Raw genomic sequence first — 57,671 nt, 5'->3', positions numbered from 1 at the left:
GCCCGGAGCCGGTGACGCTATCGACAGAGTAAATCTCAGTGTGCCCGTCCTGCAGGCGCTTTGGCCGCAGCAGATATTCACTTTCCAGCCCGCTAATGGTCAGTGGGTCAGCTTCAAGGGTAAAAAGGTTAATAACTGGCACACAGTGGAGACGCAGGGAACTATCCGTTAAGGGTAAATCGCTCTGCCATACATGGCTGAACACGACCTCAATATCAAAATTCACTGTTCCTGCCGGGAGCGTGATGGTTTCCAGACCATTTAACTGCACAAACATGAATTTTTCACGAAAGGTGAAATACTCCAGCAACAGTTGATAACCGCTGAAGGCGCTTTCTCCCTTTGGCCACAAAAGGTCATCTTCAGAAAATCCGCCTGGAGAAAAGTAACCGTTAAGCCTTATCCGGTCTGTTTGCCCAGGCAGACGCAAGTAGAGTGCCGCCTGTCGTTTGGTCAGCCACAAGTGCAATGCACTCCCCGTCACGATTTCTTCTCCCAGGTACAACGGAAGACGGCTCAGGTTCACTTGCGACCAATCAGCCTGACCGCTGCAGGTAAACCTTATCCGTAGGCTAGAGCGTCCATCCGGCTCTGTCGTCATGACCACATTTGATATCATCAATGGGCTCAATGTCACATCACGGGTAGTGCGGTAGCGGCAAATGGTATTTTTCGGTCCAACAGGACGGGAAGAGACCTCCAACCCTGCTGGCACTACCTCGCCCATTTTCATCGACGAAACGTCAGGGGTGAACGCCACTACCGACAGCGACGGAATGGTTCGCATGTAATGCGGCCACAACATGCTAACCAGCCCTTCGGTCAGTTCTGGCAGGTCGTCATCAATTTTTTCACGCAAGCGGCCAACGCAAAAGGCAAAGCCTTCAAACAGACGCTCAACGTACGGGTCTGGCGTACCGGCTTTGTCCAAATCCAGCATCGCTGCCCGATCTGGGTGGGTCTGTGCAAACTCCTTTGCCGCCTCGCGCAGATAGCGCATCTCGGCATCAAAATAACGCAGGGTTAAATCTTCCATTATGTTCTCAGTGTTCAAACAAGGTCAGCCACAAAGCACTGCGGCTTTTACCGGGTCAATCACAACCAGCCCGGCCAATAACTGTTCCATTTTCGGATGCAGCCGCATTTTGTCAGTTTCGCTGCGCCCGGCCTTCATGCGCAGCAGTTTTAGTTGGCGAGCTTTAACTTCAAAAATTAGGCCGGGTTCCCATTGAGGGAGCGTAATGCCAGCAGCACTGCCGTCCAGCTCATCCAGCAGGTGCAGTGCCAGTTCATTTTTTCCCGTTTGCTCAGCTATTCGCGCCATCAGCAGGCGCAGCAGCCAGTGGTACCGGATCGATGTGATGCCAGGGCGATTTTGTAACCACGTCAGCGCAACCTCTGTCCCTTCGCTGTCAGCAAGTGCCAATGCTTCCGGCTCCAGTTGCAGAATTTCGTCATTGCCCGCTGCGCCCGAAGAACAAAGAGAATGCTCGACTTCCCAGCCCACCGGGCTCTCCAGCACCTGCTGCTGGATCCAGTTCAGCGTCACTTCATCGGCAAATGGGGTGCCATCGTTGAAAGCCAACGTCTCCAGGCCTTTCAGACGTGCGAGTAGTCCTTTCAGATCGGACTGAATAATGGCCGCCTCATTTTCATAACCAGATTTCATCAGCGCCTGATGCAGATACCACTGCACATCCAGCCAAAGATGGTTAGCACCCCGCGAGAGCAGGCTGTCTGCTTCCTCCATCAATTCGCGCCAGCTTTGTTGCAGGTAAAGTCTTTTTAACAGTGCCCGTTGGTCCGCTTTCGGTGGCTCAATGCGGGTCTTGCCATCTGTCTGGAGCGAGGGTAGCTGGTGCAGTGTGTCGTGACGGAGATTTTTTATCAGCCGGTGGGCAGACAGCCAGCCGTCCGGCTGGTTCCTCAGATAATCGGCTAACACCCGCGCCTGTGCCAGAAGCTCCTGACCTGAAGCAATGCCACCGAGAGACGGTATGCTGGGGTCCTGAGCAGTTGCTTGCCCGATATCGCTAACATTCTGTGGCACCACCGCGTCCGGGCCGCCAGATTTTTGCAGTCGCATTTCCAGCGCGCTATAAAGGGCAGCCGGTAAAACGGTTTCAGCATCCTGCTCAATCATCAACAAGGCACCAGCAATACGCACGGTATCGGCATTGTTGACTTCCGGATACCGTGACAAGCTGTCAAGCATCCTGGAACTGGCAAGCCACTCCAGCGCCCCCTGGCGACTGCGCTCCCGTTGCGGATGCAGTTGCGTATTAAAACGAAGCATTAATCCTGCCATCAGCTCGAGACCATCCGCCAGTCCCGCCTCTCCATCCCGATGCAGGCGTGCCCAGACGTAATACGATGCCACGCGGATATCTTTCGTTACGGTGGTCAAGAGCTTTTCGGCAAGCTGACATACCAGATCTGTATCTGCGCCGGAGAGTTTGTTCACCTCCTCACGCATTTGCTGAAAATCGTCATTGTAACCGGGGTCTTCACCCGTCGGATAATTGGCTGACAACGGTTGCAACCAGTTTTCCCATAACGCCAAACGCAGTTTTGTCCGTGTAGCCACTTCATCTGGATTAATCTGACATACGCTAATCAACGTTTGTACAGTGGCCATCAGTACATCTCCTCTGTGTTGTCACCATCCTTTGCCTGAAGATCAATTGCAGATGCTCTGATGCTGAATATAGTTTTCGGAAGAATAAAATTACGTAACTTCAGCAGCGCCAACGGCCCTTCGCCAGCCTCAGTTCGCAGGGTATAGTTCAAAGGCCTGCCGTCGTGTGCTCGCCAGCTCAGATTCCAACTGCTACCCGATCCGGCATAACGACTTACGGTGGCCTGATCAAGCAGGCGAATCCAACCCCAGACGCCGGACATGTCAGCGTACTGCCGTGTTCCGGCCTGGGTGCTTACCCAGCTGAGGGCCGCTCCTGGAGCCTCTGTATCTGCTGGCCAGTTAATCCGTTTCCAGGTGGGCATCTGGTTCATATAGGTGAGCTTCTGGCTGTCGATCACCAGCGTGGTTTGCATAATGCCATCGGCCGTACCGGGGCGAAGCTCAAACGACAGCCCGGCCTCTCCTCGAGTAAACACCACATCAGAAATGTGGCTCAGGGTATCCACTGCCTGTAAGAATTCAGGATTAAAGGTCAGGCCCTGAGCGTTGATGCTGTCGGGTACCCAGTGACTCCCCTCTTTATGGAGCACGCCATTAAGTCGGGTCTGCAAAAAGCGGGTAATACGCCCGGAATCGGCATTAAGGTATTTCGCCAACAGGGGCAGCGACACCTCGCTACTCGCATCTTTAAACGGATATCGCCCCTCAAAAGCTGTATTCCAGTCATTTACCACCGCACTTTGCCACTGCGAGTTAAGGCTTTCTGCTGCAGGCGTCAGTACCTGTTGCCAGGCTTGCTCCATTGGACGCACAAATACCGTCTGCCCGAAACCGCTCCACTCCTGGCCGAGTCCCGCCGCCACCAGACTGCCATAATCGCGGGTTTCGGTTAAATCAACCGCCTTACCCTGAAACACCGTCTGCGCTAGTGCCTGGGTCATCGCCTGCGGGTCAGCAGCATTGGTCACCTGCTGAAGACGCAGGCGAACCTGGGTAACGCGGGTGAGGAAAGTCTGTAGATTCAGGTTACTGGTTTGCGTTCCACCATCCCGGCTAACCATCAATGCCAGCACGGGGCCGAAAGTTGCATCCAGCGGGCCGTGTATACCCCCGCTCTGATCAATAGCAGGTCGTTTTTCACTACCCAAAAGGTTTTTAGCGGATTTCACAAGTGAATCCGCTATCGCTTCACCGGTCTCGCCGGCGCGTCCCTGAACGTTAAGAGTGTTCATCAGCGCCACCAGTGGAGACTGACGGACATCTGCCATCAGGGTGAGTTGATCAATAGCATCTGACAGGGTGGCTGCTTTTCGAAGCCGCAGGCTGTTGAGAAAATCTAGCCATGCACCGCTATAATCTGCAAAATAGCGTGCCGTCAGTCGCTGTTTCAACGCCTCCGGCGAGACCTGCTGCGGGGTGCGTTGCTGGCTATCACTCAGCACCCAGTCCATTTCTTCCCGGCGCTCCTTCACCACCTTATCGATGGCGGCCTGTACCGTTTCGTCCCAGGCCTGCCGAGTGAACATCCCCGGTACCACCTCATCGGTGGTGAACAGACGCTCAGCGTCTGTGTCACCGGTCATGTCCGCCAGACGCATATCGGCATACTGGTTCGCCACCTGCGCGAGCATCTTCTGGTAGAGCGTGGACTCGCTGTTGCGCCTCCCCATCTGGCCTATTAACAGAGTGCGAGCCTGGCTCACTAGCATATCGTCGGCATGCAAACGCCACTGAGGATGTGACGCAAGGCTGGCACCGTAAAATTCCAGCAACGATGGCCCACTGCCCTGCCAGATACTGCTGGTTGAGCCTGCAGGCTGCGGCCAGTTACGCATCAGCGTGGCGGAGAACCACGCGGCGTCCATTTTTTCCGGACGTGCGAGCATCAGGTACAGCTTTAACTGATCGTAAGCGGATTTTGCCAGCCTTTCACGCAGGGGGCTTTCTGGCGGGAGTTGCACGAATGCATACAGCTCCTGGCGAAGATGCTTTGCAGCCGCATCGCGCAATAGCGGCTGCGCCACTTCCCCGTAGCGCGGATAAAGTGCTGACAGCAGGGCATTGTTCTGGCTTAGGCCGCCACGGGTGTACCAGGGTACGCCGTGCCGTGAGCGGTATTCCAGCCGGGCAAGAGTTTTCTGCAGTTCAGTCAGGGCCTGCAAACGTGCTACCTGTGGCTGCTTTTCTGCCGACGCCTTCTGCAGTTGCTCATGCGCAGTTGCCACCAGACTGCGGTTGGCAATAAACGAGACAGCCATCGACGCCCCCCAAAGGACGAGCAGAACAGCAGCGGTGAGGGCACATGCCTTTGTCCAGGAAAACCCCGTTTTCTGCGCCTTTAGTCCGGCGGGTAAAGAAAGAACAGAATCCTGAATGATATCCCAGCGGTTATCACGTCCCCAGTGATGTTTCACGCTGCGTTCACCGCCGAGAGTCGCCGGGCTGAAGACCACGCCGGCCAGCGGTAGCGGACGGTACGGATTAACCAGCACTGATAACGGCTCCGCTACCGTTTCCGGTTTACGGGTAAGCTGGTCGGCCAGGCTGAGCAGGAAATGATATTGTGGGTCAGTGCATGCCTGCTGTATCCCCTGCCCGGTCAGGTGCGGTATCAATACGGCCAGTTGTCCGGCGAGCGTCTGCGGAGAGCATTTTGCGGGCAACAGGCAGCCCACTGGCTGAGTGATGCGTCCCGGCTGGTCACCGGAACAGGAGTGCAGCGACCAGACATACAGGGGCAGTTTCCAGCCCAGGACTACATAGCGGCGGCTCAGGGCATGGGATAGTAAATCCATGGTGTCCAGTGAGAGTGCGGGTCTCGCGCTGCCCTCTATATCTGGCAGTCTGTCCAGACCTGACGTCACCCAAACCATACCGTCCGCGGGGCGACGGCGCAGTTTACTTAGAGCAATCAGCCAGTCGGAATCCAGATGGGTCGCCGGATCGCCACCCCACAGCAACAGTGTGCCCTGATCTTCCTGCCAGAGTTCCTGAGTGAGTTTTGGGGTGAGCCGCTCAACATCAGCCACGCTTCCGGTAACGAGCAAAATACGAATTTTACGTGGCCAAGAGCGACCGTAAATATGACGAAGATACAGACGAATACTCTTGAGCTCCTCATTGTATTTGTCCACGTGAGCAGACAATAACTCGTCCCGATGAGGTCTTTTGCCTGACAATTTCCGGAGTTGCTGGATAAAGCTCTGTAAGATGAACCACTGCCACAGCCGGGCAAATACATCGTCAAAGAACAGAATAAATAAACAAGCACCAGCTACAGCCAGCGATAAAGCCAGTTTTTCCTCTGTAGTAATAAGATGAACGAGAGGGTTTTCAATCCAGATAAGAAAGCCACCGACGACCACAATCAGCAGGATAATTAACCATGAACTGAGGCGCTTTTTCTTTTTCACATCGCTTTCCTTTGCGTAAGATTAAGCGGGACGGACAATCACCATTTGTGTGGTTTTATCGTCAGCTATCAGCCATTGAGCCAACCCTGAAACAGTAGCGTGCTCACAAGCGCAAATTAACATGATGTTGCCTACAGCCGTCCCCGGTTTGCCAAAAACATCATCCAAAATCATTTCTCCTTTCTTTCCTTTCAAATAGCCCTGCTTATCCATTGATTGAAGAAGGTTAACCAGCACATCGCCTTTTACCCGCGAGCGCCAGAAATACCAGGGTGAATCGGGGGTCATCTTTCCCCAGCAAGCCACATCGGTAACAGATTCGTCAGTTCTCTCAACAACAACCGGACGATGTATCCAAATTTGCGGCTTTGTGTGCTGCCGCTCCAGCCATGAGGGAGATGCCAGCAACAGGGCAGATACTGATTCCGCTTGTTGATTGCGGGGCTGGAGAAACAAATTGATCTCAATGGAAAGAACAAGCGATGCATCTTTCCTGTCAAGCCATTCATCTATCCATATCACTCCATCGTTATGCTTAACAATATTGACTCCATGTACAGTAACTGATGCCGGAAATATCTTTTGCCAGATATCGAGAATATGTTCATTGTCCAGCGTGCCATCATGAAGAAGGCGGACAGAAAGATTACCGGTAAACTGAAGCAACTCAGTATTCAGTTGGCTGACAACATGTTTAAGTACCGACTCAAGCCGTGACTGATATCCTGTTTCACTGAATATTGTTAATGGAGGAGAAAGTGAGGCCGTAGTCAGCACAGACTGGTGGGTCAGAGAATACTGTGTCTGAAGGGCTGTCCCACCTCGTAAAAGCGCTACAACAAGTTTGTTACTGGCAATCGGTGTAACATAGCTCATCCCCAGTACGCCAACAGCTCGTTGACCCAGAATAATTTGCTCGTCATACTGGTTCTGATGTAAATGATTCCACCAAAGTATGCGATCGCGTTTGTTCTCATAGTGCCGCAACCGGATAATGTAACCTGCCAGCCCAAAAGCGAAAGGGGTCACCAGCGTACAGTACCAGAACCAGGCAGAATGCGTGGATAGCCCCCTGGGCCAGAGATAAAGCGCCAGTGTTGCCCCCGCAACCACACATAATGCAATTACGATTAACCAGCGCGACTTATCCGGAGGAAGAGGTAGCTGCTTCATCTTCGGGTTTTGTTTAAGATCAACTGGCATAAATTAGCGCTTTCCGGCATTGGGTAACGAAGAAATCAACGTACAACCACAGCCACAACGATGACCATGCAGAGCAACTGGCTTTCCATTAATCTTTGAGCCTTCATCACCCTCTATAATATAAGTCTCGCCATGTACGGGACAGAATACTTTATCCATTAGGCAAGCTACTTCCAGCCCCATAAATCTCACACCGGAACTACCTTCAAGTACGGTGCCACCATGGGTAGTTTTATCATAAATACGAATAACACTGTGCATAATCCCTCCTTATGCCAGAAAATACATCGTCCCGAATAAGACTATCAATATAAGAATCGACCAAGCCAAATTGAAACAATACTACCAGCAAAGCTTTTTTCGATCCCCCAACCGGATTTATTAATCACCTCAAAAACAGGGTTTTTCTATTTGCGGTACTAAATTCATCAGAGTGATGTTCTCCAATCGTACCATCCGTTTTTATTCCCCATGATTTTCCGAAACTAAACTCCTTGCGCCTTCCCCATTGCGCTTGTTTCTTGAAACCAACTCACCTGTACTTATCCCCGTTTGGATTGTCGGGTATTGACTCAGATCGCAGATCGCGCAACTGATTAATAAACCAGAAAAACCACTGTTCAATAAAATAATTTTTAATGATCTGTCCCTGACACCGGAACTCGCTCAAGAACGGTTCCGCTAGGGGAGTTTTGTCATTAATACGAATGCATAAAAATCTACCTGCAAAATTAATGCTCGACTGGTTCAGAAAGGTTGACCACACATCGTGCGGTCATATTTTCAGGAAAGTCTCCATCTGTCACTTTAGGTGAACGGAAAGTACGCCCAACTGTTGAACCAACTATCCCATTGTAGGTGTCTGAAGACCTCGCCACTTTCTGATATCCCTTTCCTTTGTATTCGAAGTTAGGTTTTTCAGGCCCCAGGGGATCCTTTGTGGGTGAGTTTTTATAATAATCAGGATCATACTAGTCGCTGACCCATTCGAAGCCGTTTCCAGCCATGTCGTAGATACCAAGAGGGTTGGGCGGAAAAGCATCACCCGGTATGCTGGAGTAAGACCTTAGGTGGGTTCCACTTTTTAAAGCATATTGTTCCCTGTCAAATTCAGTACCAAGATTGATGCCCCTGTTTTTCCCGCCGCTGTGAAATTCAATGTCTGCTTTGCCCGTATTTATGGGTAAAACCATAAATTGTCCGCGGCTTCGGGCGGCATACTCCCACTGCGCTTAAGTTGGCAAAGAGAAAGGCAGGCCCGTCATTTTCCCCAGCCAGGCGCAGTAATCTGCCGCCTCATACCAGTCAATTTGAGCTGGTGTTTGAGGCGTCGAATTAAAATCAGACCACATCCTTTTATAAACTTTGGTGACTGCTCTCTTCGTTAAATAATTATAAAGAATATAAAAATCAAAATCACTATTACTTATTTTGAACTTGCTCATTGAATAACTGGTCAGTTCCACCGTATGCAGTGGTTTGCTGTCCGGATAAGGGTCAATCTGACCGCCATATAGCTTCTCGCCAAAGTCCCCCATTTCAAAATCACCGCCTTCGACAAAAACGAGGTTTGTTTTTATATCTTCAATAAAGTTATTTAGTTCTGCCTGGCTCACCTTTTTATCATTTTCCGGTGATTCCGGTTTATCACAGCCAGTTAACAACAACACAGATGTTATTATGACAAGTAATTTATTCACAGATGTCACTCTTCAGGCCAGTGCCAGATGATCAGAGAGTGGGCCAAATTCCCCCATCCGGGGATATAACGGGTTAGTGCCCTGCGCCAGTTTATAATCGTAGGTATTGTTTATTGCCAGAGCGTAGCCCCACGCAACCTGATCACGAATGCGGGACTTAATGATGTCCAGCTCATCATCACGGTTCAGGCCTTCCTGTAAAAAAACTAGTTATTGACGGAAACGGGAGAGTTGACCACACAACGTGCTGTTTGACTGGGTGGAATATTGTCTTCCGGAACACGAGGAGAACGAAAGGTTCGTCCCACTGTAGAACCTGTTATTCCGTTATAGCTGTTTGAAGATCTCATGACTTTCTGATATCCCTTTCCGTCATATTCGAATTCAGGTTTTTCAGGTCCCTGAGGATCCTTTGTGGGTGAGTTTTTATAATAATCAGGATCATACCAGTCGCTGACCCATTCGAAGCCGTTTCCGGCCATATCGTAGATACCAAGGGGGTTGGGCGGAAAAGCATCACCCGGTACATTTGATAATTCTTCAAGATGCGTATTATTCTTTCTTGCGAATAATTTTCGATCGTAACTGGTACTTATGTTTATTCCACGCTCTTTTCCTCCGCTGTGAAATTCAATGTCTGCTTTGCCCGTATTGGTGGGTAAAACTATAAATTGTCCGCGGCTTCGGGCGGCGTACTCCCACTGCGCTTCAGTTGGCAGGGAGAAAGGCAGGCCTGTCATTTTCCCCAACCAGGCGCAGTAATCTGCCGCCTCATACCAGTCAATCCTGGCGGGTGTTTCGGGCGTACTGTTATACTCTGTCCAATCATCCTTCAATGCAGGGCGCACTTCTCTTACTGAGTGGTGATGATAATCCAGAAACAGATGATAATCCCGGTTACTGATTTTGAACTTGCTCATTGAGTAACTGGTCAGTTCCACCCTGTGCAAGGGTTTGCTGTCCGGATAAGGGTCAATCTGACCGCCATATAGCTTCTCGCCAAAGTCCCCCATTTCAAAATCACCGCCTTCGACAAAAACCAGGTTTGTTTTTATATTTTTAATAAAGTTATTTAGTTCTGCCTGGCTCACCTTTTTATCATTTTTCGATGATTCCGGTTTATCACAAGCAGTTAACAACAACATTGACGTTATTATGACAAGTAATTTATTCACAGATATCATTCCTCAGACCAGAGCCTGATTATCAGAGAGCGGGCCAAATTCACCCATCCGGGGATATAACGGGTTAGTACCCTGCGCCAGTTTATAATCATAGGTATTGTTCATTGCCAGAGCGTAGCCCCACGCAACCTGATCACGAATGCGGGACTTAATGATGTCCAGCTCATCATCACGGTTCAGGCCTTCCTGTAAAAAAACTAGTTATTGACGGAAACGGGAGAGTTGACTACACAACGTGCTGTTTGACTGGGTGGAATACTGTCTTCCGGAACACGAGGAGAACGAAAGGTTCGTCCTACTGTAGAACCTGTTATTCCATTATAGCTGTTTGAAGATCTCATGACTTTTTGATATCCCTTTCCGTCATATTCGAATTCAGGTTTTTCAGGTCCCTGAGGATCCTTTGTGGGTGAGTTTTTATAATAATCAGGATCATACCAGTCGCTGCCCCATTCGAAGCCGTTTCCGGTCATATCGTAGATACCAAGGGGGTTGGGCGGAAAAGCATCACCCGGTACATTTGATAATTCTTCAAGATGCGTATTATTCTTTCTTGCGAATAATTTTCGATCGTAACTGGTGCTTATGTTTATTCCACGATCTTTTCCTCCGCTGTGAAATTCAATGTCTGCTTTGCCCGTATTGGTGGGTAAAACCATAAATTGTCCGCGGCTTCGGGCGGCGTACTCCCACTGCGCTTCGGTTGGCAGGGAGAAAGGCAGGCCTGTCATTTTCCCCAACCAGGCGCAGTAATCTGCCGCCTCATACCAGTCAATCCTGGCGGGTGTTTCGGGCGTACTGTTATATTCTGCCCATTTATCTTTTAATGCATCACGAACGTCTCTTACAGGCCGGTGATGGTAATCCAGAAACAGGTGATAATCCCGGTTGCTGATTTTGAATTTGCTCATTGAGTAGCTGGTCAGCTCCACCCTGTGCAGGGGTTTGCTGTCCGGATAAGGGTCAATCTGACCGCCATATAGCTTCTCGCCAAAGTCCCCCATTTCAAAATCACCACCTTCGACAAAAACGAGGTTTGCTTTTATATCTTTAATAAAATCATTTAATTCTGCCTGGCTAACGCCTTTATCATCTTTCGATGATTCCGGTTTATCACAAGCAGTTAACAACAACACAGATGTTATTATGACAAGTAATTTATTCACAGATATCATTCCTCAGACCAGTGCCTGATTATCAGAGAGTGGGCCAAATTCACCCATCCGGGGATATAACGGGTTAGTGCCCTGCGCCAGTTTATAATCGTAGGTATTGTTCATTGCCAGAGCGTAGCCCCACGCAACCTGATCACGAATGCGGGACTTAATGATGTCCAGCTCATCATCACGGTTCAGGCCTTCCTGTAAAAAGGTCCGAAGCTCAGATTCCTGCCAGGCTACCAGTGCGTCCTCACTCATCGGATGCGACAACGCCAGATCCGTTCCATCCTTCGAACAGTGGGTCATCACTTTTGTCCATTCACGTCTGGTCTGGATACTTGACAGAATATTGATAATGGCTTTCTTGCGGTCGTGATAAATATCCGGAATAAAACCATCGCCACGATTGTTAATATCAACATGATCCCAGAATCCATGACGGGTAAGCAAATACAACAAATTCCCCTTGGCTTCGGGAGTAAAATTCAATAGCTTTTCAGGATTGGTGTTTAATTCTTTTGCAAGTTGGTTTCGCTTTGAAGATGCATTGAGTCCATCAGTAATGCTTTTCTGGAAATCATAAAAAGTATCACTAATTTTGTCAGTTACTGTATCTATTTTATCAAGCAACTGTACAACCTTATCCTTCATATCAGAAAGCAGCATGACACATATTTGGCTATACGCTTTAAATGCATCCTCGACAATCAATTCAAAGAAATGATAATCCAGTCCATATAGCTGATAGGCCAGCCAGGCACCGAAATCTGCCAGCTTTTCGTAACCCACCTCGCATAAAAAAGCCCCTTTGGCTCCAAGACCACAACACAAGCTGGCTGCGATTTTAAAGCAAAACTTACCGTTCAAGAATGTACAATAAAAGGTTGCCCCTCCCCCCAGGCCAGCCATACCGGTAATGCTGGAGCCTATGTTACAAAAATCAACGTATTCAGCGGCAGCTTTTGCCCACTCTCCCATTTTTCCCTGGTACGCTGTCGCGGCAACAGGCTTTAACCACTGAACACCGCCCTTCAGACCAGCTTCTACTTTCGCACCGCCAAATAGCTCGGCGCTGCTGGTTACACCTTCATCGCCTTCCTTCATCTTCTTGTGGAATGTCTTGCCGGAAATACGACGCTCATTAAAACGAGGAAGGGTATTTTCGGGATCGCGTTTTCCCATCAGAATCTGTTTCGCACCAATTGTGGTGACCTGTAACTGGCTTTCTATCTGGGCAGAGGCACCAACAAATCCAATCAGTTCGGTTTCTAAATACAGGCGAAGCATGCCCATATTCAGAATATCAGCGTTTTCAGGTGTGTACGCCAGCGGCCAACCCACGCGGTCAGGAAGGTAATAGGTTGCACTGGCAGAGCCTTGTGCAATAGCAAGAACAGCGGAAGCTTCTCCTTTTATAGATAACTTTCCATCTTTAGCATCCCATTCTCCACTGGCACCAGCATTGGCAGTAAAGCGCATGAATTGTGCACCGGCAGAAACATCAACATGATTACCAATTTCTTTCCCGTCAACAATCAGGCTGTTATTCCAGCAATCCGCCCAGTCTGTCAGCGTTTTATCGATTTCTCCGATATCTTCTTTATCCAGGCTGAATAACTCAATACTGGTATCAGGTTTCGGAAATTCTGCTTTCGTGAGCTGTTCTTTTAGCTTTTGGGTATCAATACCTTTCCGGTTACCGTTTTTGTCATAAATAAAAATGCTTTCAGCAGCAGAGGCTTTGTCTTTTGCCTTGAGTGAGACAGTATGTTTCTTTCCGGCTCCCAACTGGTCGTAGTATCCCTTTTTTACGTACACATATTTACTACCGGGGCCGGAGCGCCGCCCGTGCTTCTTCTTTGTAATAACCGGTATCAGTTCGACAACGGTCTCATAGCCTGCCGGAGTGAAGTCTCCCAGTTTGTCCCGCAACGCAGCTTTTTTCTCATCCAGAATTTTTTGCTGCGTTGTAGCACTGTCCTCAAGCTCAAATTCCGCAGCGTTTTCGGAAGGGGTACTGAATGCATTGCCATAATTTTCAATAGCTGAAGAGTAGGCCTTACCAGCCTCATGCACATCATTAACTGCTGTCAGTAACTCACCCCAGTGGCGATCAAAATCATCACAGGCCTCTTCAGCAAGGATTATCAGTTCTTCAGTATCCGGTCTGAAATAAACAGTGGCAGAAGCGTGGTACACATCCACAGCATTACCATTTTTCTTGCTCAGTGTATTTTGTGCTACAGGTTCACTTTGTACGTTCATTTTTGTCAGTCCCTTTACTCAAAAAATAAATTAATTGAGTCTGGATCGAGGCCATAATGAGATTGTGTTATGCCATTTTCATCCGTCACTCCCCGGATAAGTTTTCCGTCCGCAGTTTCGATACGGTAAGGCACATAAGGCTTAGGCTGTTTAGTGGATGTATCCAGAATCCTGAATCCCCCATTCATCGGATTATGAAATTCAGGATCGCTAACCGATACTGGAGAAAGTGCCTGTTCTAATGAAGCACTGCCTCCCCATAAAATATTTGCACTTTTTAGATCTATTTTCCCTGGTGCACCAATTTCCACCGAGCCATCTTTGATTTTGATATATGCCCCACCTTTACTGGTCAGCGTAATACCCTGAGCAGCATTCAGTATAATTTCACTACTGACACTATTAATGTTCATTGTCTTATTAGATTGAAGACGCAGAGCACCGGTCTGTGCCTGAATGTCCACCGTACCTTTGGCGGCAAATAACTTCATTCCCATTTTCTGGGCAAACAAACTGATAGCTTCACCTGCCGCAACTGTAAACTTCTTAATTATACTTATATCCGCATTTCCACCCGCTGTCGCGGTCAGAGTATGGCCTGCGGAAAGCTGAATAGTTTTCGGTGTAACCAGACCAATACCCGCCGGAGCGGAAGCCAGTAGCCCCGCATCTTTTAACTGTGCAAGCATATTGCCAAGCTGCTGTTGAGAAGCTGTATCGGCTTCCAGCGCACCTGATACACTCGCACTCTGCGCTAGCGCTGTCACCAGTTGCAACGCACCTTGTAACTGAGCGATCGCCGCGTTCATATCCAACATCTGTCCCTGTGCTTTCGGCTGAGCATCGGCACCGAGAAAGATCCCTTTCCCCCCTCTTATTGTGACCCAGTCATCGGTGCGCAGCTCAGCGCCTTCTCCTCGTAATCCCCTCGACGCATCCACATTATGCCCCAGGTTCAGCTGAGTCTTGCCGCCGTAATCTGTGCTGAGCTTGATATGCTCCTCGCCGCGCTTGTCCTCCATCCGCAACTTGTTATTCGTCGGCGTGCGGATCACATTGCGCGTGCTGTTCTTCTCGGTTACGTGGTCAACATGCCGCGAGTCGTGTAGCGCATGGGCGATATACGGCCTGTCAGGGTCGCCCTCATGGAACGCGATCGCCACCTCCGTTCCCTGGATCAGTGGAAAGTGGAAGCCGTACACGTCGCCACCGTAAGGTTTGGCGAGACGCACCGGCATGCTCTCCTGCCCCTGCGCCTTACCGTCCCGGTCAGCATCGAATTTCACCCGGTACAGGCCGGAGGCATCCTGCCAGGCATAGATATCATTGGCTTTAGCGCTGGTGACGCGCGCCGTCATGGTGCCCGTCACCTTGGGGCGCGGCAGCAGCGGCGGACGCCAGCACACCGTTTCGCTGTATGGCACGCCAAAAATATCTACCTGAAGAGCGCTCTTGCGGCTGGCGGTAAAATGCGTGCTGATGAGCAACACCGGTTCCTGTAATAGAGCTGGCAGGGTTGGAGGCAAATTGTCGGTAATGGTCAGAACCTGAGCGGGAGCCAGCCACGCCGCAGTGCTGTGGCCTGTAATTTGCGACTGGTCTGCCAGAAAACGTTCATGATCGAGGCGGGCATAAAAGTTGGCAGTCTCCGCCTGCGGGTCGATTTTTTCTCCGCGCTCCAGATGGCGCAGCTTATAGTGATACACCTCACCATAGGTGTTGCCTTCGCCATCCCCCCGGGTCATATCAGCCGGAGCAGACTGCAGTACGCTCTGCGCGTCACGGTGGTTGTAATCCCGGGCGGTGACGTTTGCTTCCACCACATTGTGCGTGACGTTAAGCCCCCATATGGAATCAGGCCCGCTGTCACTCATCCCGGACGGACTGTTCACCGGCAGGGTTTTGCCAAACATCAGCGACCGCTGCGCATCGGCAAAATGCACCACTTCGCTCTGTGCGTCTTCCTGCAAAGTGAAGAAATAAAAAATTCCCACCTCAGCCAGCAGACGCTGGATGAAAGCCAGATCGCTCTCCTGGTACTGGTTTATCTGCTCACGCTTCGGGTAGTTTTGTTTAAGATTAAATTCATATTCCCAGCCGTGCAGACCGTGCTCCTGCAGTATCAGCTCCACCACGTCCGGCACTGATTTATTGACAAAGAAACGGTGAGAGCGGAACTGCCTGTCCAGCAAGGATATAAAAGGTTTCAGGGTGATGCGGTACAGCGTCTGGTCGGCAGAGCCGGATATCCGCCTGAAATCAGTGACAATCCCGTGTACCTTTTTCTGCTCAGGCAACGCCTCCGGCAGTCCGGCCCCCATCGTCAGGGTTGCGGGTTTGCGTAAGAACTCGCTGGCGTCAAGCTGCCTGTTGGTGCTGGTAAATATGATGTCATAGGCGTATATCCGGCTCATCCCTTCCATACCACTGAACTCTTCAACATCCAGCGGCCAGGTACAGGAGGGAATATCAAGGCGATAACGGTTCAGGGTTCCCGGCGTCGCAAGAGCGTTTTGCAGAGAGTCTTTTAAAGTCATTATTTTCATTCCATGAATTTAATTAAGAGGATCTGAGGTATAGGGGTATTCACAGGATCCAGCATGGTTGCCCTGAACAGGCGTAATATCTATATTTTTCATTTCGCTATAGGGGCGCACTATTTCCATATCCGTCAGAGGAATATTGAAAATGCACCCCCGGCTAATTTCTACTCCAGAAACCATTCTTCGTGGTGTGTCTTTATGGCTTTTTGATTGCAGTACATAAGAAATGATGAATTGCCCTTTATCCGGAAAATGATAGAAAGAGGGAGAAAGGCATAACAGCCCCTTTTCTACCCTGATGGGAGGGAAAAAGATAATTTTCTCCTCCCCTGGTAGCGTCCCGCGCGGATTAATAGCAATATTTACCGGTTGATAATCCTCCGCATCCGGTATAGCAAAACAGATATTATCTCCTCTTGTACTGGCTGTTGCCTCTTCGTCGAATCGCCATCGGTCCCCAGGACAACCAGTAAGCACAGGGAGGCAGAATAATAAAAGAAAGGCTGAAAAATAATGTTGCCGGATCATGTTTACCATGGAAACCCTCGCAACGCATTTGCATACTGTTTCTCAATAACCGGCTCACTGATATTCCCATCAAGTGTAATAACATTAAGATCCCGGAGCCCGCACCATTTTATGTACCCCTCAGCAAGCAGAATAAAATGGTCAGAGATAATCTGTGCCTGCTGTTCCATAGGATATTCACTTAACAGTCGTCCATCCAGAACATAACGGTAACTCACCGCCCAGCTCACTAGTCCCCGACAGATGACATTCATTCCCTTTTCCCGTTGCCAGACATGAACCATTTCATGAATGAACATATGTTTATAGAAAGGAACACTGAGCGAATAATCTTCCCGGTAATGCTCACGGAAATAAATTTCCCCATTTGGTGCCATAGCCGTATTTTTATTCTGAAGGCCAAAGGGAAGATAGCTGTCATGGTGGATCCAGACCTTATGGTATGGGATCGTCGATCTGAATACCGACTTCGCCAGCGCAATCTCACCTGAAGTCAGTAACCGCAGCGTTCCTTCTTTCTCTTCTTTTTGCTCAGCTTTCTTTTTTTTATCATGGATAGTCATCACTCACCCTCCTGCCGCAGCTCAATCACAACCCCCTCATCTTCATCCCAACCCAGAGTGAGATGCTGTGGCTTCTGCCCCGCCGCCATATGGTTGAGCAACTGCTGGCTCAGTACTGGCAAAATCTGCTGGTTCAGCAGGCTGTCGATATTGCGCGCCCCGGTATCCGGCAGCAGGCAGGCGGCGGTGAGTGTATCGTACAAAGATTCATCAATGGTGGTCGTCATACCGTAGTGACGCGCCAGACGCCAGCTCACCTGGCCGAGTTTCATCCCGACGATCCTGCGCATGGCCTCCTGTGCCAGCGGACGGTAAATCACGGTCTGGATACGCGCCAGCAATGCGGGCTGGAAGTGGTCGCGCAGCAACGGGCGCAGCAGTTCGTGCAGGTCACCTTCGGTGGCTTCCGGCTGTTCGTCCAGCATCTGCATGATATGGTCGCTGCCGAGGTTGGAAGTCATCAAAATCACCGTGTTACGAAAGTCGATTTCCCGCCCCTCTCCGTCGCGCATAAAGCCGCGGTCGAACACCTGGTAGAACAGGTTCATCACATCCCGGTGCGCCTTTTCAACTTCATCCAGCAACACCACGCTGTATGGGCGCTTGCGTACCGCTTCGGTGAGGATGCCGCCCTGGCCGTAGCCGACGTAGCCCGGAGGCGATCCCTTGAGCTGGGAGACAGTGTGCGGCTCCTGGTACTCTGAGAGATTAATGGTGATAAGGGATTTCTCGCCGCCGAACAGTTCATCGGCAAGTGCTAAAGCGGTTTCGGTCTTGCCGGTGCCGCTCGGGCCAGTCAGCAGGAATACGCCCTGCGGGCCGTTCTCCGGCGCAAGGCCTGTTTTTGAGGCACGCAGGCGCTGCGCAATAGCGTTCAGCGCCGCATCCTGGCCCACCACACGTTTGCTCAAACTGGTTTCCAGACTCAGCAGTTCCGTCTGCTCATCCTTCATTAATGATGAGAGCGGCACGCCGGTCCAGTCGGCAATCACCGTGGCGACAGTACGCGTGTCCACGTCCAGCCCCAGCAACGGGTTATTCTGCTGCACGGCGCCAAGCTGTTTCTGCAGGTCTGCAATCTCCGCCTGACGGGAGATATCCGCGCGGCAGGCGAGCAGTTCTTCTGTAAGTTTCAGCTCCTGGCCGTACTGCGTTTCCAGCGCGTCGAGCTGCAGGATAATATTGATTTCGTCCTGTTCTATGGCGGCCAGGCGCTCTCCGTGGGTGGCGTTACCCACCGCCATATCCTCCAGCAGCGCCTGCTTTTCCATCGCCAGGGCCGTGAGCTGCGCCTTCATCCAGGTTAGCGGTTCCGGCACGGTGTCAAGACTCATGCGAATACGCGCCGAGGCGGTGTCCAGCAGGTCCACCGCCTTGTCCGGCAGTTGACGGCCGGTGAGGTAACGCCTGGAGAGAGTGACGGCAGCCTTCACCGCCTCATCCGTAATGTGCACCCCGTGGTGCTGTGCATAGCGGGATTTTAGCCCCCGGAGCATCAGGCAGGCGGTGTCGTCGTCCGGCTCGTCAACCTTAACCATCTGGAAGCGGCGCTCCAGTGCAGCGTCGCGCTCGAAGTACTGCTTGTACTCGCTCCAGGTGGTGGCGGCGATGGTGCGCAGTTCACCGCGGGACAGGGCCGGTTTCAGTAGGTTGGCTGCATCCGCCCCGCCCGCCTGATTGCCTGCGCCGATAATGGTGTGGGCCTCGTCAATGAAAAGGAGAACCGGCAGTGGCGACTGCTGCACCGCGTCTATGATGTTTTTCAGACGCTGTTCGAACTCACCCTTCACACCTGCCCCCGCCTGCAGCAGGCCAAGGTCAAGGGTGCGCACGCTCACCGGCTTCAGGCTGTCCGGCACGTTGCCTTCCGCAATGCGCAGCGCCAGCCCCTCCACCAGCGCGGTCTTCCCGACACCCGGCTCGCCCACCAGAATCGGGTTGTTCTTGCGGCGTCTTGAGAGAATGTCCACCATCTGGCGGATTTCATTATCCCGGCCAAATACCGGGTCGATTTTACCCTCGCGAGCGCGGGCGGTGACGTCGAGGGTGAACTTATCCAGCGCGTTCTGCAGGGCCGGATTCAGTTCCCCTTCTTTTACACCGGCATCAACCGGCCGGCCGACAAATTTCACCTCACCGCCCTGCGTCATCTCAGCCTCCTGCTGCACCTCTGGACGCTCGTCCGACTGCGCATCCAGCAACGGACGTAAACGCTCCAGCTGGCTCTGGGCCAGCGTTAACAGCGGCCACAGACCATCGCAGCGGGCCAGGCGCTGTTTTTCCACCAGCGCCATCAGCAGGTGAATGCTGCGAATGTGCTCTTCCCCTGCCAGCGAGGCGCGCAGCCAGGCATCCTGCATTAACGACTGCACCGCGTCCGAAAGCTGCGGACGGCTGCGCACTGAGCGCGGCAGTGAATCCATGAACCCCAGCAAATCCTGCCAGATGGCGTCCATATCCCATTCATAGCGCCGCGCCAGTACCGTCAGGTCGCCCTCGCCCTGCTCCAGCAGTTTCAGCAGCCAGTGCTCCGGCAGGATTTCTGCGTGCGCGCGCGTCTGGCACAGGGAGGCAGCGCCCTCCATCGCACGGGCACAATAAGGATTAAGACGGCGTAACAGGATGGCTGGATTTTCCATGAGATTCTCTCTTTATCAGTTCCGGACATGCTACCGCCCGTCGCTTTTCCTCATTTAAGGAACCCAAAGCGCATAAGGTCAGGCAGGCAGATTGTGTTTTTTTGCTGAATACCCGGAGGGCCAGGTATTCAGCAAAAAAAGCAGACGGATAACCGTCTGCTCAGGGAATCAGGCGGTAGCGCGTTCATTCCAGGAATCGGAATGAATGATGTTGCCGTCTTTATAGGTCCAGGTGATTTTTTCGTAGCGCAGCTCAATCTGTTCCAGATGGTTGTGCTTCTCTTTGGAGGGATCCTTGATGTCATGCATCAGCGGGTTGACCTTCACCACCTTCACGTTCTCAAGTTTCGTGTTGAAGTACTCCACTTCCTGACCCGCATCGTTGATTTTGTACCACTTGAATTCCGCAGACTTCAGGGTCTGACCGGTGGTCACCGCCTTGTACAGGTACGGGCTGGAGGAGTCGATTTCCTTGGTGAACAGGAACGGGGTATGGATACGCGTGCCGGTCAGCTTGCCGGTATTGTTATCGGTCGGGATGTACAGGTTGTGCTCCTGCGCCACCACCTCGATGCTGCCTTCACGGTCCTTCACGTCTACGGAACCTTTAATGTCCGCGCCGCCGTCATCCTTCAGCCACAGATAAACTGGAATTGCCATGTTAATTACTCCATTTCATTTTTTGATACGTCATCGTCCTGAGATGACGCAGGGGGGGTGCCCGGTAACTGACAGGCATTTGCCTGCGGTACCAGACTGATTTCGACACGACGGTTAAGCGCGCGGCCTTCCGTTGTGTCGTTGGTGGCGACGGGGCGGCTTTCGCCGTAGCCCTGCACCGCAAAACAGCTCTCCGGCACGTCGCCGGTGTCGCGCATCCAGTCGCGAACAGATTCGGCGCGTTTCATAGAAAGCGCCTGATTTGATTTTTCATCGCCCACGCTGTCGGTATGGCCAGCCACCACAATCAGCCAGCCGGGCTTCGCCTTAATACCGACCAGCGAGTTCACCAGTAGCCTGGTAGAGCCGGGTTTCAGCGCCCATTTGCCAGTGTCAAACAGAGACATGCTGTCGAGGCGGACAGTCTGTGGACCCTGGACGATTTTGTTAATCACAGCACGAGGTGGCGACGGTGGTGCCCAGTCGTTGATAGCTGCTTCTACAGGGGGAATCAGACGCATCCCCTGATACAGTCCTACCCCATAACGCAGTGGCTCTCCCTTTTGCAACCAGTCATCAAGCTGGCGGCTATCAGCTCGAAGTCGCTGCTGTGCTTGCATTTTTGGCGCCGGCGGCGTACCGCTAAGACGGTGGTACACCGCAAGATGGTCACCGACGCTGCGAATCAGGCGCTGGTTGTTAATAAAAGAAGCCAGCATCGCCAGCACAAGGAAGAGAAAACAAACGCCACCAGCCAGACGCGCATCTTTCATCCGCTGGCTAACACCGTGGCAACGCGGCAGATACGGAAGCAGAATATCCGGAAGGGGCAGCATCTCGGACGCGAGAATAGCGTCGGGGCGAAGCGTGGTCACACTGACTATTTGCTGCTGCCAGAGATTCCCTTCAACTGCAGCGACCGGCGTCAGACATATACCTGTTGCACAAAGTTTCAGTGGGAGAAGCTCTCCTTGACGGGAATTGAGTGGCCGTGAAAGACACCTTTCTGTCAGAGCCAGAGCGCTGTCCAACCAGAGCGCATGGTACAGACGTGAGGCATGGCTGCCGATCTCCTTCTGCCAGTCGGTAACCAGCAGGGCAACATGGCCATTCTGCCTTATTCTGACACCTTGCAAATCGGGCGTGAGAGTAAACCAACAGGCACCCTCTTCATGTTGATGCCCGTAATCAGGAGGGGTAACCCAAGCCACGTTCCAGACTGGCGGCAGGCCATTGAGCCAGGTTCGACACTGCATAATGCTGCGTCGCCATCCGCGAAGCGACTGTGCCAAAGCTTCCTCGCTCGTTTGCTGTTCCGGAAGTACAGAAAGCATTACAGAAATCTGTGACACCAGCGCCGGACGCACGGTAGCCAGCTGCTGCGCCAGCAATGACAGTTGTTCGGCATTCTCTGCCCTCAGATACCAACCCTGACGGGTTTCACGGTGCCCTGTATCAGCAGAAAATAGCTGTGCGGTATCGCCGCAGACCAGCACTATTGCGCCCTGAAAATCCTCTGGTGGCAGGCTATTTTCTTTTATTTGTCCAACGGACGACTGACGAAAGCGGAACTGCCGACGTTGACGCCAGAGTACCGCGCCGCAAATAAGCAAGACGCATAAGCTGAGAATAAAACGATTCCCGGCAGATACAGACCAGAAACTCAATACCAGCCACAGGGCAAGAACTGTGGCAAGTATCGTGAGAAAACAACGTGTGTAATCACGCATCTCTTATCCCCGCCCTGCTATCTGCTCGACCATCTGCGATAATAAAGAGGAGAAGGTGAACCACAGTGCCGTCAGCACTACAAAACCAGCCACCCAGCCCAGCCAGTACATCCGACGTCCGTTACTCAGGCGAGATGCTCTGACTACCACCGGTGCGTCCTGAGCCAAGGTGAATGGCGGTACCCGCTCACTGAGGGCGTGTACCACATCCTCACGACGTTCATCGTCCTGAGCACGGTACTGGCCAACAAAGCCAAGTTGTAGGGTCCGGTACAGGCAAGTCAGGACCGCCACATCCGGCGCAGGCTCGCGCAAAATTGTACGAATTTGCTCCCATAGCTCTTCCCCGGCATTCAGAGTACTGAAAAAACGGGCCTGCAACGGGTCCTTCCGCCATTTGCGATAGCCATCATCCTGACTGTCCCGGTTCAGAACGCTTTCATCCAGTAGAGCACAATACGCATACAGCATCCGATCACAGCTCAACTCGCTGAAACCGGCCTGAACAAGCGACTCACGCGCAACATTTACCCACCGGCAAGCGCGGCGGTAAAGCGCCTCCCCGTCCTTGATTTCCTGCCCATTGCGCAACTGGCTGACCATCAGCCAGCCCGGATAAAAAGTTTTGTTTATCAGGTCAGTATCAGAGGTATTCATGAACGCAGCACCGCAAACAGTTCTAGTTTCACTTCCCCAAGCGATTCCGGGGTGTAGAAGGTGCAGTTCCCGGCCTCTAGCATGGCGCGGGCTGCATTTGTGGACAGGTCTAGTGCAAAATACTGGTTCTCCAGACGAAGCGGTATTGCAGCAGGGACATGACTCAACGGTTTAATCACCATCCCGCTAAGGGCGATGTTTACCACCTCGGAAACATCATCATGGCTACCAGCTTTACAAAGCTGCGGAAAACGTGTTTGCAATTCGTGGTTTGGCATGGAAGAGCGCACGGAGAGATAGAAATCCGCCCCTTCGCGTAGCCGCCCATCGTGCAGTCTTCCGCGCCAAATTTCCCGGTCTTCGCCTTGCTCCAGGGCAATGGCGATAACCCGCGAAGGTAGGCTGGCTTCCAGAAGCTGATCCAGCAGGGTAAATAGAGGTGGAAACACCTGTTCCGGCCTGTCATGCTGATAAGCAGGAATATCGTCGGCATTGTGTTCAAGGGAGAAAGTCAAAAGACTGCCAGTAAGCCTTGCCAGTTCACGGTAAAGCAGTTCAGGATGACGTGACGGTGTCTGATGTAGTTCTGCCAGCACAGGTTCGGCACTGTTCAGTGCATTGAGCAGCCAGAACAAGGAAACATCCGCCACAGCAAAATCCGCCATCCGCTCATTGCTTTCACGTCTCATCGACATTAACCGCTTACGCCGTGCCGCCAGGCGGTGCAGAAGATCCTTTAATTCACCGATCAGCACAGGACTTGCAGCCAGCGACAGCAGCGGTGGAATAAAGCTTGCTTCCCGAACCCACTGTCCTTGAGGGTTACGGTTCAACCTTGCAACCGGGCAGGTCAGGTAAGCACTGTTTTCCTGAGTGGACAGACGCAGCGTCAGCGAATGGCGTAGTACAGTCAAATCGCTACGCTCATGGCCAGCCAGTTCCTGAACCGTCACTCGCTCCGCCTGCCAGCGGCGCGGACGGGCGCTGTCGCTCCCGTCATCCAGATTACCGCCGTTAGCGTTGAGCAATGGCAGGCATAAAAACACCTCAACACTCTCATGGCCCAACACGGATAAATCACAAACCGGCGGAAGATTATCCGCCAGATCAGTATCTACCAATGTCCCATCGGCAAAGCGTACTGACAGACGGGTAGCATTGAGCCGGGAAAGCGCCAGTGCGTTGTCGTCAAACTCAGCGCACAGCACACCCCAAGGGTGCGCCAGCGCCATCCGTGCAACAGTATCAGCAACGTGCGCATCCCAACGGGCCTGCTGCTGAAACTGTTGAGGGGCCAGAAAAGCCCCGTCGCTCCATAACGGACGATAAATTTTCATCCCTGCACCCGCCTTATGCTTTCGCTTTCGGCATCTGGCTCACCAGCGACAGATTCACGTCCATGCCTTCCACCTGGAAGTGTGGCACGGCGTACAGCCGCACGCGGAAGAAGCCCGGGTTGTCCTCGATGTCTTCCACCACTACCTTCGCGTCGCGCAGCGGATGCGATGCCTGCAGCTCGTCGCCCGGATCGGTCATTTCGGTTACCAGACCGCGTACCCAGGTGTTGAGTTCCAGCTCAAGCAGACGGCGATCTTTCGTCGTACCGATGTTTTCGCGCTGAATCAGCTTCAGGTAGTGAGCAATGCGTGACAACAGGAAGATATAGGGCAGCCGTGCGTTGATGCGGCTGTTGGCGGTCGCATCGGCGGTGTCGTACAGGGCCGGTTTCTGGGTGGAGTTCGCCGAGAAGAAGCAGGCGTAGTCGCGGTTTTTGTAGTACGACAGTGGGATGAAACCGAGATTCGCAAACTCAAATTCGCGGGTCTCCGGGATCATCACCTCAGACGGGATCTTCACCTGGTTGCCGGTGCCGAGATCGTACAGGTGGATCGGCAGATCTTTCACCGCCCCGCCCGCCTGTGGGCCACGGATCTGTACGCACCAGCCGTTGTTGATAAAGCTTTTCACCATATTGGAGGCGAAGGAGAATGACGCGCTGGTCCACAGGTATTTCTCGTGATCCGGGCCTTTCACCTGCTCAACATAGTTGAAGCTACGCACCGGCACGGTGTCCGGACCATACGGCAGACGCCCCAGCACCCGCGGCATTACCAGGCCGATATAGCGGGCATCGTCGGTGTCGCGGAACGATTTCCACTTGATGTACTCGGCGCGGTCGAAGTAGTTGCCGATATCTTTGATCGCGGCAACCTCTTCCATCGACTCTTTCAGGAAGAACTTCGGACCGACGGAGCCGATAAACGGCATATGCGCCGCGGCAGACACTTTGGAGATGTTGCGTAACAGCGCCACGTCCTGCGGGCTGGCGTCAAACTCATAAGCCGATATCACCGAGCCAATCGGTTCACCGCCCGGGGTGTCGTATTCGGCGGTATAGGTGTGCCAGTAAAGCCCGCTCTGAATGAGCTCCGGCGCGTCTTCAAAGTCCTGGCGCAGAGCGTCTTTTGAAACATCCAGAATTTCGGTTTTCACATTCTGGCGATAGTCTGTGTTATCCACCAGCTGCTTCAGGCCACGCCACAGGGATTCCACTTTCTGGAACTCTTTATGGTGCATCACCGCATCGAGCTGGCGGCTGATCTGAAAATCGAGTTCTGCGATATGGTGGTCAATCAACGTCTTGTCGAGCTTTTCCACCTGTTGTCCGGAACGGCGGATGCAGTCCATAAACACCTGCATCGCTGCAGTCAGACGTTCACCTGCTGACGCATCAGCCAGCGCGGCGTCATCCAGAAACGCATTAATATCGCCCAGGCTGGAGGCTGGGGTCAGATTGATTTTTTCAAACAGAGAGGCATACACACCCTCTTTTTCCAGTACAGTAGTTTGCCCCTGAGCAGAGCCATTTTCAGTATTTAAAGACATCAGCATATTCCCGGTTAATCCATTAAAAGAGACATCCACACATTATTTAGGGGCAAGCGCACTCATTTCGTTACGTAATTCCTGAGTCAGCGCCGGATCCTTAAGAATTTTCTCGAGCTCTTTTCTGAAAGTGGCGTTATCCAGCAGATTGGATTTGAGATCGCGTAATAAATTACGCATGGCCAGCATCGCGCGGAGTTGAGGGATCTGACGGGCAACCTGTTCAGGTTCGAAGTCTTTCATGCAAGAAAACTGCAGGCGGATATTTTCTTCTTCACCGTCGTCAGTGAGCGTATTTTGTACGGAGAGATTAATCTCCGGGTTAAATTCCGAAAGTACGCTGTCAAAGTTGTTTTTATTGACGTTAATTTTTTCACGTTCAGATAACACACGGGTTTCTTTACCGTTACTGAAATCTCCAACCGTCAGAATCTTAAGGGGTAATTCAACTTTCTTCTGTGCGCCACCGGTGTGGAGAGCCAATTTTAAATTTATTCGTGCCTTCGGCACTTCATTCTGGAAAGAATCAGCCATAGCGGTCCCTTTTCCTTAAGGAATAGTTGTCGAGTTAAATCATGTTTATTCGCGAGTGCGATAGTAGAACAAATAATTACAATGGATCAACTAACTATTACTCCAAAATTAGCGTTTATCTGCTGAGTTACAGGTAGCTCTAATTGCAAGTACCATTATCTGACCACGGCATATTAAAAACAACACTTGCCGCCAGCCAATAAATAAAAACCATCCCCTAAGAGGACTGTATATTATATTTATATTCTATTATTCTTTTTTAGCAAATCAACGAGAATTATGAATCCCGCCGTTTTATAAGAATAGCAGGCAGTCATTTCTATATGGCTTTATATATCCATCAATATCAGAAATAACCATAATGAATAAAACTGAGACAGAGGCAGGCAGAATATGAAATTGCGGGCAAAAAAAATGGCGCCAGATGTCGCGCCATTTATTGAGAGAGCCCTATCGTACGGTACCGCTTAGTGCTTCACGATATACATCGTGCGGCTATACGCCACATCTTCCGGGTTGTTAATCGGATAGCCTTTCACCCACGGCTTGATTAACCGCCCGTTGGTGTACTGGTAGATCGGCGCAATCGGGGCTTTTTCCGCAATGATTTTTTCTGCGGTATTGTAATCCGCATTGCGGGCCTGCTCGGTGGTCTCCAGGGATGCCTGGTTAATCACCTTGTCATACGCCGGATCGTTGAAACGCGAGATGTTGCCAGTATGCGTTGAGGTCAGCAGGGAGAGGAAGGTTGACGGCTCATTGTAGTCACCTACCCACGAGGCGCGGATCACATCGAAATTACCGGTGTTGCGGCTGTCGATATAGGTTTTCCACTCCTGGTTCTGCAGCTTCACATCCACTCCCAGGTTCTTTTTCCACATCGACGCCACCGCGATAGCAATCTTCTGGTGGTTCTCTGAGGTGTTATACAGCAGCGTCAGCTTCAGCGGTTTCTGCGCATTGTAGCCAGCCGCCTGCAACAGCGTTTTGGCCTGCGCGTTCATCTCTTCCTGGCTCATCTGCTCAAACGGCGATGGCTCAGGGGTAAACCCTGCGGTCACGTCCGGCGTGAAGTGCCATGCTGGTTTTTCGCCGGTACCCAGTACTTTCTCAGCCATGATCCGCCGATCGATGGTCATGCTCAGCGCCAGACGCACTCTCGCATCCGCGGTCGGGCCTTTCTGGGTGTTAAAGGCGTAATAATAAGTACCCAACTGCGGCGGAGTATAGACCTGCCCCGGTATGTCCTTCATCAGTTTCTGATAAAGATTTTTCGGGAACGATTCGGTGATGTCGATATCGTTCGCCAGATAGCGCTTGGTGGCAGACGACTCCTGGTTGATCGGGATAAAGGTCACTTTCTGCAGAACGGTTTTGTCGTTATCCCAGTAATGGCTGTTGCGCTCAACCACCAGCTTCTCGTTGACCACCCGGTCTTTCAGGATATACGCACCGTTACCTACCAGCGCCCCAGGACGGGTCCACTCCGGGCTGCTCTCCACATTCGCTTTTTGTACCGGATAGAAGGCGAAGCTCGCCGTCAGATTGGCAAACCACGGCAGGGGTTTATCGAGCTGCACGCGCAGGGTTCGGTTATCCACTGCCGTTACGCCCAGTTTATCCGGAGTTGCCTTACCGTCGATGATCGCCTGCGCGTTAACGATTCCGGCCAGGGCCGCAAACCAGGCGAAAGGCGAGGTCGTTTTGGGATCCACCAGACGCTGCCAGCTGTAGACAAAATCCTGGGCAGTGACGGGAGTGCCATCAGACCATTGCGCGTTTTCGCGCAGGGTGAAAGTCCAGACGCGGTTATCATTACTCTGCCAGCGGGTCGCTACGCCTGGCACCAGTTCGCCCTTTTCGTTTTGATTCACGAGCCCCTCGAACAGATCGCGGATCACCTGAATTTCAGGCAGGCCAACCGCTTTAGCGGGATCAAGGGAGGCAGGTTCATCTTTGATATGACGCACCAGCTCCTGTTTGGATGCCAGGGTTGTCCCGGGGGGAACATCCGCCGCGAAGGCGTAAGAAGAGAGGCCACACAACAATAAGGCAGAACAGATCAACGAAACCGGATGCTTCATGAGATCCCCTTTGAAATGATGGGTAACGAGCAGATGGGTAATTATTTGTTTCGGAACAGTGAAATGCAAACAACTTCCGCCGGAAAGTTGATATCTGCCGGTTTTACCTTCTGGCTGAAACTATTTGATTAACCGTGTTTTTTGCACAACACTGCCAGTAATACAATCTGATTCAGGAACCTCTATGTCACTTACCCGCCCAAGAACGGAACGTGGCGCTTTCCCGCCCGGGACCGAACATTACGGCCGCTCATACCTCGGCGCCCCCTTAATCTGGTTCCCTGCCCCGCAGGCCGATCGCAACAGCGGCCTGATCATTGCCGGAACCCACGGAGATGAAAATTCTTCGATTGTGACCCTCTCCTGCGCCCTGCGTACCCTGTCCCCGGCGCTGCGCCGCCACCATGTGGTATTAACCGTTAACCCGGACGGCTGTCAGTTGGGATTACGCGCCAATGCCCGTGGCGTGGATTTAAACCGTAACTTTCCGGCGGCCAACTGGCGGGAAGGCGAGACGGTTTACCGCTGGAACAGCTCAGCCAAAGATCGGGACGTGGTGTTACTGACGGGGGACAAGCCCGGTTCAGAGCCGGAAACCCAGGCACTGTGTCATCTGATCCACAAACTGCATCCGGCCTGGGTTGTCTCGTTTCACGATCCGCTGGCCTGCATTGAAGATCCCGCCCACACGGCCCTTGGGCGCTGGCTGGCAGATGCCTTTTCACTGCCGCTGGTCACCAGCGTCGGCTATGAGACGCCAGGCTCATTCGGCAGCTGGTGTGCCGATTTGAGCCTGCACTGCATCACCGCTGAATTCCCACCGATCTCCTCCGACGAGGCCAGCGAGAAATACCTGAAAGCGATGACCGATCTGTTGCGCTGGGAACCTCAGAGATGAACCACGCCGGTGCTGTAATGCAGCGCCGGAGAGACATCCACGGCAAGCCAGGTAGGGCCATCGAGATCGGCAAACTTCACCTCATTCGCCAGCGGCAGTGCGGCACCGATCGCTCGCGAGGTGCAGAGCATACAGCCGAGCATCAGTGAAAAACCACGTTGACGCGCCTCGGCGGCAAGGGAGAGCGCTTCGGTGATGCCGCCGGTTTTATCCAGCTTAATATTGACCATATCGTAACGCCCTTGCAGATCCGCCAGGCTCTCCCGGGTGTGGCAGCTCTCATCGGCGCAGATGGGCAGCGGATGAATAAAGTTCGCCAGTGCGGCGTCCTCACCCGCGGGCAAAGGTTGTTCGAGCATGGCGACATCCAGATCCGCCAGCAGCTGGCAGCGGGCAGCCAGTCCTTCGCTGCGCCAGGATTCGTTGGCGTCGACGATAAGCGTCGCCTGCGGCACGGCGCCGCGGATGGCGACCATCCGCTCGCTGATCAGACGATCGTCCAGCTTCACCTTCAGCAGACGCGCCCCGGCGTCATAGAGCGCTTTGGCACTGGCGGCCATCTGCGCGGGCTCACCGATGACCACCGTTTGCGCGGTGACCAGCGTCTGCGGCAGCGTCACGCCCGCCAGCGCCGCCAGAGAGATCCCCTGTTGACGGGCGGCTAAATCCCACAGGGCGCTGTCCACCGCGTTGCGTGCGGCACCGGCAGGCAATAACGTCTGTAGCGCTTCCCGGGTAAGGCCGCGCTCCAGTTCAGGCGCCAGCGCCATGATCTGCGCCATTACCGAGGCGATGCTTTCGCCATACCGGGGATAAGGCGTGCACTCCCCCACCCCTTTGACACCCTCTTCCTCTATCTCAACCACCACTACACAGGCCTCGCTCCGGGTTCCGCGGGAGATCACAAACGGCGTATGCAGTGGCCAGGCTTCTTCGTAAACCTTGAGGGTTCTCATCACTCACTCCTGTATAGCGGCTTCGCGCAAATAGGGTTTGCTGTGCTATCGGCTGATGACATACACTAACGGCGACGTTAACTATATGTAAACAGGAAGATAACTATGTCACAACTCGTTCATTTCCAGGGCAACCCGGTTTCTGTTGCAGGATCCATTCCTCAGAAAGGCAGCAAAGCGCAGGCGTTTACGCTCGTGGCAAAAGATCTGTCTGACGTCGTGCTGAGCCAGTTTGCCGGCAAGCGTAAAGTGCTGAACATTTTCCCAAGCATTGATACCGGCGTATGCGCCGCGTCTGTACGTAAATTCAACCAGCTGGCGACCGAAGTGGACAACACCGTTGTGCTGTGCATCTCTGCTGACCTGCCGTTCGCTCAGTCCCGTTTCTGCGGTGCTGAAGGTCTGAGCAACGTTATCACTCTGTCTACCCTGCGCAACCCGGAATTCCTGGAGCAGTATGGCGTGGGCATCTCTGAAGGCGCACTGAAAGGCCTGGCTGCACGTGCAGTTGTGGTGATCGACGAAAATGACACCGTCGTATTCAGTCACCTGGTGAATGAAATCACCACCGAGCCAGACTATGCTGCCGCGCTGGAATCGCTGAAGGCGTAACGGCAAAAATGACATGAGCCTGTACAGCATCGGCTCATGTCATTCATTTGACAAGTTTTCATATACCTCGTCACCTTCCTTTCGATACTCTACCGGCGTACACCCCATCTCCCGACGATAGACAGAATACATATACTGAAGTGACGTAAATCCGCTCTGCATAGCCACATCGGCATAACTCAGTTGCGTCTCCCGCAGCAAATTTTTTGAGCGCTCGAGTCTGAAGCTCAGTAATTCGTCGTGCAACGTTTTTCCGAGGGTACGCATAAAGTGCATGTCCAGGGTCGCGCGGGAACAGCCTACGTGCTCTGCAACCTGGGCGGCCTTGATCCCCTGGGTTCCGAACTGGCGGATGAAGTAGCGGGCACGCAAAATATAGGTATTCATTATAACGCTGTGCCGGGTAGACGCCTGGGCATTCACCCCTTCAGGCCCGACCATGACATGTTTTTCGCGCAGCGGTGTGCCCGTCAGCTGTCGGTGCAGCATCTCCGCGGCGGTGCGTCCCATCTGATGGGTACCCTGCGCAACCGAACTGATTGCGATGCGACTGAGGCTGCGCAACAACGGATCATCATCTATGCCGATAATAGCGATCTCTTCCGGCACGGCATAACCCGCGATAGAACACGCCTGAAGCACTTGTCTGGCGCGTGAATCCGTCACGGCGATGATACCAACAGGTTTAGGTAGCGTACCCAACCATCGGGCCAGATCCTCAAGAATGTTTTGCCACACCAGGGCGTGTGTCGGAATGCCTTCAAAGATCTCAGCCTGATGCCCGTCCGCCTCTACAAACTGGCGAAAGGCGTTTGCCCGTTCCACCGCCCAGGGGTTCATAATTGTCGGCTCGATGGAGTAACAGGCAAAGCGCGGAAGGCCCATGTCGATGAGATGTTGATACGCCAGCCTCACCAGCTCAACGTTATCCGACGCCACGTAAGGAAGAGAGCGGATCGTTGGGCTGCTCAACTGCCAGGAGCCGCCAATTCCCACCACCGGCATCTCTACCTTCGTCAGTAGCGATGTCAACAAAGGATCGTCGAAATCCGCAATGACGCCATCCCCTTTCCATTCGAGCAGGCTGGCCGGGGATGAGCGGAAATCCTCTTCCAGCAGGAAATCCCAGTGGATGCGGGTCGATTTCATGTACTTGCATATTCCTTCAATGATGCTCCTGCCATAGCGCCCTTTGGCCTTCAGCATCAGTGCCACCCGAAACATGTCATGCTTTCGCGACGCCATATCGTGATCCCTGAATATAGAGAGGAAATATCACCCTATCATAAGCCGAACGATGGCTGTAAAGATATTACTGCCCTTAACCTAATGTTATTAAAGAGTAATTTTACCATTTAGAAAAATCATAAACCGATTTTGCAGCAGAGTTATGCCAGGCTGTTTTCCGTTCCTGAAGTGCAAAAAAATAAAAACCTCTGGAGGAAATGACTCTGCTATGAAATTGCAAATAAACGGAAAACCTCTTTTCCTGTCGCTGACGTTGCTCTTACTGGTTGTCACGCATGTATCGTTCAACCAGGTCCGCGCCGCAGTCAGCCCGGAAAATAACATTGTGGCCGCTAAACCGCGGGTGATTGTCTCAACGGACATCGGCGGGACCGATTTTGACGATTACCAGTCGCTGGTCCACCTGCTGCTGTACGCAGATGCGATGCAGCTCGAAGGCCTGCTCTCCTCGCCGTGGGGGCCGGTACGAAACCGTGCGACGGAAATTCTGAAGACAATCGATCGGTATGAACAGGATTATCCGAATCTGAAAAGCTGGTCCAGTGATTACCCGACCCCGGATTACCTGCGCTCCATTACCCGACAAGGCGGGATGGATTCCGCGCCGCCCGAAGGCTTTAGTCAGCCCACTGATGCCTCAAAACTGATTATTGAAGCGGCAAAACGCCCCGATCCCCGGCCGCTGTGGATCCTGATCTGGGGAGGGATTGACGACCTGGCGCAGGCGCTTCATGACGACCCAACCATCAAGCAAAAAATCCGCGTCTACTATATCGGTGGCCCGAACAAGAAGTGGTCGACGTCCGCATACAATTATATTGTTCGCCATCACCCGGATCTGCACATCATTGAAAACAACTCCACCTATCGGGGCTGGTTCACGGGAGGCGATCAAACCAACGGTCTCGACGGCGCGACCTTTGTGGCTACGCATGTAAAAGGCCACGGCGCGCTGGGCGATTTCTTTAATTCCTACGGAGAGGGTCAATTAAAGATGGGCGATACGCCGTCGGTGGCTTATATCCTTGGGCCCAATCCCGACGATCCTCAACAAGAAAGCAAAGGCGGTGGACGGTTTGTGCGGGCATGGGATCGCCCTCTGTACACCTTCAAAGGCAGGCCAACCGCCTCCGACGTGGTGGAAACCTATGGCCTGGTTGAGCTGATCGTTCATCCCAAAGGGCAAGCGCCGGCGGGGACCACCGCAAATCTGGTCGTGCCAGCCTCCGGGAACAAAAGCGATCGTTTCCCGGGCTTCGCAGCAGCTGACGGGACGTGGCACTTCCGTTTCGTCCCGAAAGCATCCCAGACGTGGAAGTACACCATTGAATCTAACTGGGCCGGTCTGCAAGACCCGGTTGGCGGCAGCTTTACCTCAGCGTCCCCTGCGGCTTTACGGGCCACGCAGCCCTCTGGCCGCTATCCAAACTGGTGGACCGACAATCCTGATCCCGCGTTAAGCGAGGATGTGCCGCCTTTTGGCCCGCAGCAGGGTATCAAAACCATCAATCAGTGGCGCGCGACCTATCTGGCTGACTTTGCGTCTCGTATCGAACGGCTGAAGCCATCAACACCTGATGTAAAAGAGAGCAAACAACGTCTGTTCGTGTTAACCGATATCGGTGACGATCCCGATGACCAGATGTCCATGGTGCGCCTGATGACCTACGCTAACCAGGTGAACATTGAAGGCCTTGTCGCCACCTCTACCGGCAAAAATAAAGACCAGGTAGAACCACAACGCATCATCGATATCATCAAAGGTTACGGATTAGTCCGCGACAACCTGGAAAAACATGAGCCCGGTTTTCCGCTTGCGGACGATCTGCTTAAGGTCGTGGCTCAGGGCTTGCCAGTCCACAATATGGCCGCAGTGGGTGAAGGCAAAGACTCGACAGGATCGGAACTGCTCATTAAGGCCGTAGATCGCCAGGACGATCGGCCACTATGGGTGACGGTCTGGGGTGGCCCGAATGTGCTTGCGCAGGCGCTATGGAAAGTACGTCATACCCGTACGCCTGAAGAGCTTGAAAAGTTTGTTTCCAGACTTCGCGTCTACGCCATCTCCGATCAGGACGACAGCGGTCCCTGGATCCGCAAAATGTTCCCGTCGCTGTTTTACATCGTCTCCCCGGGGCAAAACGCCGGGGGCGGTTTTCACCACGCTACCTGGATTGGCATCGGCGGTGACTATTTCCATGGCCGTTTCGCCGGGGCGGATTATCAGCTGGTAACCAACGAATGGCTGGATAAAAATGTGCGCAGCAAAGGCCCCTTAGGGGCAGAGTACCCGCGCTGGAAGTTTATGATGGAGGGGGACACGCCATCATTTTTGAATCTCATTCATAATGGCTTGTCCGATCCTGAACATCCTGACTGGGGTGGCTGGGGCGGTCGTTACGAGCTCTATACGCCGCATAAAGAGCGTTGGTTTATGGCTCAGGAGACGCGCCCGATTTGGACCAATGCGCAAGATGAAGTGCTGGGCTTTGATAATCGCTGGCACACCACTAACCATGCAACAATCTGGCGCTGGCGTGGGGCTTATCAAAATGACTTTGCCGCCCGAATGGACTGGACCATCAAGCCCTACAGTGAGGCCAATCATCCGCCGGTACCAAAACTTGATCACCCTGCCACCCTGACGGTGAAGAAAGGGCAGCGGGTGGAGCTCAGCGCAATGGGCTCCACCGATCCCGACGGTGATGCCCTCTCCTATGAATGGTTTGTCTATGCGGAGGCGGGAACGCGCGTATTATCAAATGCGGCCACCGGGGTCATGTTAGACATTAAAAACGCTGACCAGCCAAAGGCCTGGTTCGATGTCACCGATGCCCGGGTGATGCCACCGGGAACAGGTACGATGCATATCATTCTGGCCGTGACCGATCATGGCACGCCGCGCTTAACCCGCTACAAGCGCGTGATTGTCAACGTGGTGCCATAACCCCTCAAGCGGCGGGCCGAATGCCTGCCGCTTCACTTATGTACTGACAGGCGCTACTCGTCACCTTTCTTCTGGCTCAGACCATATTCGCGCAGCTTGTTGGCGATGGCGGTGTGAGACACGCCCAACCGTTTCGCCAGCTTGCGGGTGCTGGGATAGTTACGATACAGCTGTGTCAGCACCGAGCGTTCAAAGCGGCTGGTAATGTCATCCAGCGATCCTTCCATCGCCTCTTCCCCTACCGCCACCGTTCCGGCGTCGTAGTCCGGCAATAAGATATCCTGCGGCCGCAGCTCATAGCCTTCAAGCTGGGTCAGGGCACGATAGATCGCATTTTTCAGCTGACGAATATTCCCCGGCCAGCCGTAACGGGTAAGAACCGTATTCAGATCGGCTGAGAACTTCGGTCTTGGGATACCCTGCTCATCGGCAAAGCGCGCCACAAACAGCTCGGTCAACGGCATGATGTCCTGGGGGCAATCGCGCAGCGGCGGAATATTGAGGGTCAGCACGTTGAGGCGATAATAGAGATCTTCCCGGAACATCCCCTTCTGCACCAGCTCCACCAGGTTCTTCTGGGTGGCGCAGATGACGCGCACGTCCACATGCACCTCATGATCTTCCCCTACCCGGCGGAAGGTGCCGTCATTGAGGAAACGCAGCAGTTTGGCCTGCATCCGCGGTGACATTTCGCCAATCTCATCCAGCAGCACCGAGCCGCCGTTGGCCTGCTCAAAGAAGCCTTTCTTGCCTTCCGGCGCGTGGCCGAACAGCTCGCTTTCGACGGCATCTTCCGGAATAGAAGCGCAGTTGAGGGCCAGATATGGTTTGCTCGCCCGCGGCCCCGCCTGATGTACCGCATGGGCCAGCAGATCTTTGCCGGTGCCGGTGTCGCCGGTGATCAGCAGCGGCGCGGCAAGGTTCGCCAGCTTACGCGCCTGCTCTACCACGTGGCGCATTTTCGGGCTGACGGCAATAATCTGGCTGAAGGCGCCCGTATCCTGGCTCGACAGGTTTTGCAGTTGACGCCCCATACGGACCGTTGAGCGCAGCATGATCACTGATCCGGTCAGGGTTCTGTCGTCGTTATCGCCCTGCAGATAGACCGGGGTGAGCTCCATCAGGAAGTTTTGCCCGTTAATAATCACATGCTCGCTGTGGGTCGAGCGCGGATTGCTCTCCAGCCAGCGCTGGAAATTGAAGCCGGGGATCAGCTGGGCGGCGTTGTGGTTACTCAGTTTCTCCGGCTCCAGCGCAAACAGCTGGCAGCTCGCCTGATTAGCCCGATCGATTTTGCCTTTCAGATCCAGGGATAAAAAGGGTTCGGGCATCGCTTCCAGCAGCGCGCTAAGGGCCAGGTGCTCGCGCTCGGAGGGCATCCACGGCACGGTACGCACATCCGTAACGCCAGCGATACGGCGGATTTCAGCCATTAAGCTGCTGAATGTTTCGAAAGCAATTTCAGCAAAATTCAGGTAAATCTTCCCGATTGGGTCAATCTCAATTCCGCGCAGGTCAATACTCCGCAAAACAAGGAGATCGAGCAGCTCGCGAGTCAGGCCGAGACGGTCCTTACAAAACACTTCCAGACGCATGGGAAAATCACTCTATAAGCCATTAACTCTGAAATGATAAGCCAGATATCTGCAATCGGGAAGATGGCTGTCAACAAATATTGACAGCCTGTGACCATAGTGACGGAATTTTGTGCGAGGAAGCGAGCTTACTGCGGTTTTTTATTGAGGGTATCTTTCAACTGGCCGATTAATTCCCGACGGAAATCCCCCAGCCGGGGTTTATCATCCGCTGTCCACGGCAGTGGACGGCACAATTCCATCGCTTTGATCCCCAGCCGCGCGGTGAGCAATCCTGCACCAATTCCCTGCGCCGCACGGGCCGAAAGGCGAGCGGCCAGATCCTGCGACATCCAGTCCATCCCCACCTCGCGCACCAGCTCACTGGCCCCGGCGAAAGCCATGTTCAGCAGCACCAGGCGGAACAGGCGCAAGCGGCTATAATAGCCTAGTTCAATGCCGTACAGGGTGGCGATGCGGTTAATCAGGCGCAGGTTGCGCCAGGCTATAAAAGCCATATCCACCAGCGCCAGCGGGCTGACGGCAATCATCAGCGTTGATTCGGCCGCCGAGCGGCTGATCTCCCGCCGGGCCTGGCTGTCCAGCACCGGCTGAACGAGGTGGGCATACAGCGATACCACTTCGCGATCGTTTTGCGTTTCGTGAATGGCGGCGTACCAGCGCTGCAGCGCCGGATGAGACTGATCGAGCCCGGCCTGTTTCGCCAGTTTTTCACAAAATGCCCGTCCGTTACCGGTGCCGTGGCTGTGCAGCAGATCCCGGGCTTCATCACGCTCGTGAGCACGCTGGCGCAGTCGCCATAAACGGCGCCATTCGGTGGCAACAGAGCCCACGCCCGCGCCGACGATAAGCGCACCTGCCGCGCATCCCCCCAGCGCCACCCAGTCCTGGGGTTGCCAGGCGTTGATTGCCCACTGCACGCCTTGCCCTACTACCGCAGCGCCCGCCAGCATCAGGCCCGCGCTGACCATTTTGCGCCACAGGCTACGTTTAGGTCGCAAAGCGGCCTCGACGACGGCTTCGGCTTGTCCTTCTTCGGCGGGGAGCATATCGGTCATCACCGGCGCGAAGTTTCCGGCCTGAGCGTCATCAAACGTTTGTGCCGCTTTGAAGGCCTCGCGATCCTCCTCTTCCAGAGTGCCGGTAAAATCCATTCGCGGTTTTAAGGGTTCGGTCATCGCAATTTATCTCCGATTAAAAACTCCAGCGCGGCATCCAGGCGAATATGCGGCAGCGGCTGGTCTACATTCATCGTCTGCGGGCGGAAGGCTTCAAACTGAAACCCCTGCTTTTGCCAGAATGCCTGGCCCGGCAGCCGGGCGGGAACCTCGCCAGGGTAGACCGTCAGCGGGGTGCCATCGCTCAGACGGTGGCCGCGCAGCGCCGGGATCTTCTCGCCATTAACGTCAATCAGGCCGCTCTGGGTAGCCTGTACCGAGGCCAGCCCCAGGCAGTCCATGCTAATCCCCTCGAAGGCGGCGTTCTGCCAGGCATCTTGCACCAGCTGCTGGAGGAGCGACACCATATTGGCATGCTGATCCACCGTCACGTGATCCGCCTTGGTGGCGGCAAACAACAGTTTGTCGATCACCGGGGAGAAGAGACGCCGGAACAGCGTGCGCTGCCCGTAGTGGAAGCTCTGCATCAGTTGGGTGAGCGCGAGGCGCATGTCGTTGAAAGCCTGAGGGCCGCTGTTGAGCGGCTGGAGGCAATCCACCAGCACAATCTGGCGGTCGAAGCGTAAAAAGTGGTTGGTGTAAAACCCCTTCACCACTTTTTCGCAGTAGTAGTTGAAACGCTCGCGCAACATCCCGGCGTTGGTATGTTTGTCCGCCTGGGCAAGCTTCGATTCACCAAAAGCCTCCACGTCCGGCCACGGGAAAAATTGCAGCGCCGGGGCACCCGCCATATCTCCCGGCAGCACAAAGCGACCCGGCTGGATAAAGTGCAGCCCCTCTTTCTTACATTGATGCAGATAATCGGTCCAGGCTTCTGAAATGGCCGCCAGCCGGTTTTCATCGGCGGGTGCCAGTGGATCCAGCCCCTCACACAGGGAGCGCCAGCGGGCGGACCACGCCGCGCGGGGCCCCTGTAACAGGCCCGTCATCTGCCGCGACCAGCTGAGATAGTCCTGGGTCAGCATCGGCAGGTCGAGCAGCCATTCGCCGGGATAGTCGACAATCTCCAGATAGAGGGTGGAGGTCTCTTTAAAGTGACGAAGCAGCGAGTCGTTGGAGCGGTACCGTAACGCCAGGCGGATTTCACTCACCCCGCGGGTGGGCGTTGGCCAGGTTGGCGGCGTGCCGTAAAGCTGGGCCAGCCCTTCGTCGTAGGTGAAACGGGGAATACCAAAATCACGCTGAGGAACGCGCTTTACGCCAAGCAGGCGCTCTTCGCGCACCGCGCTCAACAGCGGCAAGCGCGCCCCGGCATGCAGGTTAAGGAGTTGATTCACCATCGCCGTGATAAAGGCGGTTTTGCCGCTGCGGCTCAGTCCGGTGACCGCCAGGCGCAGATGACGGTCAACCCCACGATTCACCAGAGAATTAAGTTCATTTTTAAGTCGCTTCATCGCCGTCCTTTTCTGCCTGAAGGAATTATTGTTATGAGAAATATGACATGGGGATAAGGAGAAAGGAATAAAAGCGCCGCAACGGCACGTCCAGCGCTGTGCCGTTGCGGTCTATTTCAATTTACCGGAAAGCCGGGTGGCGAGCTTTTTCAGCATCGGCTCCAGCGCCACCGCCAGCAGCATCCGCATGGGTTTACGGGCGACCGATTTAATCGCCCAACCCGCCACGCCTGCCGGGCCGTAACGCAGTGCAGTCAGTAATACCAGCTTCCCTGCGATTTTCAGGCCCGGCTTGACGCGATGTCCGGCCTGTTGCCAGCGTTGATTCATATCAATTCTCTCAGTTAAAGCTGACGAAAACGGCTTCGCAGCGTGAAGGTATCCGAGGTGACATACCGCTCCATTTCGCGCAGACGTTTTTCGCCTGCCGACAGCTCAGCATCCACCGCATCCAGTAATTCACTGCTGGTGGGTGCATTCTCATCGCCCATCGCACCGTCCGGCATCGGATCCAGCACGAAGGACAAAATGATATAGGCCACCAGGGTAATAAACGCCAGACCAAAGAAAATGGAGAGTACCGTTACCACACGCACCAGTTTCACCGGCACGTCGAGGTAGTGCGCCAGTCCGGCGCAGACGCCGCGCAACATCCCCTGCTGAGGGATACGCCACAATTTTTTATTCAGATTCAGTGCCATTAGCGATCCCTCCAGTTAGGATGTTCCGCATCCAGGATCGCCTCCAGCGCCTGGATACGTTCGCGCATTTTATTTGCGTCCTGAGTTAATTGCGCCAGGCGCTGTTGTTCGCTTTGCGACAGCTCTCCCCTTGAAGAACGGTTACTGTAGTGCAGCCACAACCAGATCGGCAGAACAAACAGCACGAAAATGGTCAGCGGAATGGCAAGAAAAAGCGCGCTCATGTCTACTCCTTGTCTTATGAGTGGCGGCGCCGACGGGCGCCGCAGTCGTTATTATTGATTGTCTTGTTTCATTTTGGCCTTCAGCGCGGCCAGTTGCTCGCTGATTTCATCATCCGCTTTCAGATCGGCAAACTGCTGATCCAGCGTTTTCTGTTTGCCAAAGCTGTGGCTTTCCGCTTCCGCTTCCATCTGATCGATACGACGCTCAAACGACTCGAAACGGGCCATGGCTTCGTCAATCTTGCCGCTGTCGAGCTGACGGCGCACGTCACGGGACGAGCTTGCTGCCTGGTGACGCAGTGTCAGAGCCTGTTGGCGGGCGCGGGTTTCGCTCAGCTTGTTCTCCAGCTCCGCAATCTCTTTTTTCATGCGGGCAAGGGTTTCATCCACCAGGGTGACTTCCTGCTCCAGGGTAGCGACAATATCGGTCAGTTTCTGCTTTTCAATCAGCGCAGAACGGGCGAGGTCCTCTTTATCTTTGCGCAGCGCCAGCTCCGCTTTTTCCTGCCATTCGGCCTGCTGGGCGGTCGCCTGTTCAATACGGCGGGAAAGCTGCTTTTTCTCAGCCAGCGCACGGGCGGAGTTAGAGCGCACTTCCACCAGCGTATCTTCCATCTCCTGAATCATCAGACGAACCAGCTTCTGTGGATCCTCTGCTTTCTCCAGCAGTGAGTTGATGTTGGCGTTCACGATGTCGGCAAAACGAGAAAAAATACCCATAATTGAATCCTCATATTTTCTGTTATCGGGCTGAGCCCTGCTGCATAGTTAATACAATTCCCGTGCCAGTTTTATATCTCATTGATTTAACACATGGTGATTGCTTTTTTGCCCGCTACGCCCTACTCTCACTTAGTGAATTACACCAATAAGTGGTCAATTACATCATGGCTGAATTTAAAGATACGTTACTCGGGGAGGCTAACAGCTTTCTCGAAGTGCTGGAGCAGGTATCCAGGCTGGCACCGCTGAATAAACCGGTGCTGATTATCGGCGAGCGCGGCACCGGCAAGGAGCTGATTGCCAACCGGCTACACTACCTCTCCGGTCGCTGGGATGGACCGTTTATCTCCCTGAACTGCGCCGCGCTGAACGAAAATCTGCTGGATACGGAACTGTTTGGTCATGAGGCGGGCGCCTTTACCGGGGCGCAGCGTCGCCATCCCGGTCGCTTCGAGCGCGCCGATGGCGGCACGTTGTTTCTTGATGAGCTGGCGACCGCGCCGATGCTGGTGCAGGAAAAACTGCTGCGCGTCATTGAGTATGGCGAGCTGGAGCGCGTGGGCGGCAGCCAGCCTTTACAGGTCAACGTGCGGCTGGTGTGCGCCACTAACGCCAATCTGCCGGAGATGGTCGAGCAGGAGAAGTTTCGCGCCGACCTGCTGGATCGGCTGGCGTTTGATGTCGTTAACCTGCCGCCGTTGCGCGAGCGACGCAGCGATATCATGCTGCTGGCGGAGCAGTTTGCCATTCAGATGTGTCGTGAGCTTGGGCTGCCCCTTTTTCCCGGCTTCAGTCAGCACGCTCGCGAAACGCTGCTGGATTACCGCTGGCCGGGCAATGTCCGCGAACTGAAAAACGTGGTGGAGCGCTCCGTCTACCGCCACGGTAGCAGCGAGACAGAGCTGGATGAAATTGTGATCGATCCCTTTCAGCGTCCCGCACAGCCCTCTGTCAGCAAACCGCTTACCACGGGTATACCTACCCTGCCCCTCGATTTGCGTCTGTTCCAGCTGGAGCAGGAGAAGCTGTTGCTGGAGCAGAGCCTGCGCGAGGCACAATTTAATCAGAAACGCGCGGCTGAACTGCTGGGGCTGACCTACCATCAGTTAAGGGCATTGCTCAAAAAGCATCAGATGCGCTGATCGTAAATCACTTGCAGTTAATGACTCGTAGTTTTGCTGTTTACACTACGAGTAATGATTATTTAGGCTTGTTTAATCTTGATCTTTTTTAAAGATTTTTATTTCTTGCTTGAAGCAGCATTAAGGATGCCAAAGTAAAATTATCCTTTATTTTATCTTCTTTTATAAGCGAAATAATTTCGTCGTAAGTGTAAAAACAACATCCCCGGATACCTTCACTTGACTGTAAAGATAGTTGAAAAGGCTCCTCCACTTTGCAGACAATTGCTTGAATATTATCTGCTATTAATCCTGAGTCAGTAACTAATTCACCTAATACATAGCTGTTAAGTGAGTTAAGACTTAGCTCTTCTTTTAACTCGCGCTCTCCACCTTCTACATGAGATTCGCCTTTTTCAATAAATCCTCTAGGAAACTCAATGAGAACATTTCCATTCCTTGAATGCTGAATTAAAGCGTATTTCCCATTGCATTCGGGGATGACAACAACCCCACCATGCTTTTGGGAGATTCTCAGGTGCCCCAACTCGTCAAGAAAAACCTTTAAGTAACTATTTTCAAAGATATTACTATTCAAAATTCACAATCCAGGTCGTTTGGTCCGCCGAGCGCTTTAAGATTAGCATAGTATTATATAAGTAATATGCAACGTAGCCCAGGTAAAATAATATCTCACAAAAAATGATTAAATCCTTATCATTGATTTTTAATACAGAAAACACTTCCTTTACCAACATGACTATCGGAAAACCCGAAATCAGCACCATGCCAAAAATAACCCTATTCTCAACACCAGAAAACATTTCGACAATTCTCATTTTATTATATTTTTTCTTTCTAGCCTCATAAAAAGATTTAATCTCAGCATTAACGCCATTCAATTCAAAGATATCTTTAGCGATAACCTTATTTAACGCGAGAGCAGCGTTAGCATATTGCATATGCCAGGAACGTAGCCCAGATAAAGTTCTGATAGTCATTCCGCTGATCAGGCATATCACCACATTAAAAAACACCGGAGAATATGCACTCACCATTAATTTGCTAATTGCCGAGTACGATCCAAAATAAAATGATATAACAACCAGATAAAAAGCTATTGTCTGATCCCGCTTTGTCGATTGCTCTCTTAAGTGCTCATTGCATCGTTCATACACCGAAAGTAAAAAATCTTTTGAGACTGACATTAAAACCTCTATGTTCAAAGAATTACGTTGATACTAATCCATTCTATAACAGCAAGGCTCGAGGTTGCATAAAATGTTAACGTCCATTTTACAAATTGATTTGTCTATTCTCCATTCATCAATCCTTGATATGTCGCCATGCTGGTGGCAACCCTCGGAAGAGAATCCCTTGTTTTATATGAGTCAAGCGGGCCCTTAAAATGCTAAGATGAATGATGAGATTTAGTCGAAGCAGGTGGCAGGTTCACGTTTTGAGCAGGTACGAGAACGCAACAATGATCGTCAAGCATGCCACCTCATCCTACCTCAAAACGCAAACGTTCATGGCAAATGTCATTTACTATTAGTAAGATAACGTAATTATACTCAATTCCTTAAAAATTATGCGACTGGTTTTCTCGTCCCTGATTGCGTTCGGTCTGTTAAGCAGCCAGGCGTTTGCCGCGCCTGAGCTGGCAGAGCGCGCGGATATTCGCGACAGCGGCTTTGTCTACTGTGTAAGTGGGCAGGTCAACACCTTCAACCCGCAAAAGGCGAGCAGCGGCCTGATCGTCGATACCCTCGCCGCCCAGCTCTATGACCGCCTGCTGGATGTGGATCCCTATACCTATCGCCTGGTGCCGGAACTGGCCGAGAGCTGGCAAGTGCTGGACAACGGTGCCACCTACCGTTTTCGCCTGCGCGACGATGTGAACTTCCAGAGCACGCCGTGGTTTAAACCTACCCGTAAACTCAATGCGGATGACGTGGTCTTTACCTTCCAGCGCATTTTTAACCGCAACCATCCGTGGCACTACATCAACGGCGGTAATTTCCCCTACTTCGACAGTCTGCAATTTGCCGATACGGTGAAGAATGTCCGCAAGCTGGATAGCCGTACGGTAGAGTTCACCCTGGCGCGGCCGGATGCCTCCTTCCTGTGGCATCTGGCGACGCACTATGCCTCGGTGATGTCCGCGGAATATGCCACACAGCTCACCCTGAAGGACAAAATGGAGTTGATGGACCGCCAGCCCGTAGGAACCGGACCGTTCCAGGTTGAAGAGTACCGGGCCGGGCAGTACGTGCGCCTGCAGCGCCATGAGAAATTCTGGCGCGGCACGCCGCTGATGCCGCAGGTAGTGGTCGATTTAGGTTCCGGCGGTACCGGGCGGCTGTCGAAACTGCTCACCGGCGAATGTGATGTTCTGGCATGGCCCGCCGCCAGCCAGCTGACCATCCTGCGTGACGACCCGCGTCTGCGCCTGACCCTGCGCCCGGGCATGAATATCGCTTATCTGGCCTTTAACACCAACAAGCCGCCGCTGGACAACCCGGCGGTACGCCATGCCCTGGCGCTGGCGATCAATAACCAGCGTCTGATGCAGTCCATTTATTACGGTACTGCGGAAACGGCCGCCTCAATCTTGCCCCGCGCCTCGTGGGCCTACGATAGCGAGGCTAAAATTACCGAATACAACCCGGAAAAATCACGCGAACAGCTCAAAGCGCTGGGGGCAGAAAACCTCACCCTGCAACTGTGGGTGCCCACCAGCTCCCAGGCCTGGAACCCTAGCCCGTTAAAAACCGCAGAGCTGCTCCAGGCTGACCTGGCCCAGGTGGGGGTCAAGGTGGTGATTGTTCCGGTAGAAGGTCGTTTTCAGGAGGCGCGCCTGATGGACATGAACCACGATCTCACCCTGTCAGGCTGGGCGACAGACAGTAACGACCCGGACAGCTTCTTCCGTCCGCTCCTGAGCTGTGCGGCCATTGATTCGCAGACCAACTATGCCCACTGGTGCAACCGCGAGTTTGACAGCATTCTGCGCAAGGCGCTGTCGACCCAGCAGCTGGCGGCACGTATCGATGCCTATGATGAAGCGCAGATTATTCTGGCCAAAGAGCTGCCGGTGCTGCCCCTGGCCTCCTCCCTGCGTCTGCAGGCGTACCGTTACGATATCAAAGGCCTGGTGCTCAGCCCGTTTGGAAATGCGTCGTTTGCGGGCGTCTCCCGCGAGAAACAAGAAGAGGTGAAAAAACCGTGATTATTTTTACCTTACGTCGGTTGCTGTTGCTGCTGATCACCCTCTTCTTTCTGACCTTAGTGGGTTTTAGCCTGAGCTATTTTACCCCGCACGCGCCGCTACAGGGTGCGTCGCTGTGGAATGCGTGGTGGTTCTGGTTTGAAGGGGTACTGCACTGGGACTTTGGCGTCTCCAGCATTAACGGCCAGCCCATCGCCGAGCAACTGAAAGAGGTCTTCCCCGCCACCATGGAGCTCTGCATCCTGGCGTTCGGTTTTGCGCTGATGGTGGGGATCCCGGTCGGGATGCTCGCCGGGATAACCCGCAGTAAATGGCAGGACAAGCTGATCAGCGCGATCGCCCTGCTCGGGTTTTCGGTTCCCGTCTTCTGGCTGGCGCTGCTGTTAACGCTCTTTTTCTCGCTGACGCTCGGCTGGCTGCCGGTCTCCGGACGTTTTGACCTGCTCTATGCGGTAAAAACCGTCACCGGATTCGCCATTATTGACGCCTGGCTCTCAGATTCGGTCTGGCGGCATGAGATGATCATCAGCGCCGTGCGCCACATGGTGTTGCCGGTGCTGGCCCTGGCCGTGGCACCGACCACGGAGGTGATTCGCCTGATGCGCATCAGCACCAGCGAGGTGTTTGACCAGAACTATGTTAAAGCGGCCGCCACACGCGGGTTGTCACGACTGACGATTTTACGTCGCCATGTGCTGCATAATGCGCTACCGCCGGTGATCCCGCGTCTCGGGCTGCAGTTCTCAACCATGCTGACGCTGGCCATGATCACCGAAATGGTCTTTAGCTGGCCAGGCCTCGGGCGCTGGCTGATTAACGCCATTCGCCAGCAGGATTATGCCGCTATCTCTGCCGGCGTGATGGTGATTGGCGCGCTGGTGATTATTGTGAACGTGTTATCTGATATTTTGGGCGCTATGGCTAACCCACTGAAACATAAGGAATGGTATGCCTTACGATAGCGTATACAGTGAAAAGCGCACGCCCGGTGCGTTACGCACCGTGTGGCGAAATTTCTACGGCGACGCCATGGCGATGATCGGCCTGTACGGCTGCGGCGGCCTGGTGCTGCTGTGCATCCTGGGTTCCTGGTTTGCGCCGTATGGCATCGATCAGCAGTTCCTCGGCTATCAGCTGTTACCGCCATCCTGGTCCCGCTACGGTGAAGTCTCCTTCTTCCTGGGCACCGACGACCTCGGGCGCGATGTGTTAAGCCGTCTGTTGAGCGGCGCCGCGCCGACGGTAGGCGGCGCCTTTGTGGTCACCCTGGCCGCCACGCTGTGCGGCCTGGTACTGGGCATTGTCGCCGGGGCTACTCACGGCCTGCGATCGGCGGTGATGAACCATATTCTCGATACGCTGCTGTCGATCCCGTCGCTGCTGCTGGCGATCATTGTGGTGGCCTTCGCCGGTCCGCATCTGACGCACGCCATGTTTGCTGTCTGGCTGGCGCTACTGCCGCGCATGGTACGTTCGGTCTACAGCCTGGTGCATGATGAGCTGGAAAAAGAGTATGTGGTGGCCGCCCGTCTCGATGGCGCCACCACCATGAATATTCTGTGGTTTGCAGTGCTGCCCAATATCGCCTCGGGCATGGTTACGGAAATTACCCGTGCCCTGTCGATGGCGATCCTGGATATCGCCGCGCTCGGTTTTCTCGATCTGGGCGCTCAACTGCCCTCCCCGGAATGGGGCGCGATGCTGGGCGACGCGCTGGAGCTGATCTATGTGGCCCCCTGGACGGTGATGCTGCCGGGTGCTGCAATTATGGTTAGCGTATTACTGGTGAACCTGCTTGGCGACGGGATCCGTCGCGCCATTGTGGCGGGGGTGGAATAATGCCGTTACTGGATATTCGCAATCTGACGATTGAACTTAAAACCGGCGAAGGCTGGGTCAAAGCGGTCGATCGCGTCAGTATTACCCTGAGCGAAGGCGAAATTCGCGGGCTGGTGGGGGAATCGGGCTCAGGCAAAAGCCTGATTGCCAAAGCGATTTGCGGCGTGGCGAAGGATAACTGGCGCGTCACCGCTGACCGTATGCGCTTTGATGATATCGACCTGCTGCGCCTCTCCGTCCGCGAACGACGCAAGCTGGTGGGCCACAACGTGTCGATGATCTTTCAGGAGCCGCAATCCTGTCTCGATCCGTCGGAGCGGGTAGGCAAACAGCTGATGCAGAACATTCCCGCCTGGACCTATAAAGGCCGCTGGTGGCAGCGTTTTGGCTGGCGTAAACGCCGGGCTATTGAGCTGTTGCACCGGGTGGGGATCAAAGATCATAAAGACGCCATGCGCAGCTTCCCCTATGAGCTGACGGACGGTGAGTGTCAGAAAGTGATGATTGCCATCGCGCTGGCTAACCAGCCGCGCCTGTTGATTGCGGATGAACCGACCAACGCGATGGAGCCGACCACCCAGGCGCAAATCTTCCGCCTGCTCACCCGGCTTAATCAGAACAACAACACCACTATTTTGCTGATCAGCCATGACCTGCAGATGCTGAGTAAATGGGCGGATAAGATTGATGTGATGTACTGCGGTCAGACCGTGGAGACCGCTGGCAGCGAGGATCTGATCACCACGCCGCATCATCCGTACACCCAGGCGCTGATCCGTGCGATACCGGATTTTGGCAGCCCTATGCCGCATAAAAGTCGCCTGAATACCCTGCCGGGGGCTATCCCGCTGCTGGAGCACCTGCCGATTGGCTGTCGCCTGGGGCCACGCTGTCCTTATGCCCAGCGTAAGTGCATTGAAACGCCGCGCCTGGCCGGGCCGAAGAACCATCTGTTTGCCTGCCATTTCCCGCTGAACATGGAGAAAGAGTGACATGGTCGAAACCCTGCTGGAAGTGCGCAACCTGAGTAAAACCTTTCGCTACCGCACCGGCTTATTTCGCCGTCAAACCGTTGAAGCGGTAAAACCGCTGAGTTTCACCCTGCGTGAAAAGCAGACCCTGGCGATCATCGGTGAGAACGGTTCAGGGAAATCGACGCTGGCGAAGATGCTGGCCGGGATGATTGAACCCTCGGACGGTGAAGTCCTGATTGACGACCATCTGCTGAAATTTGGCGATTACTCGTTCCGCAGCCAGCGGATCAGGATGATTTTTCAGGATCCCTCCACCTCGCTGAACCCGCGCCAGCGTATCTCACAGATCCTCGATTTCCCGCTGCGGCTCAATACCGATCTGGAACCTGAAGCGCGACGTAAGCAGATCATCGATACCCTGCGCATGGTCGGACTGCTGCCGGATCACGTCAGCTATTATCCGCACATGCTGGCGCCGGGGCAGAAGCAGCGTTTGGGTCTTGCCCGCGCGCTGATCCTGCGCCCGAAAGTGATCATCGCTGACGAAGCGCTGGCCTCGCTGGATATGTCGATGCGTTCACAACTTATCAACCTGATGCTGGAGTTGCAGGAGAAACAGGGTATCTCGTATATCTACGTCACCCAGCATCTGGGGATGATGAAGCACATCAGCGATCAGGTGCTGGTGATGCACGAAGGCTCAGTGGTGGAGCGCGGCAGTACCGCCTCGGTGCTGGCCGCTCCGCTCCACGATCTGACTAAACGTTTAATTGCCGGGCATTTTGGCGAAGCCTTAACCGCCGATGCCTGGCGAAAAGATCGCTGACCTGCCCCGTATGGAGTGGTCGGATTAACACTGTACGCGACACATGCTATTATCGCCGCGTTTTAACGACGGTTGTCCAAAAATGACAGCCGCCACAACAATGAATATAAGGATTAAGAGCTATGGGTTTTCTTTCCGGTAAGCGTATTCTGGTCACTGGCGTTGCCAGCAAACTGTCCATCGCATACGGCATCGCACAGGCTATGCATCGCGAAGGCGCTGAGCTGGCATTCACCTACCAGAACGACAAGCTGAAAGGCCGCGTAGAAGAGTTTGCCGCGCAGCTGGATTCCAGCATTGTTCTGGAATGCGACGTTGCTAAAGATGAAAGCATCGATGGCATGTTCGCCGAGCTGGCAAAAACCTGGTCGAAATTTGACGGTTTCGTTCACTCCATCGGTTTTGCACCGGGCGACCAGTTGGATGGCGACTATGTAAACGCGGTCACCCGTGAAGGCTTCAAAATCGCACACGACATCAGCTCCTACAGCTTTGTGGCGATGGCGAAATCCTGCCGCTCCATGCTTAACCCAGGCGCAGCGCTGCTGACCCTCTCCTACCTGGGCGCTGAGCGCGCTATCCCTAACTACAACGTAATGGGTCTGGCAAAAGCCTCTCTGGAAGCCAACGTGCGCTACATGGCGAACGCAATGGGTCCGGAAGGCGTGCGCGTAAACGGCATCTCTGCCGGTCCAATCCGTACTCTGGCGGCTTCCGGCATCAAAGACTTCCGTAAAATGCTGGCGCATTGCGAAGCGGTTACCCCAATCCGTCGCACCGTGACCATCGAAGATGTGGGTAACTCCGCAGCCTTCCTCTGCTCTGACCTCTCTGCTGGCATCTCCGGCGAAGTGGTTCACGTTGACGGCGGTTTCAGCATCGCTGCAATGAACGAGCTGGAACTCAAATAAGTTCGTTGCCTTCCCGCTCCGGCGGGAAGGTTTGCCCACCGTTCAGCCTTCTCTCCCCCCGTTATTCCGTTCCGCTATTTGTTATCACTTAACAATATTTTTCCGCTTATCCGCCTTCCGCCAGGATATTGATCGCCATTTTGAGATCAAGGAACGCACATGGAACAACGCCGTATTTCTGGCAAAGGCCACTGGTATCATGAGACCCAGTCCAGTAGCAGCCCGACGGAAGTCCTGCCTTTGGTTCCCGAAGCCGCGCATGTCGCCGATCGCTTTTTGCTGAATATCGCGCTACCGGCAACGTTGCTGGCAGCCTGTGAACGCTGGTTAACCCCGGCCCGGGCGCTATGCGACCTTTTTTTCCCACGGACCGTCGCGGTTACCCGGCTGCGTACGCTGAGCGCCTACGATCGTTTCAGCACTGCTCTGACCGTCGCCCAGGTGTGCGGTGTGCAGCGCCTGTGTAATCACTACGCCGCCCTTCTCGCCCCGCTCCCCGGCCCCGACTCCTCCCGTGAAAGCAATCGCCGTCTCGCCCAGATCACCCAGTATGCCCGCCAGCTTGCCAGCTCGCCGGATGTGATCGACAGCAAAGCGCAGCAGGGGCTCGATGAGGTGGGCCTGACGGTGTATGACATCGTGACCATCAATCAGATTATCGGCTTTGTGGGCTTTCAGGCGCGCGTGGTGGCGGTGTTTCAGGCCCTGCTCGGCCACCCGGTGCGCTGGCTGCCTGGGCACCATATCCCACCTCATGCCCTGCCGGACGATAACGACCTGAATATGTGGCAGCCTGCCATCCCTGGTGTTGAGCGTTGTCAGGCCAGCTCGCAACAGCTGGCCTCGCTTGAACGCTGGCAGGACGAGCCGTTATTGCAGCCTCTTGCGCCGGTGCTCTGTCATGAACCGTTGATCCTCGATCAAACGGGTGAAATTCTTATCAGTGGCATTAACACGGTGTATAAAGAGGATGAGGCGGTAAGGCGTGCGGTAGAACAGCTGGCGCGATCGCCGGATCAGTTCAGCGCCGCGCAGTTTACCCCGCTGACAGATGATGGCCAGTCGCCCGTACAGGCCATCAACCTGCTCACCTGGAGCGCTTTTTGCGGCTGGCTGAACCGTCTGAAAATCGCCATTGGCAGAAGCGAATAACCACACTAACGACCGAAAGAGCGCTTGCTGTAGCAGTGAGATTCGCGTAAAACTGTCAGCCGCTCAATGGCTACGAAAATAGATCACTATGCTCCAGGACAACCCGCTGCTAGCGCAGCTTAAACAGCAACTGCATTCCCAGACGCCACGTGCTGAAGGGGTCGTAAAAGCCACGGAAAAAGGCTTTGGCTTCCTTGAAGTCGATGCGCAGAAAAGTTACTTCATTCCGCCTCCGCAGATGAAGAAAGTGATGCACGGCGATCGCATTACAGCCGTGATCCATAGCGAAAAGGATCGTGAATCAGCCGAGCCTGAAGAATTAATTGAACCGTTCCTGACCCGTTTTGTGGGTAAGGTGCTGAGAAAAGATGACCGTCTGTCCATCATTCCGGACCATCCTCTGCTAAAAGACGCCATCCCCTGCCGCGCTGAGCGTGGCGTGACACATGATTTTAAAGAAGGTGACTGGGCCGTAGCAGAAATGCGCCGTCACCCGCTGAAGGGCGACCGCGGTTTTTATGCCGAACTGACCCAGTTTATCACCTTCGGCGAAGACCATTTCGTACCGTGGTGGGTCACCCTTGCCCGCCATAATCTGGAAAAAGAGGCGCCAGAAGGCGCAGCGACTGACATGCTGGACGAAGGTCTTGAGCGTCGCGACCTGACTGCCCTGAATTTTGTCACCATCGACAGCGCCAGCACCGAAGATATGGACGATGCGCTGTATGTTGAAGAGCAGGCTGACGGTAAACTGCTGCTAACCGTAGCGATTGCCGATCCTACGGCCTGGATCGCAGAAGGCACCCCGCTGGATGACGCGGCGAAAATCCGTGCCTTTACTAACTATCTGCCGGGCTTCAACATCCCGATGCTGCCTCGCGAGCTGTCGGATAATCTCTGCTCCCTGCGCGCCAACGAAGTGCGCCCGGTACTGGCCTGCCGTATGTCCATCGCTGCCGATGGCACTATCGAAAAGAACATTGAGTTCTTTGCTGCGCTGATCGAGTCTAAAGCCAAGCTGGTGTACGACGAGGTCTCTGACTGGCTAGAAAACAGCGGAAGCTGGCAGCCAGAGAATGAGGCCATTGCCGATCAGATCCGCCTGCTGCATCGCGTCTGCCTGAGCCGTAGCGAATGGCGTAAGACCCATGCGCTGGTCTTTAAAGATCGCCCTGACTACCGTTTCATTCTCGGTGAAAAAGGCGAAGTGCTGGATATCGTGGCGGAGCCGCGTCGCATTGCTAACCGCATCGTTGAAGAGTCGATGATTGCGGCGAACATCTGCGCGGCCCGCGTACTGCGCGACAAACTCGGTTTCGGTATCTATAACGTGCACACCGGGTTTGATCCGGCTAACAGCGAAGCGCTGGCTGCCCTGCTGAAAACCCACGACGTGCATGTGGATCCGCAGGAAGTTCTGACCCTGAATGGCTTCTGCAAGCTGCGCCGTGAACTGGATGCCCAGCCGTCTGGTTTCCTGGACAGCCGTATTCGTCGCTTCCAGTCTTTCGCTGAGATCAGCACCGAACCTGGCCCGCACTTTGGCCTGGGGCTGGAAGCCTACGCCACCTGGACCTCACCGATTCGTAAGTATGGCGATATGATTAACCACCGCCTGCTGAAAGCGATCGTTAAAGGCGAAACCATTGCCCGTCCACAGGACGAAGCCACGGTGCAGATGGCCGAGCGCCGTCGCCTTAACCGCATGGCGGAACGCGACGTTGGTGACTGGCTCTACGCCCGGTTCCTGAAAGACAAAGCCGGAACGGATACCCGTTTCGCGGCGGAGATCATCGATGTCAGCCGTGGCGGCATGCGTGTACGTCTGGTGGATAATGGCGCCGTGGCCTTTATTCCTGCGCCGTTCCTGCACGCCGTACGTGACGAGCTGGTCTGCAGCCAGGAAAATGGCACCGTGCAAATCAAAGGCGAAGTGGCCTATAAAGTGACTGAAGTTATCGATGTCACTATTGCTGAAGTGCGCATGGAAACACGCAGCATTATTGCCCGCCCTGCCGTCTGATTGTTGACTGCCTGAAAGTCGGTTCTCCTCATTTGAGGGAACCGGCTTTTTTTTTTGCGTTAACGTCAAATTCATCATTTTTCCTTATCTTTTTCTCCCCTAAATTGCGAAAAGCGATCACACTTATTCATGACAGTCTGGTGAATGCTTTAACGTGTCACAGGAATATTCATTCGCCTGTATCCTTTTTTGCTAATCTCGTTCTAATATAAGAATACTGGGAAAAAACAATAAGTTTAGTTCGGGCTTACCGCTATTTAAGCACGGTAAAACCGACTGAAAATGCACAATGTGTGCAATTAAGTGCGCCTGGGAGAGAGCATGATTGACGATCTGGAGCAAAATTTGCTGTTTCGTTACATGGGCACCCACAGTCCCTGGTGGCGGCTGACGGCGGACAGTAACGCGCTCCATCTTGCGGCCAGCGAAAGCGCCGATACCACACAGGTTGTGGCGCTGAATGACGAGCAGGCCAACAGCATTCGCCAGATGACGGTTATTACCTCCAGCATTACCATGACGCTCTCCCTGTACGGAACCGAGGTGCCAGTGCACCTGGTGGGACGTAAGATCAATAAAAAAGAGTGGACCGGTACCGCCTCCGCCTGGAACGACACCCCTTCTGTCGCCCGCGACCTGGCGCAGGGGTTATCCTTTGCCGAGCAGGTGGTTTCAGAGGCCAACTCGGTCATCGTTATTCTCGACCGGCACGGCAATATTCAACGCTTCAACCGCCTGAGCGAAGAATATACCGGGATGAAAGAACATGAAGTTATTGGTCAGAACGTCTTTAAACTGTTTATGAGCCGCAGCGAGGCAGCGGCTTCCCGGCGTAATATCAGCGGTTTTTTTCGGGACGGCAGCTCCTATGAAGTGGAACGCTGGATTAAAACCCGTAAAGGGCAGCGTTTGTTTTTATTCCGGAATAAATTCGTGCACAGCGGCAGCGGAAAAAATGAAATATTCCTTATCTGTTCCGGTACGGATATCACTGAAGAACGCCGTGCCCAGGAACGTCTTCGTGTACTTGCCAATACCGATACCATTACTGGCCTGCCAAACCGCAACGCTATCCTCGATCTGATCAGCGAAGCGATAGAAACCCGTGGCGATGGTCAGGTGGGCGTGGTCTATCTTGACCTCGATAATTTCAAAAAAGTGAATGATGCCTACGGGCATATGTTTGGCGATCAGCTGCTGCAGGCGGTGGCGCTGGCTATCCTCAGTTGTCTGGAGGACGGGCAGGTTCTTGCGCGTCTGGGTGGCGACGAGTTTATCGTGCTGGCAACCGGTACGTCACAGGGTGCGCTAGAAGCTATGGCTTCGCGGATCCTTACCCGCCTGCGTCAGCCTTTCCGGATTGGTTTAATTGAAGTCTACACCGGCTGTTCGCTGGGGATCTCCCTCGCACCCCAGCACGGCACCGATCGGGAAAGCGTGATACGCAACGCCGATACCGCCATGTATACCGCGAAAGAGAACGGCCGCGGCAAGTTCTGCGTTTTCTCCCCGGAAATGAATCAGCGCGTATTTGAATATCTGTGGCTGGACACCAACCTACGCAAGGCGCTGGACAATGACCAGCTGGTCATCCACTACCAGCCCAAAATTACCTGGCGTGGCGAGGTGAGAACTCTCGAAGCGTTGGTGCGCTGGCAGTCTCCGGAGCGCGGACTGATCCCGCCGCTGGAGTTTATCTCCTACGCCGAAGAGTCCGGACTGATTGTTCCGCTCGGGCGTTGGGTAATGCTGGATGTAGTACGCCAGGTGGCCAAATGGCGCAATAAAGGCATCAATTTACGCGTGGCGGTCAACGTTTCGGCCCGCCAGCTGGCAGACCAGACGATTTTCAGCGATCTGAAACAGGCGCTGAAGGATCTCAATTTTGAATACTGCCCTATTGATGTCGAGCTGACCAAAAGCTGTCTGATTGAAAACGAAGAGCTGGCGCTGTCGGTGATCCAGCAGTTCAGCCAGCTGGGGGCGCAGATCCACCTTGATGATTTCGGAACCGGTTATTCGTCGCTGTCGCAACTGGCACGTTTTCCCATCGATGCCATTAAGCTCGACCAGGCGTTTGTCCGGGATATCCACAAGCAGTCGGTGTCGCAATCGCTGGTGCGCGCAATCGTTGCTGTCGCTCAGGCGCTGAATTTGCAGGTGATTGCCGAAGGGGTCGAGAGTGCGAAAGAAGACGCCTTTCTGACGAAGAACGGCGTCAATGAACGACAGGGATTTCTGTTTGCTAAACCCATGCCCGCTGTCGCTTTCGAGCGATGGTTTAAACGTTATCAGTCACGGAATGCGCGCTAGCTGGCTTTACGCAGCCCCGATGCCGTGTGGCGGTCCTGCAACAGCACCAACCGCTGCATATAGGCCACGTCCTTAGGTTGTAGGCAGAATGCGGCGTCTACCCAATCTTCCGTGATGTCCATCAGTTCACTGCGCGGCAGCTGCAATACCCGCTGGCGGGCGCGCAGCATCGCTCTGACGCCATTCATCTTGGGTTGTAACGTGTCGATGAAGGTCCGCGTCGCCACGTAGCCCTGACCGGGTTCGAACAGCACATCCACCAGACCCTGCTGCTCATACCATTCTGCAGTGTGCGACTCCCCTTTGTAGATCAGCTCTTCTGCCAGTTTCATACCAGAGCGGCGGGCGACCAGCGAGTAGCCTCCCATCCCGGGGAACAGGTTAAAAGCGATTTCAGGAAACCCCAGGCGGGCATCCCGTTGCGCCAGTAAAAAGTGGTGCGCCAGCGCCGCTTCAAAGCCACCCCCAAGGGCACTGCCCTCTACCATCGACAGGGTGATCGCCCCGGTATCAAATCCCCGCGATGCGGCGTGGACACAGTCCACGCAGGCGCGGGCATAGGCCCGAAGCGCTTCGCGACGACCGTTCTCAATGCACTCGACAAAGAAGCGTAAATCGCCACCCGTATTATACATATCGGGCACTAGCGAACCGGTCACCCAGAAATCAACCTCAAACCCGGACTGCCGTACCAGCCACGACAGGTTCATAATCTCCTCTATAAGCGCATGATTGAAGCAGGGACGCGGCTGGGCCCGTAACATCATCCACACGGTACGTCTCTCTTCCTCGTAATAGCCGGCGAGCTGGGTGAATCGTGCAGAATCAGTGAACAGTTTACAGGTAGCCTGATTGATAATTGTCATAGTCTAATTCCTCATAGAAAAAAGCGCCTTGCGCGCAGAGTTAGACTAATCCACTACAAAATTCCTACGTATAAAGAAGCATCAAAATATCACTACCATTAATGGGCTTTCGTTAGCTCACTTTTTCCCTTCTCTTTTGCCGTCAATTTCTGCATCATTGAATTTATTCACTTTTCATTTAGGGATGAGATTATGTCTGATATCGATGCACTGAAAGTGGCGCAACGTATTGATACTGTGCTGGATATTCTGGTCGCAGGCGATGTGAACTCTGCTCTTCGTAATCTCGAGATATTAAAATCAGAATTACTGACCCTGGCGGGCGAGCAGAAAAACCCGGGTGCAGTGTCGCCTAAATCCCCATGGGAAGTTTAAGGCTCGATCCACCTCTCGTGTTTAAGTCAGTTTTCAACTAACGGCCATGCCGTTTTAATATGGATGCTATGAACTCCCGACAACAAATAATATTACAGATGGTGATCGACACAGGGCGAGTGAGTGTCGTTGATCTGGCAAAAGCAACCGGCGTGTCAGAAGTCACCATCCGCCAGGATCTCAATCTTCTGGAAAAAATGAGCTACCTCCGTCGCGCGCACGGTTACGCCGTCCCGCTGGACAGCGAAGATGTTGAAACGCGCATGATGAACAACTATGCGCTGAAACGTGAGCTGGCGGAGTTTGCGGCATCGCTGGTGAATAATGGCGAAACGGTGTTTATCGAGAACGGCAGCTGCAATGCCCTGCTCGCGCGTACGCTGGCCGACCAGAAGGAAGAGGTCACCATCGTGACGGTAAGCAGCTACATCGCGCATCTTCTGAAGGAGACGCGTAGCGAAGTGATTTTACTCGGCGGCATCTACCAGAAAAAAAGCGAAAGTATGGTTGGCCCGCTTACACGTCAGTATGTGCAGCAGGTCCATTTCAGCAAGGCTTTCATCGGCATTGATGGCTGGCAGCCTGATACCGGCTTTACCGGGCGGGACATGATGCGCTCGGATGTGGTGAACGCGGTGCTGGAGAAAGGCGGCGAGACCATTGTGCTCACCGACAGCTCAAAATTCGGCGCGGTTCACCCTTATACAATGGGCCCGGTCTCGCGCTTTAGCCGGGTGATTACCGACGAGGGCATTAAACAAGCCCATGTCGCCACTCTGCAGCAAGACGGCTTAACCGTCGATATCGTTAAAAAACCCGCCTGACCCTACTCTAACGCCCGAATATCGGGCGTCATTTTTCTGCCCCTTCGCTCTGATGACCTGCCCCCACGATTAGATACAACACTCAGTTAGTAACGTCGGAATCTTCATTCTCAGAATGACCCTTTCTCCAGCCCGCTGCAAATTCAGACGGTGTCTGATAATTCAGCGTGGAGTGCGGGCGGCATTCGTTATAATCCTGCCGCCAGTCATTAATAATTTTCCTAGCATGAACGATATCGCTGAACCAGTGCTCATTCAAACATTCATCGCGAAATCGTCCGTTAAAGCTCTCAATAAATCCGTTCTGCGTTGGCTTGCCCGGCTGGATTAAGCGCAACTCAACACCATG

Annotated in this window: 47 protein-coding genes and 1 pseudogene (2 of these 48 running past the window's edge); 15 read left to right on the top strand and 33 right to left on the bottom strand. The window is 53.6% G+C overall.

The genetic code is table 11. The features are described 5' to 3' along the window. The 20 genes and pseudogenes from tssF to DVA43_RS04985 form a co-directional block, all read right to left on the bottom strand. Window positions 1-1,036, bottom strand: the 5' portion of a protein-coding gene (gene tssF / locus DVA43_RS05080; protein ID WP_114314771.1) for a type VI secretion system baseplate subunit TssF. Its footprint begins 728 nt before the window's first position; only the first 1,036 of its 1,764 coding nucleotides appear in the window; its start codon is at window positions 1,034-1,036; the stop codon falls past the left edge of the window. Window positions 1,037-1,060: 24 nt separating this feature from the next. Further along, complete coding sequence (gene tssA / locus DVA43_RS05075; RefSeq protein ID WP_114314770.1) at window positions 1,061-2,638, bottom strand: type VI secretion system protein TssA; 1,578 nt, start codon at window positions 2,636-2,638, stop codon at window positions 1,061-1,063. Further along, window positions 2,638-6,018 (bottom strand): ImcF-related family protein, encoded by a 3,381-nt coding sequence (locus DVA43_RS05070; protein ID WP_371414028.1) that lies wholly within the window; start codon window positions 6,016-6,018, stop codon window positions 2,638-2,640. The genes tssA and DVA43_RS05070 overlap by 1 nt, the downstream gene beginning before the upstream one ends. A gap of 57 nt (window positions 6,019-6,075) precedes the next feature. After that, complete coding sequence (locus tag DVA43_RS05065) at window positions 6,076-7,257, bottom strand: hypothetical protein (protein ID WP_114314768.1); 1,182 nt, start codon at window positions 7,255-7,257, stop codon at window positions 6,076-6,078. Window positions 7,258-7,260: 3 nt separating this feature from the next. Then, entirely contained in the window at window positions 7,261-7,518 is a 258-nt protein-coding gene (locus DVA43_RS05060) for a PAAR domain-containing protein (protein WP_114314767.1), read from the bottom strand. Window positions 7,519-8,228: 710 nt separating this feature from the next. Then, window positions 8,229-8,795, bottom strand: a pseudogene (locus DVA43_RS25040) (formylglycine-generating enzyme family protein). Between the two features lie 368 nt (window positions 8,796-9,163). Continuing rightward, entirely contained in the window at window positions 9,164-10,141 is a 978-nt protein-coding gene (locus DVA43_RS05050) for an SUMF1/EgtB/PvdO family nonheme iron enzyme (protein ID WP_114314766.1), read from the bottom strand. 197 nt (window positions 10,142-10,338) lie between these two features. After that, window positions 10,339-11,316, bottom strand: a complete 978-nt coding sequence (locus DVA43_RS05045; RefSeq protein WP_114314765.1) for an SUMF1/EgtB/PvdO family nonheme iron enzyme — start codon at window positions 11,314-11,316, stop codon at window positions 10,339-10,341. 3 nt (window positions 11,317-11,319) lie between these two features. Beyond that, on the bottom strand, window positions 11,320-13,566 hold the full coding sequence (locus DVA43_RS05040; protein WP_114314764.1) for an ATPase: 2,247 nt from the start codon (window positions 13,564-13,566) through the stop codon (window positions 11,320-11,322). Window positions 13,567-13,580: 14 nt separating this feature from the next. After that, a complete protein-coding gene (locus tag DVA43_RS05035; protein WP_114314763.1) occupies window positions 13,581-16,103 on the bottom strand; it encodes a type VI secretion system Vgr family protein in 2,523 nt (840 codons plus the stop codon). 18 nt (window positions 16,104-16,121) lie between these two features. Beyond that, window positions 16,122-16,646, bottom strand: a complete 525-nt coding sequence (locus DVA43_RS24880) for a putative T6SS immunity periplasmic lipoprotein (RefSeq protein ID WP_210405534.1) — start codon at window positions 16,644-16,646, stop codon at window positions 16,122-16,124. Next, the gene (locus tag DVA43_RS05025; protein WP_114314762.1) at window positions 16,640-17,200 is read right to left on the bottom strand and encodes a type IV secretion protein Rhs; all 561 of its coding nucleotides are present in this window, start codon (window positions 17,198-17,200) and stop codon (window positions 16,640-16,642) included. The genes DVA43_RS24880 and DVA43_RS05025 overlap by 7 nt, the downstream gene beginning before the upstream one ends. Beyond that, entirely contained in the window at window positions 17,200-19,839 is a 2,640-nt protein-coding gene (gene tssH, locus DVA43_RS05020) for a type VI secretion system ATPase TssH (RefSeq protein ID WP_114314761.1), read from the bottom strand. Before tssH ends, DVA43_RS05025 begins: the two co-directional genes overlap by 1 nt. 168 nt (window positions 19,840-20,007) lie before the next feature. Continuing rightward, a complete protein-coding gene (hcp, locus tag DVA43_RS05015) occupies window positions 20,008-20,499 on the bottom strand; it encodes a type VI secretion system effector Hcp (protein WP_103179849.1) in 492 nt (163 codons plus the stop codon). 5 nt (window positions 20,500-20,504) lie between these two features. Continuing rightward, on the bottom strand, window positions 20,505-22,229 hold the full coding sequence (locus DVA43_RS05010) for an OmpA family protein (RefSeq protein WP_114314760.1): 1,725 nt from the start codon (window positions 22,227-22,229) through the stop codon (window positions 20,505-20,507). 3 nt (window positions 22,230-22,232) lie between these two features. Continuing rightward, entirely contained in the window at window positions 22,233-22,886 is a 654-nt protein-coding gene (gene tssL / locus DVA43_RS05005; protein WP_114314759.1) for a type VI secretion system protein TssL, short form, read from the bottom strand. Then, on the bottom strand, window positions 22,883-24,223 hold the full coding sequence (gene tssK, locus DVA43_RS05000; protein ID WP_114314758.1) for a type VI secretion system baseplate subunit TssK: 1,341 nt from the start codon (window positions 24,221-24,223) through the stop codon (window positions 22,883-22,885). Before tssK ends, tssL begins: the two co-directional genes overlap by 4 nt. Window positions 24,224-24,236: 13 nt before the next feature. Next, window positions 24,237-25,772, bottom strand: a complete 1,536-nt coding sequence (gene tssC / locus DVA43_RS04995; RefSeq protein WP_114317077.1) for a type VI secretion system contractile sheath large subunit — start codon at window positions 25,770-25,772, stop codon at window positions 24,237-24,239. A gap of 42 nt (window positions 25,773-25,814) precedes the next feature. Next, window positions 25,815-26,306: a type VI secretion system contractile sheath small subunit gene (gene tssB / locus DVA43_RS04990; RefSeq protein WP_114314757.1), complete on the bottom strand. Its 492-nt coding sequence runs from the start codon at window positions 26,304-26,306 to the stop codon at window positions 25,815-25,817. 467 nt (window positions 26,307-26,773) lie between these two features. Beyond that, window positions 26,774-28,390, bottom strand: a complete 1,617-nt coding sequence (locus tag DVA43_RS04985) for an ABC transporter substrate-binding protein (protein WP_114314756.1) — start codon at window positions 28,388-28,390, stop codon at window positions 26,774-26,776. Between the two features lie 184 nt (window positions 28,391-28,574). On the opposite strand from DVA43_RS04985, the gene mpaA reads away from it, so the two are divergent. Next, window positions 28,575-29,288: a murein tripeptide amidase MpaA gene (mpaA, locus tag DVA43_RS04980; RefSeq protein WP_114314755.1), complete on the top strand. Its 714-nt coding sequence runs from the start codon at window positions 28,575-28,577 to the stop codon at window positions 29,286-29,288. Here mpaA and ycjG read toward each other — a convergent pair. Continuing rightward, on the bottom strand, window positions 29,279-30,244 hold the full coding sequence (gene ycjG / locus DVA43_RS04975; RefSeq protein WP_114314754.1) for an L-Ala-D/L-Glu epimerase: 966 nt from the start codon (window positions 30,242-30,244) through the stop codon (window positions 29,279-29,281). The two genes, mpaA and ycjG, sit on opposite strands and share 10 nt — an antisense overlap. 105 nt (window positions 30,245-30,349) lie before the next feature. On the opposite strand from ycjG, the gene tpx reads away from it, so the two are divergent. Next, window positions 30,350-30,856, top strand: coding sequence for a thiol peroxidase (tpx, locus tag DVA43_RS04970; RefSeq protein ID WP_103179860.1), 507 nt, complete (start codon window positions 30,350-30,352; stop codon window positions 30,854-30,856). Between the two features lie 39 nt (window positions 30,857-30,895). On the opposite strand, the gene DVA43_RS04965 is transcribed toward tpx, so the two are convergent. Next, on the bottom strand, window positions 30,896-32,101 hold the full coding sequence (locus tag DVA43_RS04965; protein ID WP_210406697.1) for a DNA-binding transcriptional regulator: 1,206 nt from the start codon (window positions 32,099-32,101) through the stop codon (window positions 30,896-30,898). A 211-nt stretch (window positions 32,102-32,312) separates the two neighbouring features. Here DVA43_RS04965 and DVA43_RS24875 point away from each other — a divergent pair, with 211 nt between their 5' ends. Further along, window positions 32,313-35,051, top strand: a complete 2,739-nt coding sequence (locus DVA43_RS24875) for a nucleoside hydrolase-like domain-containing protein (RefSeq protein ID WP_210406696.1) — start codon at window positions 32,313-32,315, stop codon at window positions 35,049-35,051. Between the two features lie 53 nt (window positions 35,052-35,104). On the opposite strand, the gene tyrR is transcribed toward DVA43_RS24875, so the two are convergent. From tyrR to pspA, 7 genes are all read right to left on the bottom strand, one after another. Then, window positions 35,105-36,646, bottom strand: a complete 1,542-nt coding sequence (gene tyrR, locus DVA43_RS04950; RefSeq protein ID WP_114314753.1) for a transcriptional regulator TyrR — start codon at window positions 36,644-36,646, stop codon at window positions 35,105-35,107. 128 nt (window positions 36,647-36,774) lie between these two features. Next, window positions 36,775-37,824 carry a YcjF family protein gene (locus tag DVA43_RS04945; RefSeq protein WP_114314752.1) on the bottom strand — a complete coding sequence of 350 codons (1,050 nt, stop codon included), beginning with the start codon at window positions 37,822-37,824 and terminating at the stop codon, window positions 36,775-36,777. Next, on the bottom strand, window positions 37,821-39,218 hold the full coding sequence (locus tag DVA43_RS04940) for a YcjX family protein (protein WP_114314751.1): 1,398 nt from the start codon (window positions 39,216-39,218) through the stop codon (window positions 37,821-37,823). Before DVA43_RS04940 ends, DVA43_RS04945 begins: the two co-directional genes overlap by 4 nt. A gap of 111 nt (window positions 39,219-39,329) precedes the next feature. Continuing rightward, window positions 39,330-39,548, bottom strand: coding sequence for a phage shock protein PspD (gene pspD, locus DVA43_RS04935; RefSeq protein WP_114314750.1), 219 nt, complete (start codon window positions 39,546-39,548; stop codon window positions 39,330-39,332). 14 nt (window positions 39,549-39,562) lie between these two features. After that, window positions 39,563-39,919 carry an envelope stress response membrane protein PspC gene (pspC, locus tag DVA43_RS04930; protein ID WP_114314749.1) on the bottom strand — a complete coding sequence of 119 codons (357 nt, stop codon included), beginning with the start codon at window positions 39,917-39,919 and terminating at the stop codon, window positions 39,563-39,565. Further along, window positions 39,919-40,143 carry an envelope stress response membrane protein PspB gene (gene pspB / locus DVA43_RS04925; protein ID WP_103179865.1) on the bottom strand — a complete coding sequence of 75 codons (225 nt, stop codon included), beginning with the start codon at window positions 40,141-40,143 and terminating at the stop codon, window positions 39,919-39,921. Before pspB ends, pspC begins: the two co-directional genes overlap by 1 nt. Window positions 40,144-40,194: 51 nt before the next feature. Beyond that, on the bottom strand, window positions 40,195-40,863 hold the full coding sequence (pspA, locus tag DVA43_RS04920) for a phage shock protein PspA (RefSeq protein ID WP_103822228.1): 669 nt from the start codon (window positions 40,861-40,863) through the stop codon (window positions 40,195-40,197). A gap of 167 nt (window positions 40,864-41,030) precedes the next feature. Between pspA and pspF the strand changes: the two genes are divergently transcribed. Continuing rightward, window positions 41,031-42,008 (top strand): phage shock protein operon transcriptional activator, encoded by a 978-nt coding sequence (pspF, locus tag DVA43_RS04915; RefSeq protein WP_114314748.1) that lies wholly within the window; start codon window positions 41,031-41,033, stop codon window positions 42,006-42,008. Between the two features lie 88 nt (window positions 42,009-42,096). On the opposite strand, the gene DVA43_RS04910 is transcribed toward pspF, so the two are convergent. Next, window positions 42,097-42,585 (bottom strand): NUDIX hydrolase, encoded by a 489-nt coding sequence (locus DVA43_RS04910; RefSeq protein WP_114314747.1) that lies wholly within the window; start codon window positions 42,583-42,585, stop codon window positions 42,097-42,099. Next, complete coding sequence (locus tag DVA43_RS24460; protein WP_147271010.1) at window positions 42,578-43,195, bottom strand: hypothetical protein; 618 nt, start codon at window positions 43,193-43,195, stop codon at window positions 42,578-42,580. Before DVA43_RS24460 ends, DVA43_RS04910 begins: the two co-directional genes overlap by 8 nt. A 383-nt stretch (window positions 43,196-43,578) precedes the next feature. Between DVA43_RS24460 and sapA the strand changes: the two genes are divergently transcribed. The 9 genes from sapA to pdeR all read left to right on the top strand — a co-directional run bounded on the left by sapA (window position 43,579) and on the right by pdeR (window position 55,257). Beyond that, entirely contained in the window at window positions 43,579-45,219 is a 1,641-nt protein-coding gene (sapA, locus tag DVA43_RS04900) for an ABC transporter substrate-binding protein SapA (RefSeq protein ID WP_114314745.1), read from the top strand. Continuing rightward, window positions 45,216-46,181 (top strand): putrescine export ABC transporter permease SapB, encoded by a 966-nt coding sequence (gene sapB, locus DVA43_RS04895; RefSeq protein WP_103822231.1) that lies wholly within the window; start codon window positions 45,216-45,218, stop codon window positions 46,179-46,181. Before sapA ends, sapB begins: the two co-directional genes overlap by 4 nt. Next, complete coding sequence (gene sapC, locus DVA43_RS04890) at window positions 46,168-47,058, top strand: putrescine export ABC transporter permease SapC (protein ID WP_103822232.1); 891 nt, start codon at window positions 46,168-46,170, stop codon at window positions 47,056-47,058. Before sapB ends, sapC begins: the two co-directional genes overlap by 14 nt. Further along, a complete protein-coding gene (gene sapD, locus DVA43_RS04885; protein ID WP_103822233.1) occupies window positions 47,058-48,050 on the top strand; it encodes a putrescine export ABC transporter ATP-binding protein SapD in 993 nt (330 codons plus the stop codon). The genes sapC and sapD overlap by 1 nt, the downstream gene beginning before the upstream one ends. A gap of 1 nt (window position 48,051) precedes the next feature. Further along, entirely contained in the window at window positions 48,052-48,858 is an 807-nt protein-coding gene (sapF, locus tag DVA43_RS04880) for a putrescine export ABC transporter ATP-binding protein SapF (RefSeq protein WP_103179872.1), read from the top strand. 122 nt (window positions 48,859-48,980) lie between these two features. Beyond that, entirely contained in the window at window positions 48,981-49,769 is a 789-nt protein-coding gene (gene fabI / locus DVA43_RS04875; protein WP_114314744.1) for an enoyl-ACP reductase FabI, read from the top strand. A 159-nt stretch (window positions 49,770-49,928) separates the two neighbouring features. Further along, window positions 49,929-50,921 carry a CMD domain-containing protein gene (locus tag DVA43_RS04870; protein WP_114314743.1) on the top strand — a complete coding sequence of 331 codons (993 nt, stop codon included), beginning with the start codon at window positions 49,929-49,931 and terminating at the stop codon, window positions 50,919-50,921. An 88-nt stretch (window positions 50,922-51,009) separates the two neighbouring features. Then, on the top strand, window positions 51,010-52,944 hold the full coding sequence (locus DVA43_RS04865; RefSeq protein WP_114314742.1) for an exoribonuclease II: 1,935 nt from the start codon (window positions 51,010-51,012) through the stop codon (window positions 52,942-52,944). 321 nt (window positions 52,945-53,265) lie between these two features. After that, window positions 53,266-55,257 carry a cyclic di-GMP phosphodiesterase gene (gene pdeR, locus DVA43_RS04860; protein WP_114314741.1) on the top strand — a complete coding sequence of 664 codons (1,992 nt, stop codon included), beginning with the start codon at window positions 53,266-53,268 and terminating at the stop codon, window positions 55,255-55,257. On the opposite strand, the gene DVA43_RS04855 is transcribed toward pdeR, so the two are convergent. Further along, entirely contained in the window at window positions 55,254-56,123 is an 870-nt protein-coding gene (locus DVA43_RS04855) for a crotonase/enoyl-CoA hydratase family protein (RefSeq protein ID WP_103179876.1), read from the bottom strand. The two genes, pdeR and DVA43_RS04855, sit on opposite strands and share 4 nt — an antisense overlap. Before the next feature lie 192 nt (window positions 56,124-56,315). On the opposite strand from DVA43_RS04855, the gene DVA43_RS04850 reads away from it, so the two are divergent. Next, the gene (locus tag DVA43_RS04850; protein WP_103822238.1) at window positions 56,316-56,498 is read left to right on the top strand and encodes a hypothetical protein; all 183 of its coding nucleotides are present in this window, start codon (window positions 56,316-56,318) and stop codon (window positions 56,496-56,498) included. Between the two features lie 68 nt (window positions 56,499-56,566). Then, on the top strand, window positions 56,567-57,322 hold the full coding sequence (locus DVA43_RS04845; RefSeq protein ID WP_114314740.1) for a DNA-binding transcriptional regulator YciT: 756 nt from the start codon (window positions 56,567-56,569) through the stop codon (window positions 57,320-57,322). Window positions 57,323-57,404: 82 nt separating this feature from the next. Here DVA43_RS04845 and DVA43_RS04840 read toward each other — a convergent pair. After that, window positions 57,405-57,671, bottom strand: a protein-coding gene (locus DVA43_RS04840) for an IS3-like element ISSen4 family transposase (protein WP_087451024.1) (it continues 854 nt past the right edge of the window). Within the gene, window positions 57,405-57,671 belong to an annotated coding region that runs on past the window's edge; the region does not span the whole gene.

The sequence above is a fragment of the Leclercia sp. W6 genome (assembly GCF_003336345.1).
In the GTDB taxonomy this organism is placed as follows: Bacteria; Pseudomonadota; Gammaproteobacteria; order Enterobacterales; family Enterobacteriaceae; genus Enterobacter.
The sequence above is the reverse complement of the archived record's forward strand: the minus strand, read 5'-3'. Positions and strand labels throughout refer to the sequence as shown.

Coding starts and splice junctions, on each gene's coding strand:
- sapA (WP_114314745.1), top strand. CDS start 43,579: ATGCGACTGGTTTTCTCGTCCCTGATTGCGTTCGGTCTGTTAAGCAGC.
- mpaA (WP_114314755.1), top strand. CDS start 28,575: ATGTCACTTACCCGCCCAAGAACGGAACGTGGCGCTTTCCCGCCCGGG.
- pspB (WP_103179865.1), bottom strand. CDS start 40,143: ATGAGCGCGCTTTTTCTTGCCATTCCGCTGACCATTTTCGTGCTGTTT.
- DVA43_RS05060 (WP_114314767.1), bottom strand. CDS start 7,518: ATGCACAGTGTTATTCGTATTTATGATAAAACTACCCATGGTGGCACC.
- pspD (WP_114314750.1), bottom strand. CDS start 39,548: ATGAATCAACGCTGGCAACAGGCCGGACATCGCGTCAAGCCGGGCCTG.
- sapC (WP_103822232.1), top strand. CDS start 46,168: ATGCCTTACGATAGCGTATACAGTGAAAAGCGCACGCCCGGTGCGTTA.
- pspA (WP_103822228.1), bottom strand. CDS start 40,863: ATGGGTATTTTTTCTCGTTTTGCCGACATCGTGAACGCCAACATCAAC.
- DVA43_RS05050 (WP_114314766.1), bottom strand. CDS start 10,141: ATGATATCTGTGAATAAATTACTTGTCATAATAACGTCAATGTTGTTG.
- hcp (WP_103179849.1), bottom strand. CDS start 20,499: ATGGCAATTCCAGTTTATCTGTGGCTGAAGGATGACGGCGGCGCGGAC.
- DVA43_RS04865 (WP_114314742.1), top strand. CDS start 51,010: ATGCTCCAGGACAACCCGCTGCTAGCGCAGCTTAAACAGCAACTGCAT.
- pspF (WP_114314748.1), top strand. CDS start 41,031: ATGGCTGAATTTAAAGATACGTTACTCGGGGAGGCTAACAGCTTTCTC.
- DVA43_RS04850 (WP_103822238.1), top strand. CDS start 56,316: ATGTCTGATATCGATGCACTGAAAGTGGCGCAACGTATTGATACTGTG.
- tyrR (WP_114314753.1), bottom strand. CDS start 36,646: ATGCGTCTGGAAGTGTTTTGTAAGGACCGTCTCGGCCTGACTCGCGAG.
- tssL (WP_114314759.1), bottom strand. CDS start 22,886: ATGAATACCTCTGATACTGACCTGATAAACAAAACTTTTTATCCGGGC.
- DVA43_RS05045 (WP_114314765.1), bottom strand. CDS start 11,316: ATGATATCTGTGAATAAATTACTTGTCATAATAACATCTGTGTTGTTG.
- DVA43_RS04870 (WP_114314743.1), top strand. CDS start 49,929: ATGGAACAACGCCGTATTTCTGGCAAAGGCCACTGGTATCATGAGACC.
- DVA43_RS04945 (WP_114314752.1), bottom strand. CDS start 37,824: ATGACCGAACCCTTAAAACCGCGAATGGATTTTACCGGCACTCTGGAA.
- DVA43_RS05010 (WP_114314760.1), bottom strand. CDS start 22,229: ATGCGTGATTACACACGTTGTTTTCTCACGATACTTGCCACAGTTCTT.
- tpx (WP_103179860.1), top strand. CDS start 30,350: ATGTCACAACTCGTTCATTTCCAGGGCAACCCGGTTTCTGTTGCAGGA.
- sapD (WP_103822233.1), top strand. CDS start 47,058: ATGCCGTTACTGGATATTCGCAATCTGACGATTGAACTTAAAACCGGC.
- DVA43_RS04845 (WP_114314740.1), top strand. CDS start 56,567: ATGAACTCCCGACAACAAATAATATTACAGATGGTGATCGACACAGGG.
- DVA43_RS04965 (WP_210406697.1), bottom strand. CDS start 32,101: ATGGCGTCGCGAAAGCATGACATGTTTCGGGTGGCACTGATGCTGAAG.
- DVA43_RS04985 (WP_114314756.1), bottom strand. CDS start 28,390: ATGAAGCATCCGGTTTCGTTGATCTGTTCTGCCTTATTGTTGTGTGGC.
- DVA43_RS04940 (WP_114314751.1), bottom strand. CDS start 39,218: ATGAAGCGACTTAAAAATGAACTTAATTCTCTGGTGAATCGTGGGGTT.
- ycjG (WP_114314754.1), bottom strand. CDS start 30,244: ATGAGAACCCTCAAGGTTTACGAAGAAGCCTGGCCACTGCATACGCCG.
- DVA43_RS05040 (WP_114314764.1), bottom strand. CDS start 13,566: ATGAACGTACAAAGTGAACCTGTAGCACAAAATACACTGAGCAAGAAA.
- DVA43_RS24460 (WP_147271010.1), bottom strand. CDS start 43,195: ATGTCAGTCTCAAAAGATTTTTTACTTTCGGTGTATGAACGATGCAAT.
- DVA43_RS05035 (WP_114314763.1), bottom strand. CDS start 16,103: ATGACTTTAAAAGACTCTCTGCAAAACGCTCTTGCGACGCCGGGAACC.
- fabI (WP_114314744.1), top strand. CDS start 48,981: ATGGGTTTTCTTTCCGGTAAGCGTATTCTGGTCACTGGCGTTGCCAGC.
- DVA43_RS05065 (WP_114314768.1), bottom strand. CDS start 7,257: ATGCCAGTTGATCTTAAACAAAACCCGAAGATGAAGCAGCTACCTCTT.
- DVA43_RS05025 (WP_114314762.1), bottom strand. CDS start 17,200: ATGACTATCCATGATAAAAAAAAGAAAGCTGAGCAAAAAGAAGAGAAA.
- tssA (WP_114314770.1), bottom strand. CDS start 2,638: ATGGCCACTGTACAAACGTTGATTAGCGTATGTCAGATTAATCCAGAT.
- pdeR (WP_114314741.1), top strand. CDS start 53,266: ATGATTGACGATCTGGAGCAAAATTTGCTGTTTCGTTACATGGGCACC.
- pspC (WP_114314749.1), bottom strand. CDS start 39,919: ATGGCACTGAATCTGAATAAAAAATTGTGGCGTATCCCTCAGCAGGGG.
- DVA43_RS04855 (WP_103179876.1), bottom strand. CDS start 56,123: ATGACAATTATCAATCAGGCTACCTGTAAACTGTTCACTGATTCTGCA.
- DVA43_RS24880 (WP_210405534.1), bottom strand. CDS start 16,646: ATGGTAAACATGATCCGGCAACATTATTTTTCAGCCTTTCTTTTATTA.
- tssH (WP_114314761.1), bottom strand. CDS start 19,839: ATGGAAAATCCAGCCATCCTGTTACGCCGTCTTAATCCTTATTGTGCC.
- tssB (WP_114314757.1), bottom strand. CDS start 26,306: ATGGCTGATTCTTTCCAGAATGAAGTGCCGAAGGCACGAATAAATTTA.
- tssC (WP_114317077.1), bottom strand. CDS start 25,772: ATGTCTTTAAATACTGAAAATGGCTCTGCTCAGGGGCAAACTACTGTA.
- sapF (WP_103179872.1), top strand. CDS start 48,052: ATGGTCGAAACCCTGCTGGAAGTGCGCAACCTGAGTAAAACCTTTCGC.
- tssK (WP_114314758.1), bottom strand. CDS start 24,223: ATGAAAATTTATCGTCCGTTATGGAGCGACGGGGCTTTTCTGGCCCCT.
- DVA43_RS24875 (WP_210406696.1), top strand. CDS start 32,313: ATGAAATTGCAAATAAACGGAAAACCTCTTTTCCTGTCGCTGACGTTG.